Genomic DNA, 57,671 nt, shown 5'->3' with positions numbered 1-57,671 from the left:
AAAGTACACTGCTCTTACAAGTCATGTGTCAGATGGCAAAAGTAGAAAAGGCACTTTATGTCACTGGTGAAGAGTCGTTGCAGCAAGTTGCAATGCGCGCAAAGCGTCTGAACCTACCTGATGACAAGTTAATGATGCTTGCTGAAACCAATGTCGAGACCATTTGTGATTTGGCGCTTACCCAAAAGCCTAAGATTATGGTTATTGACTCCATTCAGGTTATGCATGTCTCTGACGTACAGTCGGCACCTGGCAGTGTTTCTCAAGTGAGAGAGAGTGCTGCGTATTTGACGCGTTTTGCAAAGCAAAATCACATTGCCATGTTTATTGTGGGTCATGTCACAAAAGATGGCAATCTCGCGGGCCCTAAAGTGCTTGAGCACTGTATTGATAGTTCAATGATGCTAGAGGGAGAAAGTGACGGGCGTTATCGCACATTGCGCAGTCACAAAAACCGTTTTGGCGCAGTAAATGAGTTGGGCGTTTTTGCGATGACTGAGAAAGGATTAAAGGAAGTGAGCAATCCTTCGGCTATTTTTCTCAGTCGCGGTGAGAATGAAACGCCAGGGTCAAGTGTGATGGTTATCTGGGAGGGGACGCGACCGCTACTTGTTGAAATTCAAGCGCTGGTTGATTATTCCCAAATGTCGAATCCTAGACGAATTGCAGTGGGGCTAGATCAAAATCGTTTATCGATGCTTTTGGCAGTCTTGCATCGTCATGGCAATGTGCAAATGAACGACCAAGATGTATTTGTGAATGTAGTAGGGGGCGTAAGAGTTTCCGAGACAAGTGCAGACTTAGCGTTGTTGCTAGCCATGATTTCAAGTTTTCGAAATCGCGCGTTGCCCCGTGATTTGATTGTATTTGGAGAGGTTGGTTTGGCAGGTGAAATACGGCCTGTACCAAATGGAACCGAGCGTATAATTGAAGCTGCTAAACACGGTTTTAAGCGAGCAATCGTACCCAAAGCCAATGCGCCAAAACAGCCTATCAATGGAATGAAAATTGTACCTGTTTCGCGTCTATCAGAAGCACTTGACGCTCTCGAGTAGAGCGTTAACTTGTAACACTATGATGTGGTTTATCGAGGTGTTTGGTAAACCGCATTAACCAGTGCATTTAAGTCTTTTTCCTCAATATCCATATCTGCGCTATTTAGTGCTATTAATCTGCGAAGCGCACTTACACTGTCTACGTCCATTCGTTCAACCTTGCAACCCAGTGAAACCATATCTTTGCGGCTATCTGAATGTCGATAGAGCTGGGAGATATACAAGGTAATAAGTGGGCTGTCATCGTTAGCTTGAAACTTCGCAATGTAAGGTTCATGACTGTCAAAAGGCAGATGAGCAAGCGCTGATTCCATAGCTTGAAGCTTTATTCCTTGTAGTGATACGTCACTGACCATTACCTCTATATCGGTATTACTATGAGACAGTATCCCATTTACGTCTAATGATACTCGCTGAAACTGGCGCTTATCTGTCATGCCACACTACCTTCTGCCTTTTCTTATGCTCAGTATTGGACAATTCAGGGCGCATGGCAATAAAAAAGCCCTCGATAATGAGGGCTTTTGGCAACACATGTGGACAGCGTTCAACTATCGCGTTATTTGGCCATTCGCTTATATTTAAGACGATGTGGCTCAACTACATCTTGTCCAAACTCTTGCTTCAACCAACTCTCATAATCTGAGTAGTTGCCTTCAAAGAAATTAATATTACCTTCGTCACGGTAATCCATAATGTGTGTTGCCACACGGTCAAGGAACCAGCGGTCGTGCGAGATAACCATTGCGCAGCCTGGGAATTCCAATAGTGCATTTTCAAGTGCTCGTAGTGTTTCAACGTCCAAGTCGTTAGTTGGCTCATCCAGAAGCAATACGTTGCCGCCCGCTTTCAATAGCTTGGCAAGGTGTACACGGTTTCGCTCACCACCGGATAGGTCTTTAATGAACTTCTGTTGGTCAGTACCTTTAAAGTTAAAACGGCTACAATATGCACGGCTGTTTATTTCAAAGTTGCCGATTCGGATAATGTCTTGGTCGTCAGAAATCTCTTTCCAAACGGTGTTGTTTTCGTTCATGTGGTCGCGGAACTGTTCTACCGCAGCAATGTGCACCGTTTCACCTAAATCGATGTTACCCGAGTCTGGTTGCTCAGCACCGGTTAGCATTCTAAACAGTGTTGACTTACCTGCGCCGTTAGGACCGACAATACCGACAATCGCACCTTTAGGTACTTTGAATGAAAGGTCGTCAATAAGCACGCGATCGCCATAAGACTTCTTAAGGTTAGTGACTTCGATAACTTTGTCACCTAGGCGCTCGCCTGGTGGAATGAAAAGCTCATTTGTTTCATTGCGCTTTTGATAATCGCTAGTCGATAGCTCTTCAAAGCGCGCCATACGGGCTTTGCTTTTTGCATGACGGCCTTTCGGGTTTGAACGTACCCATTCAAGCTCTTGTTTCATGCTCTTCATGCGGGCTGTTTCAGCACGCTCTTCCTGTTGCAAGCGGTTTTCTTTTTGTTCTAGCCATGATGAATAATTGCCTTCCCATGGAATACCTTCACCACGGTCAAGTTCTAATATCCAGCCAGCAACGTTATCTAGGAAGTATCTATCGTGAGTAATCGCGACTACGGTACCCTCGTAGTCGTGTAGGAAACGTTCTAACCATGCCACTGATTCTGCATCTAAGTGGTTAGTGGGTTCGTCTAGCAGCAGCATTTCAGGCTTTTCAAGTAATAGTCTACACAGCGCAACACGACGGCGTTCACCCCCTGATAACTTGCTTACATCAGCATCCCAAGGCGGTAGGCGAAGTGCATCTGCTGCACGCTCTAATGCGTTGTCTAGGTTGTGACCATCTTTCGACTGGATAATTGCTTCTAGCTCGCCTTGCTCTTTTGCCAGCGCGTCAAAATCGGCATCTGGGTCAGCATATGCAGCATACACTTCGTCAAGACGAGTCAGCGCATGTTTAACATCAGCAACGGCTTCTTCAATGTTGCCTCGAACGTCTTTAGATTCGTCTAATTGGGGTTCTTGGGGTAGATAACCCACTTTAAGACCTGGTTGAGGACGGGCTTCGCCTTCGATGTCTGTGTCAATACCCGCCATTATGCGCAGTAGTGTCGACTTACCAGCACCGTTCAAACCAAGCACACCAATTTTTGCGCCGGGGAAAAAACTAAGAGAGATATTTTTTAAAATGTGTCTATTCGGTGGAACAATTTTGCCCACGCGATGCATACTGTATACGTATTGAGCCATGCTCGATCCTCGCTAGAAAGCGGTAAAACAAAAGAATTAGTCAAATTTGATAACACCCTTTACAAAACGACTTGATTAGAGCGTATACAAACTGAAATAGATGGTGTCGTATTCTACTCGTAACAGGATAGATTGTGCCAGAGGCTATCGTCATTTACTCCTATTCTTGCTGTAATTTTGAGCACTTACCGAGAAATGTGCGATTAAAATATCAAAGCGTGTGGCGATTTAATGTAAACTTAGTCAACAATAAAGTTGGTGCATGTTTGCCACTATTGCATTGTAAGGCAATAGGATATGCGCCATATAGTCATTAAACATCCGAACAGGTACATCGCATGACTGCTATGAATAAACGCACATTTAGTTTGGAAGAACTCGCTAATCACGTTGGCGGTGCAGTTCAGGGAGAGGGCAGTGTTGTCATCTCTGCGGTTGGCACCCTTGCTGGGTCTGCTGAACATCAGATTTCTTTTCTTACTAACCCTAAATATAAGCCGCAATTAAAAGATACAAAAGCAGGGGCTGTTATTCTTCATGAAAGTTTAAAAGATGATAGTCCGGTACCAGCGTTAGTTGTTGCTAATCCTCACGCGGCTTTTGCTCGCATAGCTCAGCTTTTTGATACCACACCTGTTGTAGCAAACGGAATTTCAGAATCAGCAGTCATTGCGCCGTCAGCGCGTATAGGTAGTGATGTGTCACTGGGACACAATGTGATCATTGAAGATAATGTTGTACTGGGTGATCGCGTAACCATTGGTGCCAACTCGGTTATTCGCAAAGGCACGCACATCGGGGAAGCGTCAGTTATTCATCCAAATGTGACTATTTATCACGATGTGGTGATAGGCAAGCGGGTTACTGTCCATAGCCAAACGGTGATTGGCGCCGCTGGTTTTGGTTACGCAAATGATAAAGGAGTGTGGCTACCTATTCCTCAAACAGGGTCAGTCCGCATTGGTGATGACAGCCAAATTGGTGCAAGTAGCAGTATTGATAGAGGTGCTATGGAAGACACAATTCTTGGCACCAATGTCATAATCGATAATCAAGTCCAGATTGGTCACAATTGCATAATAGGGGATCACTCTTGCATATGCGGTGCTACTGGAATTGCAGGTAGTTGCCATATTGGTAAACACGTCATCATTGGCGGTGGTGTGGGTATTAATGGACACATTAGTATTTGTGACAACGTACAGGTCACTGGCTATACCATGATTGTTCAAGATATCACTGAGCCGGGTGTTTATTCTTCAGGACAACCTGCGCAAACTAATCGTGAATGGCGAAAAAATACAGTTCGCCTGCAGAAAATTGGAAGCCTTTTTGACCGCGTTAAAATGCTCGAAAAACAGCGCTAATTGAATATCGGCGTAGGTATATCGTTAAACCTACGCCATTTGTATTAATTTCGTAATAAAGCGGTATACACGAGGCTGAAAATGACTAGAATATGGCCTCAAATTGAGCTATCGGCGCAGATACTAACCTGCATAGGCTATTGGCAATACCGCAGTCACTTATGCAGATTGGTATTATTTTACGCCACATTAAAACCGCAGTTAAGGAGCCCCCATGTTTTCTCGCGAAATGAACATAGCTGACTTTGACCCAGAATTAGCCGATGCAATGGCAAAAGAGGTTGAGCGTCAAGAACATCATATTGAGCTAATTGCCTCTGAAAACTACTGTAGCCCACGCGTGATGGAAGCGCAGGGTTCACAACTTACTAATAAGTATGCAGAAGGTTACCCGGGCAAGCGCTACTACGGTGGTTGTGAGCACGTTGACGTTGTTGAGCAGTTAGCAATCGATCGTGCGAAAGAACTTTTCGGTGCGGAATACGCAAATGTACAGCCACACGCAGGTTCTCAAGCTAACTCTGCGGTATTTATGGCATTGCTAGATGCTGGCGATACTGTATTAGGTATGAGCTTATCTGAAGGTGGCCACCTTACTCACGGCTCTCACGTAAACTTCTCTGGTAAAACCTACAATGCGGTTCAGTACGGTCTAAACAAAGAAACGGGTGAAATTGACTACGCTCAAGTAGAAGCGCTTGCGAAAGAGCACAAACCGAAAATGATTATTGGTGGTTTCTCTGCGTATTCTGGCGTTGTAGATTGGGCTAAGTTCCGTGAAATTGCTGACAGCGTTGGCGCGTTTCTATTAGTTGACATGGCCCACGTTGCTGGACTAGTTGCAGCTGGTGTTTACCCTAACCCGCTTCCTCACGCGCATGTAGTGACAACGACGACTCATAAAACCCTTGCAGGCCCTCGCAGTGGTTTGATCCTTTCTGCTTGTGGTGATGAGACTATCTACAAAAAGCTAAATAGCTCGGTATTTCCAGGCAACCAAGGCGGTCCACTTTGCCACGTTATTGCGGCTAAAGCGGTGGCGTTCAAAGAAGCACTTCAGCCAGAGTTCAAAGCGTATCAGCAGCAGGTTGTTGCAAATGCGAAAGCCATGGTTGCAGTAATGATTGAGCGTGGTTACAAGATTGTTTCTGGTGGTACTGATAACCACTTGTTCCTTCTCGACCTCATTGACAAAGACATCACAGGTAAAGATGCTGATGCAGCATTAGGTGCAGCGAACATCACGGTTAATAAAAACTCGGTGCCAAATGATCCGCGTTCACCGTTTGTAACCAGTGGTCTGCGTATCGGTAGTCCAGCAATTACTCGTCGTGGCTTTAAAGAAGAAGAAGCAAAGCAAGTTGCAAGCTGGATCTGTGACATCCTTGACAACATGGGCGATGAGTCTGTTATCAAGCGTGTGCAAGGCGAAGTTGTAGCGCTTTGCGCGCAATTCCCTGTTTACAAGTAAATAGGTTTGTCTTTTATTGCGTACTTTGGTAGTAATGCAGAGATAACTCTGATGAGAACCTAAGTACGCAATTGTTAAGGATATTTTATGTTTTGCCCTTTCTGCTCCGCGCAAGAAACCAAAGTGATTGATTCTCGCCTTGTAGCGGAAGGGCATCAAGTGCGCAGACGTCGCGAATGCATCGTTTGCCATGAACGCTTTACCACATTTGAAAGCGCAGAATTGGTTATGCCTCGCGTAATCAAGCGCGATGGCTCTAGAGAGCCGTTTAATGAAGATAAATTGCGTGCTGGGCTACAACGTGCGCTAGAAAAACGTCCCGTCAGTACCGAAAAAGTAGAGCAATGTATTTTATCGCTTAAGTCTGAGCTTCGCGCGACAGGTGAGCGAGAAGTAGAAAGTGAGCTGCTGGGTAACTTAATAATGAAAGCCCTTAAAGAGCTAGATAAAGTTGCTTATGTACGCTTTGCATCGGTCTACCGCTCCTTCGAAGATATTAGAGAGTTTGGAGAAGAAATAGCACGATTGGGCGACTGAGGCGAAACCCGCTTATCACAGGATAAATTGTGGACCACGCTATTATAAATAGAGACTATCATTGGATGGCAAAAGCTATCCAACTTGCCAAAAAAGGCCTTTACACCACGTCACCTAACCCTCGCGTTGGTTGTGTTATTGTCGATGAAAGTAATCAATTGATTGGCGAAGGCTTCCATATTCAAGCCGGTACTCCTCATGCGGAAGTTCACGCATTAAGAGAAGCCGCGCTTTCAAGAAAGCAGGGCGCGAAAGGGGCTACGGCTTATGTCACGTTAGAGCCTTGCAGCCATTTTGGTAGAACACCGCCTTGTGCTGAAGCGCTAGTGAAAGCGCAGGTTGCACGCGTAGTAATAGCGATGACTGACCCCAATCCTAATGTAAGTGGAAATGGTATTCGCATTCTACAAGATGCTGGTATTGAAGTGGTTAGCGATGTAATGGCTGCTGAAGCTGCAGCGCTGAACCCTGGCTTTATCAAACGTATGTTGACGGGTATACCCTTTGTTCGAGTAAAACTCGGCATTAGCTTGGATGGTAAAATAGCGCTGAGCAATGGCGTTAGCCAATGGATCACAGGGGCTGAGGCAAGACGCGATGTGCAACATTATCGCGCAAAAAGCTGCGCGGTACTGACAGGCTCTGGTACCGTCAAAGCCGACGATCCAAGTCTATTGGTAAGAGTAAATGAAGCGGGCTTTACAGATTACCCTTTAGAGGAAGTGAGGCAACCTACCCGAGTAGTCGTGGATAGCAAGAACGCGCTAGGTCAAGACTACCAGCTGATGAAAGATGGTCACACCACACTTATTGCTACCACACAGGCCCAGCCAGATACCGCCAGTGAACACTTTATTTGCGTAGATGAGCAAGAGGGAAAAGTTGATCTTAGTGCGCTTTTGCAAGCGCTTGGTGACAAGCAATACAATGAAGTATGGGTTGAAGCCGGGCCCGGACTTGCTGGAGCATTACTTAGTAAAGGCTTAGTTGATGAACTTATTTGTTATCAAGCGCCTAAATTATTAGGCGATAAAGGCATCAGTATGGTGAATTTGCCCGATTTTACATCGCTTGATCAATCTATTTCACTGACGCTCATTGAAAATCGGCAGGTGGGCAACGATATTAAGCTTATCTTCCGTCCAGATGTTAGCAACACAACACGCTAACTTCGCTTAAGAGGAAATCTATGTTTACCGGAATTATTCAGGCGCTAGGCACTATCCAGAAGTTGGATAACCGCGGAAATGACATCCGCCTTACTGTATCGTCACCTACCTTAGACATGTCTGATGTGGCGCTTGGAGACAGCATTGCCACTAACGGTGTGTGTCTAACTGTTACAGATATGGGCAAAGACTTCTACTGTGCAGACGTTTCAGCAGAAACCATCAAATTGACGGGGTTTGCGCATTATTCATCGGGTTCTACTGTTAATTTGGAAAAGGCAATGCGTCCAACTGACAGATTTGGTGGACATATTGTTTCTGGTCACGTCGATGGTGTTGGTACAGTAACTCAAATCATTAAACACGCCGACTACATAGAATTTTGGGTGAAAGCACCCGAAGATCTTGCCAAGTATATTGCGCACAAGGGCAGTATAACCGTTGATGGGATTAGCCTTACGGTTAATGAAGTTAATGGCGCTGAATTTATGTTGTGGATCATTCCACATACATTAAAAGAAACGATTATGGGCACGTATAAAGTCGGTACAGCAGTTAACCTTGAAGTAGATGTTATCGCACGATACTTAGAGCGGTTAATGCTAGGTGACAAAGCGGCTGAACCGAAAAGCAAAGGCATTGATATGGCATTTTTAGCCGAGAACGGATTTTTAAAAAGATAACCCTACAAGAAGCACAAATTATGGCATTTAACACTACACAAGAAATTATCGAAGACATTCGTCAGGGCAAGATGGTTATTCTGATGGATGATGAAGATCGCGAAAATGAAGGCGATCTGATTATGGCGGCTGAGCATGTCACCCCTGAAGCCATAAACTTCATGGTTACCCATGCACGCGGCCTAGTGTGTTTGCCAATGACGCAAGAACGCTGCCGAACACTGAATTTACCGCTAATGGTAGATAAAAACGAAGCGCAGTTTTCTACTAATTTCACGGTTTCGATTGAAGCTGCTACGGGGGTAACGACTGGTATTTCTGCGGCAGATCGCGCTACGACAATACTTGCAGCGGTTGCTAAAGACGCTAAAGCTACTGACATTGTTCAGCCTGGGCATATCTTCCCACTTATTGCCAAAGATGGTGGTGTGTTAAATCGCGCTGGCCACACTGAAGCTGGGGTTGATTTACCGCGATTGGCAGGGCTTGAGCCTGCAGGCGTGATTGTAGAAATTCTTAATGAAGATGGCACCATGGCGCGCCGCCCTGAGCTGGAGAAGTTCGCCGAAAAGCACAATCTTAAAATTGGTACTATTGCCGATCTTATCGAATATAGAAACTTAAACGAAACCACTATCGAGAAAGTGGCACAATGTAATATGCCAACCGAATATGGCGACTTTGAACTTCACACATTTAAAGACAGTATTGATAACCAACTGCATTTTGCATTGAAAAAAGGTGACATCAAAGAAGATGAGCCAACGTTAGTACGTGTTCACCTTCACAATACCTTTAGTGATCTTCTCGGCTCGACCCGCGGTATTCATCGCTCGATGACGCTTGCTGATGGCATGCGCAAAATATCAGAAGAAGGCGGTGTGTTGGTACTGTTAGGTAAGGAAGAACATATTGAACATCAAGTACGTCGCTTTGCAGCTGAAGATAGAGGTGAGCGTCCTACTGGTGCAGACTGGCAAGGCTCATCACGCACTATCGGCGTTGGTAGCCAAATTCTAGCATCGATGGGCGTGCACAAAATGCGCTTGTTGAGCAAACCCATTAAATATCACGCCTTGTCAGGTTATGGCCTTGAAGTCGTGGAGTACGTTCACGACTAGTACCGCAGATCGCACTATTTAAGAGCGTGGAGGGGGCATGTCCATCGCAAACACGCAATGAATACATCCATGTACGCTCCGCCACCGCATCCATGCGGTGGAGGGTTTGCGATGGACATGCCCCCTCCACACCAAAGTGCGCGCAGCTAGTACTTGATGAATAGTTAAAGTTAAATAAACAATCGATTTAGTTTGGGCGTAGTTGTGGTATACTTCGCGCCGTTTTTTCTCGAGGAATGAAACCATGCAGGTAATTGAAGGTAATATCAGAGCAACCGGTAAGAAGTTTGCTATCGTAGTATCACGCTTTAATAGCTTTGTTGTAGAAAGCTTACTAGAAGGTGCATTAGACACGCTAGAGCGTCACGGTGAAGTAAGTGATGATGATATCACGCTAGTACGTGTACCTGGTGCTTACGAGTTACCTGTAGTGGCTAAGAAGCTCGCCGAGAAAAAGTCATTTGATGCCATCATCGCGCTAGGTGCAGTTATTCGAGGCGGCACGCCGCATTTCGATTTTGTTGCTGGCGAATGTAATAAAGGTCTTGCGCAAGTATCACTAGAGTACGGTGTGCCAGTATCATTTGGCGTGATTACAACAGATTCAATTGAACAAGCAATCGAACGTTCAGGGACCAAAGCGGGTAACAAAGGTGCAGAAGCTGCACTAGGCGCGCTTGAAATGGTTAACGTAATCGATGCTGTTGAAAAGCTTTAAGGTAAACATTAAGTGAAAGTTTCAGCTCGTCGTAAAGCCCGTGAATTAGCCCTACAAGGCGTCTATTCATGGCAAATGAGTCACAACGATATCCAGCAAGTTGAACTGGCATTAGCAACCAGTAATGACATGCAAAAGGTGGATATGGCGTATTTTCAAGCTTTGTTGCGTGGTGTAGCACACAATGCAAGCAATCTTGATGCGACAATCAAGCCTTACTTAGGCCGTTTGCCTGAAGAACTGGACGCTATTGAAAAAGCCATTCTTCGCATTGCGACACTAGAGCTGACAGAGCGCATCGATGTGCCTTATCGCGTAATTATTAATGAAGCGATTGAACTTGCTAAGGCTTTTGGTGCCGAAGAAAGTCATAAGTTCATTAATGGCGCATTGGATAAAGCTGTGCGCACATTGCGCAAAGATGAGCGCGACTAACCTTACCGTGGCGGCAAGGATTGCCGCTAAATGGGTTTAAAAATTATCGTGAAAGAATTCGATCTTATCGGCCGCTATTTCTCAAACAGTGGCCACAAACGCAAAGATGTTGTTATTGGTATTGGTGATGATTGTGCTGTAACAACGGTTCCAGAAAATCAACAACTCGCTGTTACCACAGATACACTGGTAGCTGGCGTACACTTCTTAAAAGATGCACCTGCCAAATCGGTAGCTTACAAAACGGTTGCCGTAAACTTAAGTGATTTGGCTGCCATGGGCGCCGAGCCAGCTTGGATTAGTTTGTCGTTGTCTTTGCCTGAAGTGAATGAGCCTTGGCTTGACGACTTTGTCAGTGGGTTACATGAGCTTACTCAATACTACTCAGTTCAGTTAATTGGTGGTGACACCGTTAAAGGGCCTATGGCAATGACCATTACTGCCCAAGGCTTCATCCCACCTGGCTCTGAGTTAACGCGAAGTGGTGCTAAGCCTGGTGATTGGGTTTATGTAACGGGAACTTTGGGTGATGCAGGTGCAGGTCTGGATATTCTGCAGAACAATATTGAAGTGGCAGGTGAAGCGAAAGACGTGTTAATAAATCGTCATTACTTTCCCACACCACGTGTGGCTGTAGGTACAGCTATACGCCGTATTGCAACATCGTGCATTGATGTCTCAGATGGGCTGATCTCTGATTTAGGCCATATTCTTAATGCGTCAAATTGCGGTGCAAATGTGCATGTCGACAGGTTACCGTTATCCAGAGCACTTACTAGTGCAGTTTCACCAGAGCAAGCCATTGAGTACGCATTATCGGCTGGCGATGACTATGAGCTCATTTTTACTGTTGGTGAAGAGCAGCGTGGCAGTCTTGAAACATCTTTGGCGAGTACCAATGTAAAGGCTACTTGTATTGGACAGTTAACGGGGCAGTCTGGTTCGCTTAGTTTGCTTAAAGACAACGTAAAATATACGCCTACCAATCCTTCAGGTTACGAGCACAGCTTTTAGGCTGCACAATGTAAACTTTAAGTACTACGCTAAATAAGAGAAACCACTATGCAAGCAGAGTATCGCGCCAGAGTCAGTATGAAGAATCCGGTACATTTTCTGGCTCTTGGCTTTGGTAGTGGTCTAGTGCCTTTTATGCCAGGTACGTTTGGCTCATTAGCAGCAATCCCTTTGCTTGTTTTATGTGCCAATGTATCGATTATTTCGTTCGTCGCGCTCACACTTATATTTTCTATTGTTGGTATATATCTTTGCGGCAAAACTGCAGATGATATGCAAGTGCACGATCATGGTTCTATCGTGTGGGATGAAATAGCGGGCATGTTTGTGACATTTCTGCTTGTCCCAATCTCGCTGTCTACTTTAGTGATTGGATTCGTCTTATTTCGTTTGTTTGATATTTTAAAGCCTTGGCCAATAGGTATCATTGATAAACGCTTACACGGCGGTACAGGTATCATGTTAGACGATTTAATTGCTGGTGCTATGGCTTGCGGATGTTTACATCTATTAATGTGGTTTTGGCCTGCGTCACTGCAGTTTATATAAGCGTGTAACCCCACACTTACCTAATATAAAAAAGCCCGCGTTTGCGGGCTTTTTGTATATGCTTGAATAGGAACTTAGTGAACTCGCTTTATTTCGTGAGTTCCTGTATTGCGCTAACGATACCCTTGGTATCCAAACCATGCACGTTATACATTTCTTGCTGCGTACCTTGCAAAATAAAGCTATCAGGCAGCCCTAACATCTTCACTGGCTTCAATACGCCGTTTTGTTGCAAATGTTCCAGTACTGCGCTGCCCGCTCCACCCATGATGCAGCCGTCTTCTAGCGTTATGAGTGCATCGTGTTCACTGGCCGCATTCATTACAGCTTCGCCGTCTAACGGCTTCACAAAGCGCATATCAATAACCGTGGCATTGCATTCTTCAGCCGCTTCTATTGCATAAGGTAATAAACAACCAAAATTTAAAATAGCGACGCGCTTGCCATCATCCACACTTGATGAACGTATCAGACGAGATTTACCAATCTCAAGCGCTGTCATTTCCTCATCTGGTGTAATGCCCATACCAGCGCCACGCGGATAACGCACCGCTGCTGGTTTTTGAAGCTTGTGGCCTGTATAGAGCATTTGTCTGCATTCATTTTCGTCCGCAGGGGCCATAACCACCATGTTAGGGATACAGCGTAAAAAGGCGATATCAAATGCGCCCTGGTGGGTTGGGCCATCAGCGCCAACAATGCCCGCTCTATCAATCGCGAATAACACAGGTAAATCTTGAATGGCGACATCATGAATTAGCTGATCATAAGCGCGTTGTAAAAATGAAGAGTAAATTGCTACAACCGCGTTCATGCCATCTTTTGCTAATCCTGCACCGAACGTGACGGCGTGCTGCTCTGCGATGGCAACATCAAAGTATTGGTCTGGGAATCGCTGCGAGAACTCAACCATTCCTGAGCCTTCGCGCATCGCGGGGGTAACAGCCATCAACTTAGGATCTTGGGCTGCCATATCACATAACCACTTACCAAAAATAGCCGAATAGGTAGGGGCTGAAGGTTTTGATTTAGGAAGCGCATTATCAGCAGGGTTGAATTTAGGCACAGCATGAAACTTGATAGGATCCTGTTCGGCTACGGCATAGCCTTTTCCTTTTTTAGTTACTACATGCAGCAACTGAGGGCCTTCAAATTTACGCATATTGCGCAAGGTATCGACAACAGCGTTAACATCATGGCCGTCAATTGGGCCGATATAGTTAAAACCTAATTCTTCAAAAATGGTACCAGGTACTACCATGCCTTTTAAGTGCTCTTCAGCACGGCTGGCGAACTCTTTAATAGGCGGCACATTACTTAGCAGCCTTTTGCCACCATCACGAATAGAGTTAAAGAAATTACCGGTGAGTAATCTAGCCAAATGACTATTTAATGCACCTACATTCTCAGAAATCGACATTTCGTTGTCATTAAGCACCACAACCATATCTTTTTTGATATCGCCAGCGTGGTTCAGCGCTTCAAATGCCATACCTGCTGTCATAGCGCCATCGCCAATAACGGCAACTACTTTGCGGTCTTTGCCTTCTTTTTCCGCGGCAACCGCCATTCCCAGGGCTGCACTAATTGAGGTAGACGAATGACCCACTGCAAAGGTGTCATAATCGCTCTCTGGAGGCCATGGAAAGGGATGCAGTCCATCTTTTTGACGGATTGTGCTCATGCGCTCTGCACGACCGGTGAGAATTTTGTGTGGGTAGGCCTGGTGCCCAACATCCCACAATAATCGGTCGAATGGCGTGTTATACACGTAGTGCAGCGCCACCGTTAATTCGACTGTACCTAAGCCTGAGGCAAAATGGCCACTTGTTTGGCTTACGCAATTAAGTAAATATTCACGCAACTCATCAGCTAACTCGCGCAGCTTGTCTTGAGGCAGCTGTCTCAGCTTTTCTGGTGTTTGCGCAAGCGCAAGCGTTGGGTAATGTTGGAGATCTAAACTCATGTACTTATTATCTTTTTCAACATGGCGCGTGGCTAGTGGTCGCGTTTTACCAAAAGCTCGCTAAACGCAATTAAACTGTCTGTATTGTAGGGTAAACGCGACAAGGCTTGAAGTGCATTATTATGAAGAACTTCTAACTCTTGCTTGGCGCCATCTAGGCCCAACTTGGCGGGAAACGTGTTCTTGCCAAGTGCCTGATCTGAGCCTGCAGGTTTTCCTAACTGCTCACTACTGCCTTCAACGTCAAGAATATCGTCTTGAACTTGAAATGCCAGACCTATATCAGCCGCGTATGCCATTAAATCGGCCTGAGCTTGCACAGTAAGGTCTTCGCTCACTGTAGCTATCATTTCTATACACGCTTTCAACAGCGCACCTGTTTTTAATTTATGCAGCTGTTTTAATTCTTCGAGTGAAATGGTTTTGCCCGTACTTGCCAGGTCTATCGCCTGGCCACCACACATGCCCAAATAGCCAGCACTTTTTGCAAGAATAGAAAGCAAGTTACTGCGCTTAGTTTGTGCATAATTGCTAAGTGGCGCATCTGCTAGCACACTAAAAGCAAGTGACTGGAGCGCATCACCAGCAAGAATTGCCGTGGCTTCGTCAAAGGCAATATGACAGGTAGGCATGCCGCGGCGCAGGTCATCGTCGTCCATGGCTGGCAGATCATCGTGCACTAAGGAATACGCATGAATACACTCGATGGCCATACTAATCGCCATTTGGTCTTTCTTTGGCACGTCTAGCGTGTTGCCCACTACCTGAACAAGAAGCGGACGCATGCGCTTACCGCCGGCGAGCAACGCGTGACGCATTGCGTCTTTTAGTCGCGGAGCGTAATCGGGTAACTCGTCAATTAGTGTAAGAAGAGATGCATCAGTCTGTTGTTTCACTTGCTGATGCAAAGCAGAAAAATTCATAGATTACCTGTTAGTTAAAAATGAACGATTTAAGGTTGTTCACTTTCAGGAAGCGTTTTTAACGTGTCGTTACCTTGCTCGCTAAGCAGTATCTTTACTTTTTGCTCAGCATTTTCAAGCGACTTTTGGCCTTGGCGAGATAATGCGATTCCGCGTTCGAACTTTTCCAATGCTACATTGAGTGGCAAGTCACCGTTTTCCATATCGTTCACGATGGCTTCTAATTCCGCAAGGGTTTCTTCAAAAGAAGTTGCGTCTTTTTCAGTCGTCATAAAATTCACTCAATTTTGTGGCCAAATTACATGTACGCGCACATTAACTGAGGGGTGCACATGGGTCAAATGGTTTGTCCGTATATTGCCTATAACGATGCAAAAATCGAACAATCGGTAAACTCAGTGGGCTGTGAAAGGTAAAAGGGCGTACCAAATTAAATGTGCTATAGTCCTCAAAATAGGTGGTAATGCGAAACATTGTTTAACGCAATCAGCGTTGCATTCCTTTTGCAAATTGCTACCACACTGAAATAAATGTGATATTTTTCAATAATGTCGTTTTAGTATTTTAATACTTTGCCGATAGAATACATGTACATCAATAGCACTGTCTGCACATAAATGAGGAAGAGTGAGTGGATTTAGCAACCGTCATAGGTATGTTGGGCGCCATCGGTTTCATAGTAATGGCTATGATATTAGGCGGCAGCATGAGCATGTTCATAGACGTGCAATCTATACTTATCGTTTTCGGTGGAACCTTATTCGTAGTCTTATCTCAGTTTACCCTTGGCCAATTCTTTGGCGCAGGTAAGGTGGCGGGTAAGGCCTTTATGTTCAAAATTGAGTCGCCAGAAGAGCTTATCGAAAAAATCGTAGAAATGGCAGATGCGGCGCGTAAAGGTGGGTTTCTAGCACTCGAAGAAGCTGAGATATCGAATGAATTTATGCAAAAAGGCGTAGACATGCTAGTTGACGGACACGATATTGAAGTGGTTCGTGCAACCTTATCCAAAGACATCGCAATGACAAGCGAACGGCATGACTTCGGCGCATCTATCTTCAAAGGTATGGGAGACGTAGCGCCAGCAATGGGGATGATAGGTACCCTAATTGGTCTTGTGGCCATGCTGTCTAACATGGATGACCCCAAGGCTATCGGCCCTGCAATGGCGGTAGCACTTTTGACTACGCTATATGGTGCCTTCTTTGCCAACGTAGTGTGTTTACCTATTGCATTTAAACTTGCTGTACGCGCAGGTGAGGAAAAGCTCAATCAGAGTCTCGTATTAGACGGTATTGTCGGTATTGCTGATGGTCAAAATCCACGTGTAATTGAAGGTGTTTTGAAGAACTATCTTGCAGCTAGCAAACGCGGTGCTGCCGAGGAAGAATAATGGCCGAAGAAGAATGCCCAAAATGCCCCCCCGAGGGGCTGCCCGCTTGGATGGGAACATTTGCAGACCTTATGTCTCTGCTGATGTGCTTCTTCGTGTTACTTCTGTCATTCTCCGAAATGGATGTCCTCAAGTTTAAGCAAATTGCGGGCTCAATGAAGTTCGCCTTTGGTGTGCAAAATAAAATTGAGGTTAAAGACATTCCGAAAGGAACAAGTGTTATCGCCATGGAGTTTAGACCGGGTAAACCTGACCCAACGCCAATTGAATCTATTCAGCAGCAGACCATTGAAATGACACAGCAGATGTTAGAGTTTCAAGCAGGCGATGAAGACTCGGCAGGTGGTCGTCAGAAGCAACGCGGTGAACAACGTGGCGGTCAATCTCAGCAAACTGCCAATGAGTCAGCATCGTCGGCAGAACAAAGCTCTGAACAAACACAAACTGCAGAATTGATGAAGAAAATTGCACAGCAGCTTCAAAAGCAGATTTTGGATGGCTCTATAGAAATGGAGTCGTTGGGACAGCAGATCACCATACGTATTCAGGAAAATGGTTCCTTCTCAGCAGGCTCTGCATTCTTACAGCCACAATTCCAACCTGTTTTAAGAAAGATTGGTGTACTGTTGGCCGATGTACCCGGCGAAATAGAAATTTCCGGACATAGCGATGGGCAGCATATTGCCAATGAGCTTTATCGTTCAAATTGGGACTTGTCAGCACAGCGTGCTGTTGCGGTTGCTGAGGCTATGCGCACTGCGCCTGGTTTTGATGAGAGTCGAATGTCTGTAGTGGGCAAAGCCGATACTGCTCCCGTTGTTGAAAATGCAACTACAGCTCAAGATAGGGCCAAAAATAGGCGGGTAGAAATCAATATCAATCAAGGCAAGCCCATGCTCTCAAAGCCCATCTCAGTCGTAGATGAATAAGCAGTAGTAATTCATTGAGCACAATCAAAAACGGCGCATTTTCAGCGCCGTTTTTTGTGTAGAATATAGATTGTTACTAGCGAGCGAGCGTTGCTCTAAACTGTGGTTTTGACACCACAAGTTGTACAGTACTTATCGTGCGCTCAAGGAACCCACCTTCGCAATATTTCAAGTAGTAAGTCCACATACGCATAAAGCGCTCGTCATAACCGTCTTTTAGCAGTTCGTCTTTAGCTGATATAAACGCTTCATACCAATGATTCAATGTCATTGCGTAATCAATACCAATATCATGTAAATCTCTTATCATCATATCGGTATGCTTTTTCAAATGGGCATTTAATTGATATTGCGATGGTAAAAAGCCGCCTGGAAAAATGTACTTTTGAATAAAATCCACGCTGTTTGAGTAGCTATCATAACGTCTATCATCAATGGTAATAGACTGTAGTAGCATCAGGCCATTATCTTTTAAAAGCGATGAGCATTTTTCGAAAAAGTTACCTAAGAACTGTTTGCCTACCGCTTCAATCATTTCAATAGAGACAAGCTTGTCGTATTTGCCTTCTAATAATCGGTAGTCTTTTTTCAGCAAGGTAACGCGGTCTGATAGGCCTTCACGGGCGATCCATTCTTGTGCCCACGCATGTTGTTCTTCTGAAATAGTGGTTGTGGTTACTTTGCAGCCATAGTGTTTAGCTGCATAGACGGCAAGACCGCCCCAGCCCGTACCAATCTCAATTAGGTGGTCGCTCTCTTTAAGCTGCAATTTGTCACAAATGGTTTTCAGCTTATAATTTTGTGCCGCATTGAGTGACGTATTCGCGTCGGGGTAAATGGCCGACGAATACATCATGGTGTCGTCCAAAAAACGCGTATACAATTTGTTGCCAAGGTCGTAATGCGCTTCGATGTTCTTTTTAGCTTGGTCGCGGGTATTGCGTCGAGCGAAATGCTGTAGTTTATTTATTGGCATAGAAAGCCATTTAAATTTACTTTCCCACTTATCTAATGTGGGCAGGTTTCGAGCGAAAATACGCACAACCGAGGTAACATCGTTACTATCCCAAAGGTCGTCCATGAACGCTTCGCCTGCACCAACACTACCACCAAGTAGCAAGCGCCGATACGCGCTCATATCTTTAATATTCACTGTGGCGCGCAATTCATCATTGTCGTCGCCAAATCGTGCGATCTCATCACCGCATTCTTGAATAATAAGACAACCAAAAGGCAGTTGCTTAAGGCATTGAAGAAATAGATTTCGGCACACTTTATCAGCAAGTGATACCTCTGAAGTTGTGAGTAGTACGGATTCACCAAAAGACATTATTATTGTTCCTGACTCTTTTCTGGGTGTGAATACAAGGGCGTTCTTTTTAAAAATAATTTAAGCGCTTGCCAGTATATTCCCGCCATCGTTTTAATGGTCATACTTGGAATACGTTTCATCGCATTAGAAAGATTCGCTTCATCAAGCTTAAATTTCTGTAAGTTTATACCTGCACTGAATTCTTTATCGTCACGTACGCAGTCCATCGCTAAAGAAAGTGTATGGCTAGGTTGGGAAATTCGCCAGTGATAGGTCATATCCATCGGATTAAAAGGAGAGACATGAAAAGCTTTTTCGGTGTGCGCTTGTGTCTTCAAATCTACGAGATAGTGATGGCGCTCATTCCAAGGTGTGTTACTGACTTCGGCAAGAAGATGCGTGAATGTGCCTTGGTCATCGCGAAGATAATAGAAATTGACCGGGCTGAAATACAAACCCCACATGCGAATTTGTCCTAGCATGAACACATCGCCTTCTAGCGCAACATTATTATTAAGAGACTGCATTTTTTGCAGTACGGCTTGAGCAAGGGGCACATCTTTATCTCCTAGGTAATCTGAACGCTTAAAACGCGCTCGCGCTCTCTTGGAGGTAGAAAAATGTGAGAGGGTACTGTCCAATGTTTCAAGCTCATTGCCGCTAAGTTTTAACCAAAATAGATAAATGTCGTAGTCGAATTTATGCTGTGTAGGTTTAAACCGTTGATGGAAAACCGTTCCTCGATATATAGCGCTCTCTATCACAGTGTTTCACCAAAGCGTTCACACACATCTAGTGCGCTTCTAACACCATCTTCATGGAATCCGTTGTACCAATAAGCGCCGCAAAAATGAAGGTTATCAACGCCGCAAATCTTTCCTCTTTGTTTCTGCGCCTCGACCATTTCGCTACTGTACTGAGGGTGCGCATAGTCATATTGGCCTAATATCGTATCGTTATCGATGCTTGATGTGTTGTTGAGTGTCACGCAGTAAGTCGAAGGCACAGAGAGACGTTGTAAAATGTTCATATTATAGGTCACTGAAGCTGGACGCATTTCTTCGCTACTGTCTTCCTTTAAACGATAATTCCAGCTGGCCCAAGCAAGCTTTCGTTTAGGAAGTTGGTGAGTGTCTTTATGCATCACTACATCGTTATTCGCGTATGGAATATTGCCCAATACCTGTTTATGCCAATCACTTGGTTCAGCAATCATGTGCAATGCTTGGTCGCTATGACAAGCAAAGATTATATCGTCGAACAACGCGCTGTTGTTTTGTGCATCAACCACTCGCCACTTGCCTTCGTGTTTTGACACTGATACCACGGCCGTTGATAGCTTAATTTTATCTTTAAAAGCGGCGACAAGGGGGGGAATATATTCACTTGAACCGCCTTTTATTGTGTACCACTGAGGGCGATCTGTGATGTTTAATAGCCCGTGATTATTGAAAAACTGCAGGAAGAAGGTCAGAGGGAAACGTCGAGTTTGCTCTAAACTGCTCGACCATATTGCCGCACACATTGGTAGAATATAGTACCGTGCGAAATCATCACTCAGTTGAAGCTCTTCGATAATATCCTGAAGTGTTAATAAAGACGTATCTCGCTTATCAGCAACCATTTGCTTACACGCTTTATTGAACTTTAATATGTCACGCACAATTCGCCAAAAACGAGGGCGCAATATATTGCGCCGTTGTGCAAACAAACTGTTTATATTGTTGCCGTTGTACTCAATGTTAGCTTTTTCGCTAGTGACGGAGAAGCTCATTTCAGTAGGTTGGTACTCTACACCTAATGACGTTATAAGCTTGATAAAATTGGGGTAAGTCCAATCATTAAAAACGATGAAGCCTGTGTCGATGTTGTGAACCTCGCCATCGTCTGTGATTTGTTTAGTGGCAGTGTGCCCACCAATGTAATTATTCGCTTCATAAACAGTTATGTTATTCTGTTTGTTTAGTAAGTGGGCGCAGGTTAAGCCCGAAATGCCAGTACCAATAATGGCTATTTCTTTAGTCATCAGTAATTCTCTTATTATTTTTCTCTCATTGCCAAAGACAATCGTTTTTGAATTGGCGTTGGTAATATGTGCATAAATCGTAAAATGAGCCCAAACAAGCGAGGAAAAAAAACCGTTTGCTTGTTACTTTCGATACCTTTAAGCATCGCTTTAGCTGCTTCGCTGGCGGTTATCTTCATTGGCATTTCAAAATCGTTTTTGTCAGTCAACGGCGTTTCAACAAATCCAGGGGATACAGCTTGAACGTCAATACCCTTGTCGTGTAAATCAACTTCAAGCGACTTCGTAAAATAATGTAGAGCGGCTTTACTTGCGCCGTATGCTTGAGAGCGGGTAAAGGGAAGCAGTCGCGCCATGCTGTCTACGATAACTACTTTGTTGCCTTTTTTAAGAATAGGCAAAATGGCATCGACGCAGTGAACAACACCAAAGAAGTTTGGTTCAAATACACGCCTAAACATGTCAGGCTCAAAGTCCTCAACATCGACGTATTCGCATGTGCCTGCGTTTAATATGGCGACGTCAAATGTCTGAGTACGAAGTGCTTCACGTGTTGCTTCTAGTGATGTGACATCGAATTGGCAGGCTTGAATGTTTGTATGTTCACTTAATCTGTCCAATACGTTCTTATTGCGTCCGCAAGCAATTACGTTGTAGCCACTATCCGCTGCGTGTTCTGCCAACGCTTTGCCGATGCCTGATGTTGCGCCTGTAATAAGGAGTGTCTTCACGATGCAAGTCTGCCTTTTATTTTTTTGATAACAAAACCTAATACAGGTACGTGCTCATACACCATTTCGCCCACATCGTAGTAATCTTTGTGGTAAACAATAATGTCATCTTTAATGCCGAGTTGCGTAGTGCCATCAAGAGTGATTATTTTTTTACCTTTTGTAAGCGTAAGTGTCATTGTCCAATTAGCAATATGGGTTACCGAGGAGTCGTTGACTGCGCACTCTAAAATATGGGCGATGTCGAATTTGCAGCTCTCTGCTTGGGTAAGTAAATTGGCAAAGTACTGCTTAACTTCTGTCAGACCCTGATGTGTTGTTATGGGGTCGATGAAAAGAATGTTATCTGAATAGATAGACGCCAAATCATCGGGAGAAATTTGACAAATATCTGTGTAAATTTTACAAAAACGACTGATGACATCCATCCAGCTTTCCCTCTAAACGAGCGGTTACATTAAAAAATTAACCAAAAGTCTAACCTGCAATTAAAACCTAAGTATTTGCAATTTTTAGGTTGGTGTTTTTTTGTGCGCAGTGCAAGTCTTTGATTTAGTTATTTCATTTTTTTATTCTTTGTTCACAATACAGTGTCTAGTTGCTAAGAGATCACGTTTTAAAGCGAAAGTGTGAAAATTTTTCACATTCGATCCAATTCGTACCCACTTGCGTAGGTAATTTCGTGTTTTCGGAAGTGTAATTTATGAGTGAAGATCGATTTCCATTATTTCCATTGTCTGCGCATCTCTTACCTGAGGGACGTATGGCGCTGCGTATTTTCGAGCCGCGATACTTGAGGATGGTCAAAGAGGCATGCGCTGAAAACAAAGGCTTTGTAATGTGTATGCTCAATGCCAGCGGCGATAAAGACCTCAATGAACATATTCATAAAATAGGAACAATGGCACACGTTGTTGACTTCGATATGTTGGATGATGGGTTGCTTGGCATAAAGGTTGCTGGTTCTAGGTTAGTCGAGGTGTCGGATATTCAAACCGAAAAAGATGGTTTGCGCACAGGTACATGCAAGCCAATGTCGCAGTGGGACTGTACATTAGCACCTCAACAGTTAGCGCCTATGGACGAGCGGCTTAAAGAGATTTTTAGCGATTACGAAGAACTTGCATCTTTATACGATGCCCCAAAATTTGATTGCCCTAACTGGGTTCTCAACAGGTGGTTGGAACTACTACCTGTTGATGGAGCGCAGAAGCAGTATTTTTTGGCGCAGAAAGAATGTACAGGGCTTTTACATTACCTGTCTGCACTCATTGCGTAACGTTGAGTGTAAATATTACAGGTAATGTACATTACAAAAACGTAATTCAAATAGTGCAATCACTTTATGCCAATTCGCCGTAGAATATCAGAACCAAAACGGAAAGGCGGACGAATCATATGTTAGTTGGAATTCCATTGGAACAAAGCAATAGCACAATCAAACCAAAAGAGTGTGCTACCGAAATGTCTGATTACCTTGTAGCGGTTGCGAACGAGAGATGTAAGCGTTCATTTGCAAGAGTGTTTAATTACTTTGCACCTCGTTTACGTTCATACGCATTAAAGCAGATGGGTAATGAAGCTTTGGCGATGGAGTTGGTTCAAGATACTATGTCGAACGTGTGGCAAAAGGCGCACTTATTCAACGCAGAGAAGGGCTCACCTTCTACGTGGATTTTCACCATTGCGCGCAACATTCGATTCGACATGCTCAGAAAGCTGCAAAACAGAAAAGAGGATGTGTGCTCTGATGATTTATGGCCTGTGCTGTGTGAGCAGACTGCCGACGTAAATGAAGCGCCACTTGACGAGCAGGTTACATTAGAGCAAATTGGTCACTTATTCGAATCACTGCCTGTTAAACAAAAAGCGGTGGTTGAAGCGATTTATATCGATGGGAAGTCACAGCAAGAGGTGGCAGACGAATTATCGATACCCCTAGGTACGGTGAAATCAAGAACTCGTCTAGCGCTTCAGCGTTTAAAGGTAATGCTACACGACAATGATTAAGTTTCACCCAACACCTCGACAACTTAGCGAATTTGTTGAAGGCGGTCTATCTCCAGCGATATCTCTGATGGTCGCAGCCCACTGTGATATGTGCAGTAGGTGTAGATCTCAAGTCGAGTTGGAAACAGAGGCACTAGCCGCACAGTTGATGTCAGATGTAGATGCATTCGGTGATGCTGGTGCTGCTTTTGGTGACATGTTGTCATCCATTACTTCTGAGCCTGACGACGCTCAAACCAGCCAAGATGATGTACTCTATGATGGCGACTTTGACGACACAGATGTTATCGTCAGCACCCGTCCTTATCGAGAGAGCATCCCCGCTCAAGTTAAAACTCAAAATACATCACAGATGAGCACTATTGAGCTTGATGGTCGCACGTTTAAACTTCCGCGTACGTTGCAACGCTATGTGACAAAAACGGGAAATTGGTCAAGCCTAGTCGGCAAATTGTGGCAGGCCCCGGTTGATTTAGGTAATCAGGGCGTTGCAAACTTTATATTCATGGGGCAGGGGGGAAGTGTTCCTGAGCACACCCATAGAGGTACAGAGTACACGCTCGTCATTGACGGTGAATTCAGTGATGGACTTAACTCTTATGACACAGGGGATTTTATCTATATGGACGGTGATAAAACCCACACACCAAGGGCTGACGCAAAAGAAGGGTGTTTAGTGTTCAGCATTGTAGACCAACCACTTCATTTTACATCGGGTTTAGCGCGCTTGTTGAATCCGTTTAGCCACCTCTTTTTTAGATAGCCTCGGCAAACAAAAAACGCACTATTAAGTGCGTTTTTTGTTTTCTAAAATTCAGTTATTGCTAACTGATAAAGTCACTTTCTGGATAATTAAGCTTTAGTGTCTTCATTGCGTTATCACGCAATTCCGTTAGCCCTAGCTGCTCGTAGCTTGAAACCATTATTTCAAGAGCTTGTTGAACTTGCGTTGTATTCGGGAAGTGCTCAATTACATAGCGCCCACGATTTGCAGCTGCTACGTAAGCTTCTCTTCGCATATAAAAACGCGCAATGGCAATCTCATAGCGTGCTAAGCGGTCTTTGATGTATACCATACGCTGTTTTGCATCCGCAGCGTATTTACTATCAGGATATTGCTGAATAAGACGTCGAAAATCTTCGAATGCTTGACGAGATTTGGAGGGGTCTCTATCTGTACGATCGATATTCATCAATTCCTGAAATAAATTGCTATCAGACTCCATATTAGTCAAGCCACGCATGTAATAAGCGTAATCAACGTCTGAATGATTTGGGTTTAAACGAATAAAGCGGTCGATAGTTGCTAACGTCTCATCAATCTTACCTGATTTGTAATAGCTATAAATCAGATCAAGTTGAACTTGGTGAGATAAAGGACCGAAAGGATAGCGTGAGTCTAATGCGCTCAATGTTTGTGCAGCCGCGCTGAAGTTGCCGACTTCCATACTTTGCTTCGCACTGTCGTAAAGTTGCTGCGCACCCATGTTAGCTAAAACGGCTTTCTCTTCATTATCTGAAGAACTGCATCCTGCGACAGATATCACAGCACCTAATAAGACCGGCGCTAGTAAACGAAATGATTTCATAATAATTCTAGTTTCCTGCTAAACAGTTTAAATACTTCGCTGTCTAAGCTCACGTGTTAAACAACAACACTTTAATTGCATTCTAACGTACTAACGGTGAGAAAAACCATACAAAAACGTAAACAACGCAGTGTACAGCGTGAATAGTTGTTATAATACTCTTTTTTAGACGTAATCAATGGTGTTATGACACAGTCGCCCAACACAATACAATTAGAAGCTTCAACGGAAGCTGCGCATTTTGGTTTACGGTTAGATCAGGTTTTAGCTGATTTGTTCCCTGAATATTCACGTTCCAAGTTAAAAACTTGGATCTTAGATGGGAACGTAGCGGTAAACGGAGAAGTTATCACAGTACCTCGCCATAAAATGGAGATGGACGAAGTGATTACCGTCAAGGCCGAAATGGACGTTCAAGTAACGAGCAAAGCACAAGACATTGCCCTCAACATTGTTTATGAAGATGACCACATTTTGGTAATCAATAAACCTGCTGATTTGGTAGTACACCCTGGTGCGGGGAATCCTAGTGGTACAGTACTAAATGCACTGCTTAATCATGTTCCTGATATCGATAAAGTTCCGCGTGCGGGTATCGTTCATCGTCTCGATAAAGACACTACCGGATTGATGGTTGTGGCAAAGACAATACCTGCGCAAACCCATCTTGTTGATCAACTTCAACGTCGTGAGATGAGCCGTGAGTACGAAGCAGTTGCATTGGGAACTATGGTTGCAGGTGGAATTGTAGACGCGCCAATTGGTCGACACGCAACCAAACGCACGCATATGGCGGTTCGCGAAATGGGCAAACCAGCCGTAACGCATTACCGCGTGATAGAGAAGTTTCGAGCATACACGCATTTGCGCTTAAAACTTGAAACCGGACGAACGCACCAGATTCGTGTGCACATGGCGCACATCAAACATCCTTTGTTGGGCGATCAAGTATATGGCGGTCGTCCGCGTTTACCTAAAGGTGCATCGGAAGCGTTTATCAGTGCTCTTCGAGGGTTTCAGCGTCAAGCGCTACACGCAGCGCAGTTGTCTCTCTTCCATCCAGAAACAGAAGAGTGGATGACGTGGAAAGCACCGTTGCCACAGGATATGCAAGACTTGTTAAAGGCTGTCAAAAAAGACACCGAAGACAACCCGCAGGATATGCTGTAGTCGTATGTCGGTGACCAAGACGATAAAACCACATTGGCGCTCACCCGACAATATTGTTGCATACACAAGTACGCGACTTGGAGGTGTCAGTCTTGGTGATTATCATGGACTAAACGTAGGAGCGCATGTTGGCGATGACTTATTGCTCGTCAAAAAGAACCGAGCACTTCTGCCACAGCACGAAAAATTAACGTGGTTAGAGCAGGTACACTCTAACCGCGTTGTTGCGTTACCAACTATCGATACAACTGCCGATGCAGCGTACTCACAATCACCCCATTATTATTGTGCGGTAATGACTGCTGATTGCGTTCCTATTTTAATGTGCAATACCAAGGGAACAGAAGTGGCTGCAGTGCATGCTGGCTGGAAAGGACTGGAAAATGGCGTGATTGCAAACGCTGTCTGTCGTTTCGAAAGTGCGCCAAGTGAATTACTCGCATGGATTGGCCCAGCTATTTGCAAACAGTGTTACGAGGTAGATGAACGTGTTGCTGGGGTGTTTTCATCATATCCCGATGCGCTTTCTACAAATGATTCAGTTGATAAATTTCTTTTGGACCTGCCATTTATTGCACAAACTCAACTAAATGCATTAGGCGTAGATAACGTAACTCAAAGTGAACTCTGTACATACTGCCGCAATGATCTTTTTTATTCTTATCGACATGCAACGCACCAAGGTAAACGTGCGACTGGGCGCATTGTGAGTGTAATTGGCATTAAGTAAACGGTACTTCTGTTCTCGCAGCTGATTGGATAAGCCGCGTGACTAAGCCATTTTGTATTATCTGTAGTTTGTTCTAAATCAACTATTTTGATGTTTTTGGCCGCTTTCGGCACCTTTTTAGCCAAGATTGCATTTTCGTACTTGAATCATAAATCACCAGATCCCATAACTACATCATCGAATTAAAAACATTTTATGTTTTCTTTTTAGGTTGAGATTATGAGATTAGACAGATTTACCAGTAAATTTCAGCTCGCTATATCCGATGCTCAATCACTCGCATTGGGTCGAGATCATCAATACATAGAACCTGTACATTTAATGACTGCCATGCTCAATCAGCAAGGCGGCTCAGTACGACCACTGTTAGACCAAGCTAATATCAATGTAAATGCTCTGCGTTCTGCATTAAGTCAAGCTATCGAACGTCTTCCAAGAATCGAGGGTATTGGCGGTGATGTTCAGTTAAGTAAAGACAGCGGTGTGCTACTTAATCTGTGTGACAAAATAGCGCAGCAGCGCAAAGACGAATACATCACGTCAGAGATTTTTGTACTCGCTGCGTTGCAAGACAAAGGGCGATTAGGTGAAATTCTTAAGAGCTTGAATATTAAGCAAGACGCTATTGAAGCGGCCATTGACGATATGCGTGGTGGTCAAAAAGTCACAGATCCAAATGCAGAAGATGTTAGGCAAGCGCTAGAAAAGTATACGACAGACTTAACCGAGCGTGCAGAGCAAGGAAAATTAGACCCTGTCATCGGGCGAGACGACGAAATTCGACGAACCGTGCAGGTGTTGCAGCGCAGAACAAAAAACAATCCTGTGTTAATTGGCGAACCTGGTGTGGGTAAAACCGCAATTGTGGAAGGGCTTGCCCAGCGTATTATTAATGGGGAAGTGCCTGAAGGACTTAAAAATAAGCGCGTGTTGGCGCTTGATATGGGAGCGCTGGTAGCGGGAGCAAAATACCGTGGTGAGTTTGAAGAACGCTTAAAAGCGGTACTTAATGAACTCGCTAAAGAAGAGGGGCGTGTAATCCTCTTTGTCGACGAGCTTCACACCATGGTAGGCGCGGGTAAAGGTGACGGTGCAATGGATGCAGGCAATATGCTCAAGCCTGCTCTAGCTCGAGGTGAGTTACACTGCGTAGGCGCCACAACGCTGGACGAATACCGTCAGTACATTGAAAAAGATGCTGCACTTGAGCGTCGATTCCAAAAGGTTCTAGTGGAAGAGCCAAGTGTTGAAGATACCATTGCTATACTGCGCGGGCTTAAAGAGCGCTACGAACTGCATCATTCTGTAGATATTACTGACCCTGCTATTGTGGCTGCGGCAAGTTTGTCTCACCGTTATATAAGTGATAGGCAATTACCCGATAAAGCTATCGATTTGATTGATGAAGCCGCTTCAAGTATTCGTCTTCAAATTGATTCAAAACCAGAAGATATGGACCGTCTAGAACGGCGTATTATTCAGCTAAAGCTTGAAGAGCAAGCGTTGGCAAAAGAGACGGACGACGCTAGTCACAAGCGCTTAGAAATGATTGAGCTAGAACGTGAACAAGCGGAAAGTAAATATGCAGAACTAGAGAAAGTGTGGCTAGATGAAAAAGACGCCATGCAGGGGACGCAAACAATAAAGGGTGAGCTTGAGCAAGCTAAGCTTGACCTTGAAATTGCACGACGTGCTTCAGATTTAAACCGCATGTCTGAATTGCAATATGGCCGTATTCCTGAGCTAGAGGCTAAACTAGAGCAAGCCGCAGAAAATGAAACTCGTGAAACTAAACTTGTCAAAAACAAAGTAACAGATGCAGAAATTGCTGATGTGTTGTCGCGTTGGACGGGCATTCCTGTAGCAAAAATGCTAGAAGGAGAGCGTGACAAACTACTTCGCATGGAAGAAGTACTCCACAAGCGAGTGGTTGGACAAAGCGAAGCGGTTCAAGCGGTTTCGAATGCCATTAGACGCTCCCGAGCAGGGCTTTCTGATCCAGACCGTCCAATAGGCTCATTTCTATTTTTAGGTCCGACAGGTGTTGGTAAAACTGAGCTTTGTAAGGCTCTGGCCGGCTTTATGTTCGATACCGAAGATGCCATGGTGCGTATTGATATGTCTGAGTTCATGGAGAAGCATTCTGTTGCGCGGCTAGTAGGTGCTCCTCCTGGTTATGTTGGATATGAAGAGGGCGGTTACCTCACAGAAGCAGTACGACGTAAACCGTATTCTGTAATTCTGTTAGACGAGGTTGAAAAAGCACATCCAGACGTATTTAACATATTGCTACAAGTGCTCGACGATGGCCGTTTGACTGATGGTCAGGGGCGCACAGTAGACTTTAAGAATACTGTTGTCATCATGACATCAAACTTGGGCTCAGACATTATTCAAGATAAGCATAATGAAAACCAATATGAAGAGATGAAGGCGGCCGTGATGAACGTGGTAGGTCAGCATTTTAGACCTGAGTTTATTAATCGTGTCGACGACATAGTGGTGTTTCATCCTCTTGGCAAAGAAGAAATCAAGTCGATTGCAAAAATACAGCTTGCGTCACTACGAGCAAGACTGGCTGAGAAAGGTTACAAGCTCAACTTGTCTGCAGCGGCAATGGACAAACTGGCAGAAGCGGGCTTCGACCCTGTATTTGGTGCACGTCCTTTAAAGCGTGCTATTCAAGTACAAGTAGAAAATCCACTTGCACAACAATTGCTGGCAGGTGAATTATTGCCTGAGTCGACCATTCGCATTGATGCTGACGACAGTGGACTTTTTGTTGTGAGTCAGTAATTGATATCACGCATTAGTTGATTAAAAAGGCGCTTCTTATGGAGCGCCTTTCTTTTTTGCAATATAGTGATACGCAGAAATAAACACTTGGTCACACTGGTGGCGCAGCAAAAGTGCTTAAGGAAAACAAATGCGCGAATCTCTTATTATTGAGAAGTTTAAAGCAGTCGTAGGAGAGGGGGCTGTAGCCTATGGTCATCAACAAACCTCACATTATCGAAAAGGATGGCGTTCTGGTGAGGGTGATGCGCTTGCTGTTTTATTTCCTAAAACATTGATTGCATGCTGGCACTTGTTATCAATTTGTGTCGAAGAAAATTGTATCGTAATTATGCAGGCGGCTAAAACTGGGTTAACTGAGGGATCAACGCCTAGTGGGAATGATTATGACCGTCCTGTCGTGATCATAAATACTTTGGCGATGGACGACATTATGCTGCTAAATGGTGGCAAGCAGGTCATCAGCTTTCCTGGCGCGACACTGCACAAACTGGAAAATTTACTCAAACCGCTTAAAAGAGCGCCTCACTCGGTTATTGGTTCATCTTGTCTTGGCGCATCGATAGTAGGTGGTGTTGCAAACAACTCTGGCGGCGCATTGGTTAAGCGGGGTCCTGCTTATACCGAATTAGCATTGTATGCTCAGGTTAACCGAGAAGGTAAGCTTCAGCTGGTCAATCATCTGGGTATAGCGCTCGGGAGCTCACCAGAAGAGATACTGAACAATTTATCTGCTGGCAATTTCAATAAACAGGTCGATTTTAACGAAAAGAAAGCATCCGCAAGTGATTACGAGGATATCGTTAGAAATGTCGATGCAGACACACCCAGTCGGTTCAATGCCGATCCTTCTAGATTGTATGAAGCGAGCGGATGTGCAGGCAAAATTGCAGTATTTGCGGTGGTGCTAGATACCTTCGCAGTCCCTGATGCTGAGCAAACCTTCTACATTGCTACCAATGATGCCGATGTATTAACCCAGATTCGAAGAGATATACTGAAAGGCTTTTCCTCATTACCTGAAGTCGGTGAATATTTGCATCGCGACATGTTCGACATTGCTGATAAATATGGCAAAGACACGTTTTTGAGTATTCATCATCTGGGGACCACCTTTCTACCTAAACTCTTCGCAGTGAAAGGAAGAGTCGATGCCTTTACTAACAAACTGCGCTTTCTACCTTCATTTTTATCTGACCGAATAATGCAGCGGTTAAGCCACTTATTTCCAGATCACATACCGCCTCGCTTGCGACAATTCCGTGACAAATACGAACATCATCTTATTGTAAAGATGAGTGATAAGGGTATAGACGAAGCGAATGTGTACCTCCGTGATTTGTTTGAAAGCAAACCAAATAAAGGCGCATTCATAGCGTGTACCGAAGATGAAGCAAATAGGGCTTTTTTACTGAGATTTGCAGCAGCCGGTGCAGCGGTAAGATACCAAACGCTTAAACAAAAAGACGTAGGGGAAATACTCGCGCTTGATATTGCCCTGCGACGCAATGACATTTATTGGGTGGAAACTTTGCCCGAGCACATATCGCAACATATTGATAAGTCGCTCTACTATGGCCATTTTTTTTGCCACGTTTTCCATCAAGACTATGTGTTGAAAAAAGGAGCGGATGCGAAACAAGTAAAAGCAGACATGTTAGCGTTACTTGATGATAGGGGAGCTAAGTACCCTGCGGAGCACAATGTGGGTCACTTATACAAAGCGGAAGATTCTCTTGTCACTTTTTATCGTACTTTAGACCCCACCAATACCTTCAACCCAGGTATTGGTGGAATGGAAAAGCACGCACGTAACTGTGCGTGTTGCTAACTATGTTGTAAAACATGTTTGTCGTCTTACAAACTCTCTAGTAATGCTTGTGCCTTTGGACGAAGAAAGAAAGGACGCTCTACATTTACTGCGTATTCAAGCTCTTTCTTTGCTTCTTCAATGCGATTTAACTTAGCCAGCGTAAAGCCTAAGTGATAGCGAATGTTAGGATCGTTGGCGTCTCGGGCAAATGCATCACGAAGCATTCTTAAGCTTCCCTCCAAATCACCTTCAAGGGCTTTAATGTAGCCAAAAGTGTCGAGTACCCTCGCTGAATTCGGTTGCAAAGAGTAGGCTTTTTCTGCAAATTTTCTGGCTTCCTGTAATGAAGAGTCAATTGACATGATGGCAAGGCGATTAAACGCTTCAGCAGGGTTTAATAAGTTTGGCTCTTCAACCAACGCTTTGTAAAGCGCAATCGATTCATCAAATTCTCTTATAAAAAACAAATACTGCGCAAGGAGGTTTCTAGCCAATAAGTTGCCTTCATCCTGTTGAGATAGTTCACGCGCTATCTCTAAAAAGACGTCAACGAACTCCTCATTAAGCGCATAATTGTAAATTGCTATAAAGGCCTGAGAGAAGCGAGGGTCTAACTCTAAGGCGTTTCTGTAATAAGTGATGGCGTCCTCTGTGTCACCTTTGTTTGCTTCTAGGCGCCCTTTCAAAAACTGGTAAACTGCATTTTGTTGCTGTGCTGCGGGTATGGACGCAAGCAATGCACCTGCTTTTTCGTTATCTTGAAGGTCTAGTAATAGGCTCACATAGCGAAACGTAACGAAAGTATTTTGCTTAGCAACGGAGTGTGCAGTTTCCATTGCGCTTTTCGCAGCTTCATTCTTACCTAAGGAGCGCATTAAGTCAGAGTAAACAATCAGTTTTTCCGGGGTATCGTCAATAAAGTTTCTAACTATCCCAAGCGTTTTTTCAGCATCTGATGTGCGGTTCGCGTCGATGAGAAGTTGTGCTTTTCGTAATAAATAATCGGCATTATCGAAATCGTCTTTCAACAATAAATCAAGGTGATAAAGTGCGCTTTTTGTATCACCTAGCCTTTGATAGAGGCTGGAAATCCGTTCTCTAGCGCCAATATTGGACGGATTAAGCGTTAAAACATCAAGGTAAATCTGCTTCGCTTTTTCAACATCCCCGCTTCTTGTTAGGTTAAATGCCTTTAAAAGCAGAGTTTCGTTATGCTGCGGTGACAATTGAAGTAACTCTTCAACTAACTCATTTGATTTTACCGTGTTGCCTAACCGGCTTTCGGTTGCCGCTAAATTAAACTTAGCGGGAAATAGCGTTGGATTTTTTTCCAGTGCTTTTTCAATATTAACTTTAGCCTGCGATAGATTTCCTTGTCGTATTAGGATCCCAGCTTTAAGGTTGTACACTTCGGCCTTATCTGGAAACATGCTATTAAGTAGATTGGCCCCCTTGAGCGCATTGTCGAATTGTTCAGCTTGAAGGTTCATTAACGAGTAGGTGAACAAAAAGCCCGCGTTTTCAGTGTAGTTAGCTAAATTCTTTTCCAATATTTCCAGCGCTTGCGCTTGTTTGCCTCGCGCAGCCATTAGTTTTATCTTAAATAATTGAAGCTTCCCTTCCTCTGGAAATAAGGTTTCCAAATCTTCTAGTAATCGCTCTGCTTTAAATGCTTTATTTTGTCTGATGAACAAATCGCCTAGTAGTAATGCAGAGTCTACATCTTCCATAAGTGCAGACTGATGACGTTCAAGCAACAGAAGCGCTTGTTTATCTTGTTGAGTAGCGATATAGACCTGACTTAGCATCAATACAGCTTGTAGGTCCTCAGGTTCCTTCTGCAGATAGGCGTTAAAGTCTTTCGCTGCGGTCTCCATGTTGTTATTAAAGAAATTTGTCAGACCGCTTATATAAAGCAGCATAGGCTGAGAAGTTATTAACTCAGGGTCAAGTTGCGCCATAAAATCGTTTAGCTCTTTGAGCTTAGTGTTATCAATGGCTTGATCGCTATCTCTGCTTTGTAACCAACTGTTTAGCAATATGGCTAACGGGTCGTTCGGTGTATCCTCAATAATTTCATCGACGAAAAGTTTGGCAGTATCATAATCCTTAGCTTCCAGGTAGAGGTCGACAAGGTTTCTAAGCGCTATCGGGTCATCCCTATTAAATGACAATGCTTTTTGAAGGTGTGATGTGGCAGATGCTGTGTCGCCTTGACGGTAAGCTAATTGACCTTTCAGTCGCCAAGTGATCGCATTTTCAGGCTCAATATTGATCGCCTTTGTAATAAGCCCTGCAGCCTTATCGAGATCTTCATTTTGTAGAGCTATAGACGCTAAGCCATTTATTGCGGGTACAAAGTCTGGAGAGGCGGCGATGATGGTATTGTAGTCTCTTAATGCACATGCCTCATCTTCTAACCGAATGCAGGCTGTAGCTCTTATAAGTAGCCACTCTCGCTCTGCTTCACCGGATAGTCTGTCTAGGTTTGAGAATTCTACGATATCTTGATATTTATTAAGAAATAACCAAGTGTTACCTAAAGGCTCAGCAAGCAGGTTAATATCAGCACCCATTTCTAGCGCTTCAACGAATTCCATTTCGGCGGCGGTCAAGTAACCATTAATCAGTAGTATTTCCCCCATAAGCAATTTCGCTGCTAAGTTTTCAGGATCTTTTTGAAGGCTGTTTTTAAGGTGAATGTATGCTTCGTCGTATGCGTTGTTATTAAATGAGGTGAGTGCTTTCTCATAATCTTCCGACGTTGTTGCAAAACTAATCGGGCTTTGCAGCGCTAAAAATGTTGTAGTGAAAATAGAAAATAAAGCGTTTTTCGCAAAGCGTCTTTTTTTGTATGAGATATCCATGATTACCTGAGATTCCACCTGAAAATGGTATTTTTATGTATAAAAAAAGGTGGCTAAAGCCACCTTTTAAAGATACGTGTTTTCTGTTTAATTTTAAACAATTAAACGCGACGCTTGCGACGATAAAGAAGTAAGCCCACTCCAAGGCTCATTAGAGCAAATGCTCCAGGCTCGCTAACATCAACATCAGGAGTTTCGTTGCGTTGAGAAATGCCTAATGAAGCCAGCTTAAAACCAGAGCCTGAAATTGAAGTTTCATCATTATTCGGATCGAAGTATGTATTGTAAGCGCCTACTAGCCAATATTTAGCTTCTTTGAGTGAAGTTGGATATGTTACTTCGTAATTACCAAGATTATGCGGATTAGTGGAAATATTCTTGTGGGTAATTGATGTAATCGCAGAAGACGCTGCAATATCAGTCCACGTAGTTACACTACTAGATGCATTTTTGAAAATATCAATATTATCAAACCCAACAACGGTAAGTTGGTTTTCATTACCAGCACCAGTCAGGTAATTAAATTTGGTGTTTGTAAGTGCTACCGCTTCACTAAATGAAAATAAGACCATGTCAAAATCAAATTTCCAATCGTCTTGGTTATTATCGATTGTATGCCAGTCACTAAGGCCACCCCCATGGTCTTTGTTTGTCATTGCAAGGCCATATGTTTGGCTATAGTCTAGTCCGTTCTGTCTAACAACTCGATCATCATTGTCGTTGTAAGACGCAGCTGTATCCGCCCACGTAGTATATGAAACGTAAATATCTGAACCGTTGATTTTTATCGAGCTCGCAGTAGGTTCAAACCCCTTCGATACATTCTGTGCAATCATGTCGTAAGTGTACTGTTCGAGCATTGAATCATCAGCAAGAGAGGCGTGTGAGGTAACAACAAGTAATGAAGATAAAGATAGTTTTAACAGCTTGTTCATTTAGTAAAACTCTACAACGGAATATTTGAAAGAAGTAATAGTTCTCTGGTTAGCTAAAATCGTGCCAGTTTTTTTGTTGTTGTTATTATTGAGTTTTTGTGTCTTTTTTGAATGGGTGATTAATGAAGAGTAAAAAAAACTGACAGTGTAGAACTGCCAGTTTTAGTCTTTCGTATAATAGTTAAATCAGAGTCTTTTTTCTTCTCCACATAACAATAAGACCTGAGGCGAATAGTAGTCCCAGTGTACCTGGTTCGCTGACTGCTGTGCTATCCGGAGGTGGAGTTTTATCACTAACTGAAAAACCGATGCTAGTTAGCTTAAATGCATCATTGCTTGAATAGCCACCTATATCACCAAACACCTTGTTGTATGCACCAACCAGCCAATACTTGGATGATGTATTAAGCGCGAATTCAGACTTATATTTTAGATGTTCATCGGTAGAGTCGCATTTTTCAACATTATAGGAAGACGTGATCGCAGTGCCTACGATATCGCTCCAAGTACTGCTGCCTGATGTTAGTGAACTTATATTATCAAGAGCCGCTATCGACACCTGCGTGTCATACTGACTATAGGCCCACGAAAAATTAGCGCCTTGTAGAGTTACATCATCGCTAAATGAAAATAATACGAAGTCGAAATCTTGCCAGTTACCGTTGCGAGTATTTACGTTATCAATAGCGTGATCTGGTGAGTTATATGCCGACTCCCAATCTTCGTTGGTTACACCGTAACCATACTTATCGGAAATTTTGTAGGTATCGGCACCCACAACAATATCGTCATTATAGCCGTAGGTATCTGCCCATCCGCTTACTGCTACATTGACGCCACCAATAGCCACATTAGATGAATTAGCAGACGTACTTTCGAAGATGCCATGGTCGACAAGGTTGTAAACATTCTCGCCAAGAGGCGAGTTGCATTCGGCTGTGCTTGTTTGGGTACTGCTGCCGCCGCACTGGCTGTAATTATAGTTGTACCGATATCCCGCTGACGCCGTACTAATAACACCAACGCACGATAACGCTACGCAAAACTTTGTTATGGAACTTAACCGCATTTCAATTAATCCTAAATAAATTGATAAGGGAAAGCTCTCTCATGCGCCTGAGCGCGAGGAACTTCAACATGGAATCGCCATAATAAAATGAAGATGGTTTGTGTACGGTATGTAAACTGATACGCTGTTATTTACTTTGCCTATAGATTGGGTTGTTAGCGTATAAAAGACACATCTATGCGTAACCGACGAGATATGAAATAATTGAATAAGATTAAGTTGAATAATGAGGACGTATGTCTGAACAGAAGAGAAAGGGAATATATCTACTTCCTAACCTATTAACTACAGCGGGGCTATTTTCAGGCTTCTTCGCGGTAGTATCTTCCATGAACGGTCGTTTTGAAGCAGCAGCGGTAGCAATATTTGTCGCGATGATTTTCGATGGACTCGACGGTCGTGTTGCACGCATGACAAACACGCAAAGCGATTTCGGTGCAGAGTATGACTCAATGGCCGACATGGTATCGTTTGGCGTAGCACCTGCATTGGTGGCATATAACTGGGGGCTAACCGAACTTGGTAAACTTGGGTGGTTAGCTGCATTCGTCTATGTTGCTGGCGCTGCATTAAGGCTTGCCCGATTTAACACACAAGTAGGGATTGCTGATAAGCGTTTCTTTCAAGGACTTGCGAGCCCAGCTGCTGCTGCAGTTGTCGCTGGTCTAGTATGGGTTGGTGTTGAGTATGAAGCTGTCGGTACTGATTATGGCTTTGTTGTTGCCGCTGTAACAGGATTAGCGGGTCTTTTGATGGTGAGTAACTTTAAGTACAACTCTTTTAAAGAAGTGAATTGGCACGGTAAGGTTCCATTCGTTGCATTGTTACTAGTACTACTTATATTCGTAGTGGTAGCAACCGAACCTGCCCTTGTGTTATTCCTAGTGTTTGCACTATATGCACTTGCAGGACCTATAAATACATTTCGCACGGTCGATAAGGTGACTCTACACGATGTGGTAGGGGACCATGAAGAAGATGCAGACTTCAAAGCTACTAATGTTGAAGGCTGCGAAAACCAAACAGAAGAGAAGAAATAACGCAAATTCGCCGCGTTATTAATCGAATAGTTTAAAAAGCGACCGAACGGTCGCTTTTTTTATATTTATTTAAAAAAGGGTGTTGACGATAAAGAAAGAATGCGTAAAATTCGCGCCTCCTCAACAGGGAACAGCGAACAGCTACCAACTGATGAGGATGTCAAAAACCTAGTTTAAAAATAAATAAACAAAAGTTGTTGACAAAAAAAAGATGCGCTGTAAGATACGCATCCGCTTCGAAAGAGGCTGCTAGCGGCAAAGAGTAACATCAAGCTGCTAAGCAAGGAAACAAATCAACTGAGAGTAATGTTGGTCCTCCTTGCGCAGAAGTCATCTGCGATGATTCTGCACGACGTTCTTTAAAAATTTAGACAAGACAATCTGTGTGGGCACTCGTTAAGAGTGTCACAACGACGATTCATATTTCGATATATTTAATTGAAGAGTTTGATCATGGCTCAGATTGAACGCTGGCGGCAGGCCTAACACATGCAAGTCGAACGGTAACAGGATGTGCTTGCACATCGCTGACGAGTGGCGGACGGGTGAGTAATGCTTGGGAACTTGCCTTTGCGAGGGGGATAACAGTTGGAAACGACTGCTAATACCGCATAATGTCTTCGGACCAAACGGGGCTTCGGCTCCGGCGCAAAGAGAGGCCCAAGTGAGATTAGCTAGTTGGTGAGGTAAAGGCTCACCAAGGCGACGATCTCTAGCTGTTCTGAGAGGAAGATCAGCCACACTGGGACTGAGACACGGCCCAGACTCCTACGGGAGGCAGCAGTGGGGAATATTGCACAATGGGGGAAACCCTGATGCAGCCATGCCGCGTGTGTGAAGAAGGCCTTCGGGTTGTAAAGCACTTTCAGTTGTGAGGAAAAGTTAGTAGTTAATACCTGCTAGCCGTGACGTTAACAACAGAAGAAGCACCGGCTAACTCCGTGCCAGCAGCCGCGGTAATACGGAGGGTGCGAGCGTTAATCGGAATTACTGGGCGTAAAGCGCACGCAGGCGGTTTGTTAAGCTAGATGTGAAAGCCCCGGGCTCAACCTGGGATGGTCATTTAGAACTGGCAGACTAGAGTCTTGGAGAGGGGAGTGGAATTCCAGGTGTAGCGGTGAAATGCGTAGATATCTGGAGGAACATCAGTGGCGAAGGCGACTCCCTGGCCAAAGACTGACGCTCATGTGCGAAAGTGTGGGTAGCGAACAGGATTAGATACCCTGGTAGTCCACACCGTAAACGCTGTCTACTAGCTGTGTGTGATTTTAAATCGTGCGTAGCGAAGCTAACGCGCTAAGTAGACCGCCTGGGGAGTACGGCCGCAAGGTTAAAACTCAAATGAATTGACGGGGGCCCGCACAAGCGGTGGAGCATGTGGTTTAATTCGATGCAACGCGAAGAACCTTACCTACACTTGACATGCAGAGAACTTTCTAGAGATAGATTGGTGCCTTCGGGAACTCTGACACAGGTGCTGCATGGCTGTCGTCAGCTCGTGTCGTGAGATGTTGGGTTAAGTCCCGCAACGAGCGCAACCCTTGTCCTTAGTTGCCAGCATTAAGTTGGGCACTCTAAGGAGACTGCCGGTGACAAACCGGAGGAAGGTGGGGACGACGTCAAGTCATCATGGCCCTTACGTGTAGGGCTACACACGTGCTACAATGGCATTTACAGAGGGAAGCGAGACAGTGATGTGGAGCGGACCCCTTAAAGAATGTCGTAGTCCGGATTGGAGTCTGCAACTCGACTCCATGAAGTCGGAATCGCTAGTAATCGCAGGTCAGAATACTGCGGTGAATACGTTCCCGGGCCTTGTACACACCGCCCGTCACACCATGGGAGTGGGATGCAAAAGAAGTAGTTAGTCTAACCTTCGGGAGGACGATTACCACTTTGTGTTTCATGACTGGGGTGAAGTCGTAACAAGGTAACCCTAGGGGAACCTGGGGTTGGATCACCTCCTTACCATTACGTCGATAGACGCCTTGATGCAGTGCCTACACAGATAGTCTTGTTTAAAATGAAGAACGACACAAGTTTATGGGGCTATAGCTCAGCTGGGAGAGCGCCTGATTTGCATTCAGGAGGTCAGCAGTTCGATCCTGCTTAGCTCCACCATCTACTTGAAAATCTGAGCTTGAAAGCTTCAGGTTGTAGACTGAAGGCTTGTAGCTCAGCTGGTTAGAGCGCACCCCTGATAAGGGTGAGGTCGGCAGTTCAAGTCTGCCCAAGCCTACCATTTTCTCCTTATACGGCGTTATCGAATCGCTCACGTGCTACTAGCACGCTAAGCAATCCGATGCCTTGTCTAAGAAGAAAATAGATGGCAGAAAATGTGTCAAAACGGAATTTAAATCCTAATGAATATTTACTGTTTCAGTAAGCATTGATTAGGGTTTTTTACTCTAAAGTGAAATGATTCGTCATTTTGCGAATGTTCTTTAACAATTTGGAAAGCTGATATTAATAGTAATCAATCAAAATTGAGTAACTGAGAAATCGAAAGATGACTTTTTACTCTACTTGACTGAATTGCTTGTTATCAATCGATGATTTGATAGCAAGGCAATTCTTCCGATTAGCTTGTCATTCATGCGACATAACTCAGGCAGAAGTCAAAAGGCTGTTTGGGGTTGTATGGTTAAGTGACGAAGCGTATACGGTGGATGCCTTGGCAGTTAGAGGCGATGAAGGACGTGTAAGTCTGCGAAAAGCTGTGGTGAGCCGACAAAATGCATTTGAGCCACAGATGTCCGAATGGGGAAACCCACCTATTTATAGGTATCGTTACATGAATACATAGTGTAACGAGGCGAACGAGGGGAACTGAAACATCTAAGTACCCTTAGGAAAAGAAATCAACCGAGATTCCCCTAGTAGCGGCGAGCGAACGGGGAGCAGCCCTTAAGCTGTTTAGAATTTAGTGGAATCCTTTGGGAAGAGGAGCGATACAGGGTGATAGCCCCGTACACGACGGATTCTTTACAGTGAAATCGAGTAGGTCGGGACACGTGTTATCTTGACTGAATATGGGGGGACCATCCTCCAAGGCTAAATACTCCTAACTGACCGATAGTGAACCAGTACCGTGAGGGAAAGGCGAAAAGAACCCCTGTGAGGGGAGTGAAATAGAACCTGAAACCGTATACGTACAAGCAGTGGGAGCCCTTCGGGGTGACTGCGTACCTTTTGTATAATGGGTCAGCGACTTATATTTAGTAGCAAGGTTAAGTGAATAACGGAGCCGTAGCGAAAGCGAGTGTTAACTGCGCGTTTAGTTGCTAGGTATAGACCCGAAACCCGGTGATCTAGCCATGGGCAGGTTGAAGGTTGAGTAACATCAACTGGAGGACCGAACCCACTAACGTTGAAAAGTTAGGGGATGACCTGTGGCTGGGGGTGAAAGGCCAATCAAACCGGGAGATAGCTGGTTCTCCCCGAAATCTATTTAGGTAGAGCCTCGGACGAATTCCATTGGGGGTAGAGCACTGTTAAGGCTAGGGGGTCATCCCGACTTACCAACCCTTTGCAAACTCCGAATACCAATGAGAACTATCCGGGAGACACACGGCGGGTGCTAACGTCCGTCGTGGAGAGGGAAACAACCCAGACCGCCAGCTAAGGTCCCAAAATATTGCTAAGTGGGAAACGATGTGGGAAGGCATAGACAGCTAGGAGGTTGGCTTAGAAGCAGCCACCCTTTAAAGAAAGCGTAATAGCTCACTAGTCGAGTCGGCCTGCGCGGAAGATGTAACGGGGCTAAGCAATATACCGAAGCTGCGGCAGCATGTTTACATGCTGGGTAGGGGAGCGTTGTGTAAGTGGATGAAGGTGAGTTGTAAAGCTTGCTGGACATATCACAAGTGCGAATGCTGACATGAGTAACGATAATGGGAGTGAAAAACTCCCACGCCGGAAGACCAAGGTTTCCTGTCCCATGCTAATCAGGGCAGGGTAAGTCGGCCCCTAAGGCGAGGCAGAAATGCGTAGTCGATGGGAAACGGGTTAATATTCCCGTACTTATATAATCAGTGATGGAGGGACGGAGAAGGCTAGGCAAGCTTGGCGTTGGTTGTCCAAGTGAAAGCGAGTAGGCCGAGAACTTAGGTAAATCCGGGTTCTTAAAGCTGAGACGCGAGACGAGCTACTACGGTAGTGAAGTTGTTGATGCCCTGCTTCCAGGAAAAGCTTCTAAACTTATGATTATGTGAACCGTACCCCAAACCGACACAGGTGGTCAGGTAGAGAATACTAAGGCGCTTGAGAGAACTCGGGTGAAGGAACTCGGCAAAATTGTACCGTAACTTCGGGAGAAGGTACGCCCCTGTTTGTGAACGCCTTGCGCGGTAAGCAGATGGGGGCCGCAGTGACCAGGTGGCTGGGACTGTTTATTAAAAACACAGCACTCTGCAAACTCGTAAGAGGACGTATAGGGTGTGACACCTGCCCGGTGCCGGAAGGTTAATTGATGGGGTTAGCGTATGCGAAGCTCTTGATCGAAGCCCCGGTAAACGGCGGCCGTAACTATAACGGTCCTAAGGTAGCGAAATTCCTTGTCGGGTAAGTTCCGACCTGCACGAATGGTGTAACCATGGCCACGCTGTCTCCACCCGAGACTCAGTGAAATTGAAATCGCAGTGAAGATGCTGTGTACCCGCACCTAGACGGAAAGACCCCGTGAACCTTTACTACAGCTTGGCACTGAACATTGAACCTACATGTGTAGGATAGGTGGGAGGCTTTGAAGCACAGTCGCTAGATTGTGTGGAGCCGTCCTTGAAATACCACCCTTGTATGTTTGATGTTCTAACATTGGCCCCTTATCGGGGTTGTGGACAGTGTCTGGTGGGTAGTTTGACTGGGGCGGTCTCCTCCCAAATAGTAACGGAGGAGCACGAAGGTTAGCTAATCACGGTCGGACATCGTGAGGTTAGTGCAATGGCATAAGCTAGCTTAACTGCGAGACAGACACGTCGAGCAGGTACGAAAGTAGGTCATAGTGATCCGGTGGTTCTGTATGGAAGGGCCATCGCTCAACGGATAAAAGGTACTCCGGGGATAACAGGCTGATACCGCCCAAGAGTTCATATCGACGGCGGTGTTTGGCACCTCGATGTCGGCTCATCACATCCTGGGGCTGAAGTCGGTCCCAAGGGTATGGCTGTTCGCCATTTAAAGTGGTACGCGAGCTGGGTTTAGAACGTCGTGAGACAGTTCGGTCCCTATCTGGTGTGGGCGTTGGATGATTGATGGGAGCTGCTCCTAGTACGAGAGGACCGGAGTGGACGAACCGCTGGTGTTCGGGTTGTCATGCCAATGGCATTGCCCGGTAGCTATGTTCGGAACGGATAACCGCTGAAAGCATCTAAGCGGGAAGCCGGCCCAAAGATGAGTCATCCCTGAACTTTAAGTTCTGGAAGGGTTGTTATAGACGATGACGTTGATAGGCAGGGTGTGGAAGCGTTGTAAGGCGTTAAGCTAACCTGTACTAATTGCCCGAGAGGCTTAACCATACAACGCCCAAGAAGCTTTAGGCTTTTGAGTGTTGTAGACAAGCTAAGCTCTGAAAAATGAGCAGAAAGTAGAGTGAAAAGTAGTTACTCACTGATTGAATTGATATCCAGTTTTCTAGATTGTTACCAGTTTTTCCTGGCAGCCATAGCGATACGGTACCACCTGACTCCATTCCGAACTCAGAAGTGAAACGTATTAGCGCCGATGGTAGTGTGGGGCTTCCCCATGTGAGAGTAGGACACTGCCAGGTCCCAATTCCGAAAAGCCCTTGTCTAACGACAAGGGCTTTTTTTGTATCTGTTTTAAAAGTATCTTAACTTCATACCAAATTAATTTACTGTTACTTTTTTGTATTGACGCTCAGTTGAAATAAATACGTAAAGTTATTAATACCTACTTATAAGCGTTAGTTACTTGCTCATCTATCTTTTATTCGCTAGCTTTTATATAAAGGGAGCAACGATAATAAATGCTTCAATTTTGAGACAGTGCCTTTCAATGTATTTAAATTGTAGTATGACTGTTGTCTTGTTGCTTCTCGCAAGTTTTGTAGAAGCGCAAGAGACAAGCATACCGTTAGAAAATAATAATACCATCGTACTAGGGGTTGTTGAGTTCCCTCCGTTGGTTATTAAAGATCCCGTAGGTTTTGGTTGCCATGGTGAAGCCGTAACGATTTCTAGAACAATACTCGAGTTAGTTGGGTATAAAGTAGAAGTCGAATGTCCGCCTCCCGCTCGTCTTTTTGAGCGAATTCGAAAGGGTAAAGTAGACATAACAGTCAATGTAAAAGGCACAAAAGCATTAGACAATAATGTGACATTTGTTGAAAAGCCGTTTAGTTACTTATCGCTAGTGTTAATGACAAATACAGGCGCGGGCGGTGATAAGACTGTTGCTGCAATAAGAGGTTATGACTATGTCGGCTTGAGACAGGAACTTGTAGATAGCAACTATACGTTTTTTGATATGCCAAACAGCACTGATGCCATTCAACTATTCCAGTTTGGTCGCACTACCCATCTGTTGACTTATGAAGCACCTTATCTTTATCACATTGAACGTGTGCCAGATAATATAAGTGATTTAGCAGTATCAATGCGTCGAGATATTCCCACTTTCTTTGCTATTTCTAATAAGAGCAAAAGAAAAACTGAATTGCTGGAAAAGCTGACACGGCTGTTTAAACTTTCAGAAAGTGGAACAGTGATAGAGCAAATGCAAACTATGAATGAGTAGGTAAACCGCTACTTTAAGTAGTTTAAGCCAGGCGACAAAATGAAACATAATTAGCATTATGTCGCTTAAAAATTCAATTAAATTCAGTGTGATAGTGGTAGCTTGAAAAAAAGTTAATAAATTATGAAATTTCGTCGCGTGTGGGAAGGTCTTCTTAAATACACGTGCTTACCGTACGTCAAACATGACTAAAATTATTGAGGGTAGATCAATGAAACAAATTAAAAAATCTTCTGTAGCTACAGCACTTGGTGCAGTTGTAATTGGCTCTTTGGCGTCTACGGTTGCTGTTGCTGAAGTGAATCCATTTGGAATGCAGTCACTAGAATCAGGCTACAGCCAATTCGCGGCGGAAGGCAAATGTGGTGAAGGCAAGTGTGGCGGCGATAAGTCTGCGAAAGAAGGTAAATGTGGCGAAGGCAAATGCGGCGGCGACAAGAAAGCTCACGAAGGTAAGTGTGGTGAAGGCAAATGCGGCGGCGACAAAAAAGCAAAAGAAGGTAAGTGCGGCGAAGGTAAATGTGGCGGCGACAAGAAAGCCAAAGAAGGCAAATGTGGCGAAGGTAAGTGCGGCGGCGACAAGAAAGCTAAAGAAGGTAAGTGTGGCGAAGGTAAGTGCGGCGGCGACAAAAAAGCTAAAGAAGGTAAATGTGGCGAAGGTAAGTGCGGAAGCATGTAACCAAGGGCTCATTTAGCGAGATAATGTCAATTACAGAAGTGTGATTCAAACTATTATCTTGTAAATGCTTTGCTAAAATGGCCGTCATTCGATGGCCATTTTTGTTTTGAATGGTAATGAAGTAGTGGGGAAATTATGAATGCTATCAAAGGTGCTGGTTTAGGCTTTAGACGAGAAATGCTAGACGAGCTTTTACCGTCTTTGCCAAACGAAGTCGATTTTTGGGAGGTTGCCCCTGAAAATTGGATACCTTTGGGGGGCCGTTATCAACAACAGTTTGAACAAGCCTCAAAACAAGCCCCTTTCACTACACATGGTTTATCGCTTTCTATCGGAAGTAGCGACAAATTAGACGTTGAATTTGTCAAAAGCGTAAAACGCTTCTTAGATACTCACAATATCGACTTGTACAGTGAGCATTTAAGCTATTGCTCTGGCAATGGTCATATGTATGACCTTATGCCAATCCCGTTTACTGAGGAAGCCGTGCATCATGTGGTCTCTCGAATAAAGCAAGTTCAAGATATTATTGAGCGCCCGCTGGTGCTAGAAAACGTGTCGTATTACATGGCACCAGGTCAACAACTGACAGAGCTGGAGTTCACCAATGCGGTGATAAAAGAGTCTGGCTGTCTAATGCTACTTGATGTAAACAACGTTTACGTAAATAGCATCAACCACAAGTACGATGCTCATCGCTTTATCGAAGGGCTTCCTACTAACAAAATAGTGTATGGTCACATCGCAGGGCACTACGACGAAGCCGAAGACCTAAAAGTCGACACACACGGCGCAGACGTTATTGAGCCCGTGTGGAAGTTGCTTGAGCACGCCTATGCAACACACGGTGTTTTTCCTACATTACTTGAGCGTGATTTCAATATTCCATCTATCGACGTACTCTTGTCTGAGGTGCGTCGTATTAAGCAAATTCAAGAGCAGTTTGATAATGTTGATGTCACTGCGCTAAACGGGAGCGTGGCGTGAATAAATCGTTCCAATCTGTACAGTCAGAATTTGTAAATGCAATTAAAGACCCCTCATCCTATCAGCGGCGCAGTGATGAAGAGTCGCGAAGAATGGAAATTTATCAGTCGCTATTTTTCAACAACATCGACAACTTTGTGAGCACTGCCTTTCCCGTACTTAAATCCATAGTTATTAAGCTTTATGGAGAAAAAGGGTGGGAGTCATTGGTGAGACAGTTCTTTATAGAACACGAGTGTCGTTCACCTTATTTTGCTGAAATTAGTAAAGAGTTTGTTGAGTATTTATCTTGCTCGCCTGAACTGGCGATAGCGTTGCCGATATTCAGTGCTGAGCTGGCGCACTATGAATGGCTAGAATTAGATGTCAGCATTCGTTCGAATGATGATACGGCCAATTTTTATGAAGAGGGTCAGAATGTAGGTAAGCTAAAAGTGTCGCCCTATGCCTCATTAGCAGGCTATTCCTATGCAGTTCATTTGATTGGCGATGACTATATGCCTGAAGATACCGCGCCAGAGCAGCAGTTTTATGTTGTTTATCGCGATGCTCAGTGCGATGTCCAATTTGCCAACATTAACCCGGTTACTGCAATACTGCTTAATACACTGGAACAACAAGAAAGTGGTGCGACGTTTGATGAGCTCAGTGAGTTATTACAAGACCAGCTTCCTCAAATACCAAAGGATGCTTTGGTGTCTGGAATGCATCACACCATATCCGAAATGCTGCAAAAAGGCATCATAATGCCTGCCACTGTCGATTAACTATACGCCATTTATTCGCGTTATATTAAACTTTAGCCATGATCTGTATCGAAAGTGAGCGATCAACCACATTAGCGCTGTCAATCGCGCTTGCTTTCGATTAACATTTAGCACCATTTTTTTGTTCATAAAATTGTTTAGGTAGTGCAAATGGCTGACAATTCAGATTTCAAAGAAGTCTATAATAAGTGGTACTTTCTAGCATCGCTCGTAACTCTAATCGCGTTTCCGTTGATGCATATCATCGCCGGCTGGTTTACCTTCTGGTTATAACGCAGACATTCAAGGCAATATTGTGACTGCAGAATATATTAAATCAGTAGTAAAAACCGTACCTGACTATCCAAAGCCGGGTATTTTATTTAGAGATGTAACCAGCGTTTTGGAAGATCACAAAGCGTTCAGTAGCTGTATCTCATTGCTTGTTGAAAAGTATCAAGGCATGGGCTTCACTAAAATTGCGGGCACAGAAGCGCGTGGTTTTCTTTTCGGTGCGCCGTTGGCTATCGAAATGGGCATTGGCTTCGTTCCTGTAAGAAAGCCGAACAAGCTTCCACGTGAAGTGGTTAGTGAAAGCTATGAGCTTGAGTATGGCACCGATACATTGGAAATTCACAAAGACGCTATTGTACCGGGCGATAAAGTACTTCTTATCGATGACTTGCTAGCAACTGGCGGCACTATAGCGGCCTCTGCAAAGCTTATCCGCTCTCTTGGTGGTGAAGTGAATCACGCAGGCTTTGTCATTAACCTTCCGGATTTGGGCGGGTGTGAGAAACTTTCTGCGCTAGACATCGAAAGTTATTCAATTTGCGAGTTTGAAGGCGAATAAACGCCTCAGATACTGCTCATAAAACACATAAGGCCAAAAACGTAATAATGAGTTATCAGGTATTAGCAAGGAAGTGGCGCCCAGGAAAGTTCAGCGAACTTGTAGGGCAAGAGCATGTAGTGTCAGCCATTTCGAATGCTTTAGATAACGATCGCTTGCATCACGCTTACCTATTTACAGGTACTCGCGGTGTAGGGAAAACCACTATTGCGCGTATCTTTTCAAAGAGCCTTAATTGTGAAGAAGGTCAAGGTGCAAACCCTTGTGGTCAATGTAATACCTGTAAAGAGATAGAGCAGGGCAATTATGTTGATTTGCTCGAGATTGACGCAGCATCAAGAACGAAGGTAGAAGATACACGAGAGCTTCTTGATAATGTGCAATACAAGCCCACACGGGGCAGATACAAAGTGTACCTCATCGATGAGGTGCACATGTTATCAAAGCACAGTTTCAATGCGTTGTTAAAAACGCTTGAGGAGCCACCACCGCACGTCAAATTTTTGCTGGCGACTACCGATCCGCAAAAGTTACCGATAACGATTTTATCGCGCTGCTTACAGTTTAATCTGAAAGCGATGTCGCGTGAGCAGATCGTAGGGCAGTTGTCTCATATCCTTGAACACGAACAGCTTCCGTTTGAACCTCAAGCACTTGCTTTGTTGGCACGAGCTGCACAAGGCAGTATGCGCGATGCATTAAGTTTGACAGACCAAGCTATTGCCCAAGGTGGTAATCAAGTCGTCGCATCAATTGTGACAGACATGCTTGGCCTGATGGATAAAAACCAGCTGTTAAAAGTCATTCATGCCGTGGTGAGCAAAAGCCCGGCAGACGTGCTGCAACTGGTCAACGACATTGCTGAGCAAGCGCCTGATTATGACAATGTACATGGTGAGCTTGCGAGTCTTTTGCATCAAATTGCCCTTACACAGTGGGTTCCAGAAGCGTGCAAACTAGAGACGACGTCTGCAAAAGCGATTTATCAACTCGCTAAAACAATACCAGCAGAGCAGGTTCAACTGCTCTATCAAATTGCACTACAAGGCAGAAAAGACTTGCCGTTTGCTGCAGACGGTAAAAGTGCTTTTGAAATGACGTTAATGCGTATGATGACGTTTGCGCCATCTGAACCACTCGCTGACACGGCTTCGGATATAGTGTCTGGAAACAGCAACGTTACATTGCCGATTAGTGGCAATGCCAATGCGAATCAGAGTAGTTCAACGATATCGCCGCCAGACCCAAGTGGTGGCCCGGGAAACGTCAGTAAGCAGGAGGATACGCATGCTAGCGAAACTTCTGCAACTTCAATAAAGACGCAAGACGTTATTGACGACAGCCATGTTGTTTCTGATGAGACAGAAACCCCGGTAAATCCCCAGCCAGATGAAGAGTCTGAGAATGACGCATTAGAGACACCGTTGCCACAAGCCATGGTTTCTGAACAGGCCACATCAAACCAAGTATTGTCAGAACACGCTGAGCATGACCAAGTTTTGGCCGAACAATCTACATCTGATAATACTACTTCAGGTACGTTTGTCTCAGATGTCGTTTTTGATGGACCACCTTTAGATGCATACATGGATGATATGCCAGCGTCGTCAGATGATGACGCTGATTATGGCATCGACAATATCGATTTACCTGTCCATTCTGAAGCGAAAGTACCTGAAGAACACAATTCATCAGCTAGCACAAATGCGCTTTCGGCAGAAGAACAATTGACTTCAACGGCTGACATGCTGGCGCTTCGTCAAAAGCTTAAACAGCGCAAGGCAGAAGACTCAGAAAGCAAAGCAACTGACGGTGGGGCTAACTCGGGGCTGGCAAGCGCAGACGAGATTCAGGCTCGATTTGTAAAAACTGCGACACCTTCTTCACTAGATAATGAACTCAGCGAGTCCAACGAGGTTAGCGAACCCAGCGCTGATGAGGTTGCCGAGACCAGCGTTGCTGGTGATTCGACAGCACAGGATGCTGTGCAGGTTACTAACGATGCAACTACAACTGCCGATACTGTAGTGAAAAATGCTTTCCCTAGTGCGGAACAACAAAACGCTGAGCAGCATGAAGTTAGCAATGAAACGTCAAACGACGATTTTTCATTTGACGAGTTCGACTCTGACGCGCCTTACGCGAATGAGCCCAGTGCTTCAGCGCCTTTTGAAAATGAAGCCCATGCACCGCCCTTTGAAGATGAATCGATTGAAGTAATCGAGCCACCCAAATTACAAAGGGGCGATACCGCTTCTGCTGTTGATCATGACTTGCCTCCTTGGGAAAGCCAACACAGCTCGGCAGGACATTCAGATTCTAGCAATGAGCTCCCTCCTCATTGGGAAAATGATCTACCCGTCGAAAGTACTACGCCTCAAGTGTATGACAATACTATGCAAGGCCATGGAGAGGAACAAACAGAATCATCTGATGCTGACTTTGCTCGCGATGCATTTGATTTTGATACACCACTTGCCACAACGTATAACGGGAGTCTTAAAGCCTACCTCAATGATGGGAACAAGCTTACTCACGCCAGTCAAATTGATAGCTGGAGCCAGTTGGTAGAGCAAATGCCTGTTGCTGGTTTACTTAAGCAGCTAGTATTGCATGCGTCTTTTACTAGAAATGGGAACACGGTATCCCTTGAAATTGATCATAGTCAGTCGCATCTATTAAACGACAGTACAAAACAACAGCTAATAGATGCAATGCATCATGGGTTGGGTGAAAATGTAAATGTGGATATCACGTTGGGCGAACCATCGACGACACCATTTGCATTACAACAGGAAATACATGCCATGCGTCATGCGCATGCGTATACGGTAGTAAATACCGACGATACAATTCAAGCACTGCTATCGACCTTCGATGCCTCAGTATTAACCGACACGGTTAAAGCAAGATAGTAGATTTATTAACACCAAAACGAAGCGAGATAAGAATATGTTTAAAGGTGGAATGGGCAATATAATGAAGCAGGCGCAGCAAATGCAAGAGCGCATGCAAAAAGTACAAGACGACCTAGCAAAACTAGAAGTAACTGGTGAAGCAGGCGCAGGTATGGTTAAAGTTACCATGACGTGTAACCACAATGTGCGTCGCGTAGATATTGATGAGTCGTTGATGGATGACGATAAAGAAATGGTTGAAGACTTAGTTGCTGCGGCATTTAACGATGCGGTACGTCGAGTACAAGAAACCAGTAAGGAAAAAATGGGTGACGTAACTGGCGGAATGCCACTACCTCCTGGTTTCAAAATGCCGTTTTAAAAAGAATTCTGCAATGTTGCCTTTTTTCACTACAAAGGGCGACGATGTACAAGACACTTTTTATCTAAAAAGACGCTGGCTATTACCAGCGTTTTTTTGTTTCTTAATGTCCAATTTCTCGTTTCACTCTCAGTTCTAGTTTGTTGAGGAATTCGAAAACTTGGTAACTGGCCTCTTCCATTTCACTTAGGTACGTAATCAGTTCACTACCGTTATCTGCCTCGTGAGCTTCTATAGCAGCGAGACCTGATTGGTGAACATGGGCATGTGGCGTTCAAGATCTTTAAATTCAGGGTAATGGGCGTATTGTGCTTGTCCGTCGCCTTGGTAATACCACTTGCCTATAAAAAAAGCCCAGACTGGCTGAGCTTTAGTTAGTTGCGAGTAGATTGGTTAAGCAGTAGCTTTGCGTTGTCTTCTTAGCGCGATACCTGCCACACCAAGTAGCGCTAATGCTAATGAACTCGTTGCAGAGACTGTATTTGCTACAGTACTTGTATAAGCGATGCTACCGCTAGTAAAAGCATGCGGATCAGAGCAACAGTTCACGCCAGAGCTTAAATTAAATGTGATGCTAATCAGGCCATCAGCGATGATGCTTGCCCACGTCGCTTGAGATATTGTTGCTTGGCCTGTCATAAATACCATGTTGCTATGACTACCAACGTAGTCATCTGATGCAAAGTTAAAGAGATCATTGCCAACATTATTGTCAAAGATGGTACCTAGTGAAAAACCATCGATAGAAATAGTTACAGACTCTGAAGCGTCGTTGTTGTCGAAGTCGCCAGCAATCATAAGAGTGAAAATAGCATCGGAAAATGTAGTAGAAGGGGCTATCAAGTTGCTATATGTTATACTCCCTCCATCGACACTAGTGCTCATTGAAGACAACGTAATTAAGCCAGCGTTGGCACTACCTGAAATCAACAACATTAAACCAACAATTAATTTTTTCATGAGTTTATCCTAACTGCTAAAAAGATGTGTAACATGCCTTTAGCTATAATAGTGCCACTTTGTAAGGTATTGTTTTTACGTTGATAATTTTGATAGATTAAAGGTGGTGTAAAATTTACAGACACACTCTATTGAGAACGTTTGAAATGAGTTATAACTTTAAACTCAGATTTCTAATATTGTCTTTATTTTGGTCCAGAACGAAATTTAACCCGTTAAAGAATGGTCTTTAATTTTTGTAGTCTATCGAGAGCTGTGCTAAGTGCGTTGGGGCACACAGTAAGGCAGTTCACTTTTTATTCTTATTTTCCGTTTTAGAGGTTTTCGTAGTGCTAAGGAAAGGCTTAGTTATCTCTACCGTTTTTTTGCTGCCTATAGCGGCAGCAGCGTTCTTTTTAAGTGTTCATGAGTTATTTAGCATGAAGACTGTTAATGTCGACCCAAAGTTAAAAGAAATATCGGGTATCGAATTTGATAAATATAAGCGTCTTTGGGCTATCAATGACAGTGGTGATGGTCCGAAGCTGTATATGCTAAATAAAGATGGCACTATTGCTCGAGAAGTAACGGTAACCAACGCCAAAAATGTCGACTGGGAAGATATGACCCAAAATCGCTTTGGGCACTTTTTCTTAGGAGATTTTGGTAATAACGACAATGACCGTCGTTGGTTGACCATATATAAAATTGAAAACCCAATAGATATTAAAACCGATACCACTGAAGCAGAGATTATCAAATTTACCTATCCGCAAATGGCAAAGGGGAAGGTAAAACCCGAAGACAAAAATTACGACTTAGAGGCTTTTGTTGAATATAAGCGTAACTTGTACTTGTTCACTAAAAATCGCACAAAGCCATTCGATGGCATTACTAAGCTTTATAAGGTCGGCGACCATGCTGCAAATTTTGATGCACAGCTCATCGGTGAGTTTAAAACGTGTACAACACTAGAGAAATTGTGTTGGATCACGTCTGCTGCCATTAGTCCAGACAGAACGAAATTGGTACTTCTCGATTCTACCAGTCTTTGGCTGTTCGAGAATTTCGTAGGTGACAACTTTTTCAGTGGGGATGTGTCGCGTATTGACTTAGGTGTTGTTACTCAAAAGGAAGCGGTAACGTTTTATGATGACAATACTCTTATATTTACTGACGAAGAGTACAAAGGCTTATTCGGTGGAAATATATATGAAGTTAAACTCGACCAGGTAAAGCGTATCGTGATTAAATATCGCGAAGATTCAGATCAAAATAAACAAATAAAGCAGTAAATTTTTATGAAGTTTAGTCCATTACTTTCAGAGCTTATTCAAGCATTGACCTGTTTACCTGGTGTGGGGAACAAAAGTGCTCAGCGTATGGCGTTTCATTTGTTGGAGCGAAACCGCACTGGCGCAATAGACTTGAGTAATGTTCTGCATAACGCGATGGAACATATTCATCACTGCAAACGCTGTAGAACCTTTACCGAGGATGAACTTTGCGATATCTGCCGACATCCAGAACGAGAGGCTAGCGGGTTACTTTGCATTGTTGAAAGCCCGCAAGATGTTTTAGCTATTGAGCAAACCCTGAGCTACAAAGGTCAGTATTTCGTGTTGATGGGGCATTTGTCGCCAATTGATGGCGTAGGGCCAAATGAAATTGGTCTTGATGAGTTTGAATCTCGACTTCAAGCTGGTGGCATCAATGAAGTTATATTGGCGACCAACCCTACTGTTGAAGGTGAGGCTACGGCACACTATATTGCTCAGCTATGTGCCTCTCACAATGTAGAGGCTTCTCGCATTGCTCATGGCGTACCTGTGGGCGGAGAGCTCGAATATATCGACGGTAATACGTTAACTCATGCTTTTTCAGGCAGACGAAAGCTTTAACATTCTATTCAAACAGCGGTTTATTTGTCTGTAAGCCGCCGTGCACCAAAAATTTTCACCGCTAATTAATAAATTTTTGTGCTAAACGTTGAAAAATGCATCCAACGTCCTCACCTCGCTAACAGTAGCGAAATCCATTCAATGAGGAGATATTGGATTATGGCTGAAGCAGCCCACAAAGAAACCCATGGTTTTCAAACAGAAGTAAAACAGCTTCTTCATCTAATGATTCACTCTTTGTATTCAAACAAAGAGATTTTCCTACGTGAGTTAGTGTCAAATGCCGCCGATGCTGCAGACAAGCTCCGTTTTCGAGCGTTGGAAAATGACAGCCTTTATGAAAACGACGGCGATTTAAACGTTAAACTAAGCGTAGATAAAGAAGCAAATACTGTCACCATTACCGATAATGGTATTGGTATGACCCGTGACGAAGTTATCGCTAACCTAGGTACAATTGCAAAGTCAGGTACTAAAGACTTTTTTAGTAAATTGTCTGGCGATAGCGCCAAGGATTCACAGCTAATTGGCCAGTTTGGTGTTGGCTTCTACTCAGCATTTATTGTTGCCGATAAAGTAACGGTTCGCACACGCGCAGCAGGCGCTGACGCCTCTGCGGGCGTTGAGTGGATTTCAGACGGTGAAGGCGAATTCACTATCGCTGAAATCAACAAGCCGACTCGAGGTACAGAGATTACCCTTCACCTTCGTGAAGATGAAAAAGAGTATGCTGACGCGTGGCGTCTTCGCTCTATCGTGAGCAAATATTCTGACCACATCAGCATTCCTGTTCAAATGTGGAAAGAAGAAGTACCTGAAAGTGAAGGTCCTGATGGTGAAAAAATTGCAGCGCAGCCTGGTGAGTGGGAAGTTGTAAACAAAGCTACTGCGCTGTGGACTCGCGAAAAGTCTGATATTTCAGATGAAGAATATAACGAGTTCTATAAGCATATTTCTCACGACTTTGCCGATCCACTCGCATGGGCGCATAACAAAGTTGAAGGGAAAACAGAGTATACCAGTCTTCTGTATATCCCCTCAAAAGCACCGTTTGATATGTGGAACCGCGATCAAAGCCATGGGTTAAAACTTTACGTACAGCGCGTATTCATTATGGATGACGCTGAGCAGTTCATGCCAACGTACCTTCGCTTTGTAAAAGGCTTGCTTGATAGCAACGATTTACCGCTTAACGTATCTCGCGAAATTCTACAAGATAACAAGATTACACAAGCACTGCGTCAAGGCTGTACCAAGCGCGTATTGCAAATGCTTGAGAAAATGGCGAAAAACGACGCTGAGAAATATCAGTCTTTCTGGAACGAGTTTGGTAATGTGCTAAAAGAAGGTCCTGCGGAAGACTTTAGCAATCGTGAAAAGATTGCTGGTCTACTGCGCTTTGCTTCAACGCACGGTGACTCAGATGCGCAAACGGTATCACTAGCTGACTACATCGAGCGCATGAAAGAAGGCCAAGACAAGATTTACTATGTAACGGCAGATAGCTTGCAAGCTGCTAAATCAAGTCCGCACCTTGAGATTTTCCGTAAGAAAGGCATTGAAGTACTTCTTATGGGCGAGCGCATTGACGAGTGGTTAATGTCTCATTTGACTGAGTTCAACGAAAAGCAGTTCGTTTCTATTGCGAAAGCAAACTTAGATCTAGGTGATTTAGAAGACGAAGAGACCAAAAAAGCACAAGAAGAAGCCGAGAAAGAGGTTGAAGGCGTTCTAGAGCGTGCTAAAGCAGCGTTAGGTGATAAAGTTATTGATGTGAAATTTACTCACCGTCTTACTGATTCACCTGCGGTTATCGTGGCTGACGATAACGGCATGACAACGCAAATGATGAAGTTGATGCAAGCAGCCGGACAAACTGTACCGGATGTGAAATATCACTTCGAGCTAAACCCGGAGCACAGCTTAGTTAAACTGCTAGCAGATACGCAGGATGAAGAACTGTTTAATCAGTGGGTTGGTGTATTGTTCGATCAAGCAGCGTTGTCTGAACAAGGTAGCTTGAAAGATCCATCAACCTTTGTTCAAAACCTGAACACACTGCTGATGAAGTTAGCAAAGTAAAGCGCTAACAATATTAAATAGGTAAAAACGGGCTTAACGCCCGTTTTTTTATACGTGTTGTCAACAAATGTAAGTTTGTGATCTTAATTGTGCTATATTCGAAGCGTTTATAAGGCTCTTAAGATAAAAATCTCACTATTATTGGCCTGCAGAATAAAATATTGGTAGACGTAAATAATCAATTACGCCTATAAGCTGAATATATATTCGCCATTAGTCTTAAGATTCACCTAACGGTGCTGCTTACACTTGTCACTCAACTGTTGAATGTGTAAAGTGCCGGAAGTAAAAAAGTTCAAAAATCATAAGCGGAGAACGCACTCATGCGAATCATTCTTCTCGGCGCTCCTGGCGCGGGTAAGGGCACACAAGCTCAGTTTCTAATGGGCAAATATGGTATTCCTCAAATTTCAACTGGTGACATGCTTCGTGCGGCTATCAAAGCTGGCACAGAGTTAGGCTTACAAGCCAAGCGCGTCATGGACGAAGGGAAATTAGTATCTGACGAAATCATTATTGGTTTGGTTAAAGAGCGCATCGCACAAGACGATTGCAAAGATGGTTTCCTATTAGACGGTTTTCCTCGCACAATTCCTCAGGCTGATGCCATGAAAGAGGCAGGTGTTTCGGTTGATCATTGTATTGAATTTGATGTGCCGGACGACGTGATTGTTGAGCGCATGGGCGGCCGTCGTGTTCATCCTGCATCAGGTCGTGTATATCACGTTGTTTACAATCCACCTAAAGTGGAAGGTAAAGACAACGAAACAGGCGAAGACCTAATTGTTCGCGATGACGACAAAGAAGAGACTGTTCGTAAACGCCTAGCAATCTACCACGAGCAAACAAAGCCACTTGTAGATTATTACAGTGCAGAAGCCGCGGCAGGTAACTGTGCTTACCACAAACTAGACGGTACACGTCCGGTTGAAGAAGTCAGTAACGAACTGGCTGAGCGCTTGGGTTAAATACCCGCGTTTTAAGTTGTAGAAAAGGGCCGCGTAAAGCGGCCTTTTTTGTGGCTTGTAACTTATCAACTGATGACGTTTAATAACGTTTTAAGAAGTGGGTTTAGACAAGACCGTATAAAGGTTTTGATAGTCTCGATTTGCACATAACAATAACATGTGGAGCACACCATGGTTTTGCCAATTACGGCGTTTTACGCAAGCTTGTTAGGTATTTGCTACCTTTATTTATCAATAATTGTGATTGGCGCACGGCGTCGGCATAAAGTTGGCATCGGTGATGGTGGACATGAGGATTTGAGCCGTTTAGCGCGAGCACATGGTAACTTCAGCGAATATGTTCCTATTACTCTAATCATGATTGCATGCTTTGAGGCAAATACAGGCCAAATGTGGGCAGTACATGCGCTAGGGAGCGCGTTATTGTTTGGTCGCGTGTTGCACGCATATGGTCTTGGTAAACACGCTGGAGTGAGCTGGCAGCGCTTTGCTGGAATGATCCTTACCTTTATTGCAATGCTATGTGCTGCGATAGGGAATTTGATACTTATTCACTTTGGGCTTTAGCCGACGTTGTGAAATATGAAAACGCCCACGGAAGTGGGCGTTTTATTTTAAATGATGTACTTTACATTAAAAGCGGTAGGTCACTTTTGAGTATACGAAACGCCCTCTAGGATTGTGTACGCCACCTACATAGCCATACAAGTCACTATCGCCATTACCAATAGCAAATGGTGGCTCTTCATCAAGTAGGTTGTTAGAACCCAGTACAAGACGAAGATTGTCGCTGTAGTTATAGCCTACTTGCAGGTCGACCAACATCTGTGAGTCTA

49 protein-coding genes, 2 tRNA genes and 3 rRNA genes (2 of these 54 only partly in view) are annotated in these 57,671 nt (G+C 44.2%); 38 read left to right on the top strand and 16 right to left on the bottom strand.

The annotated features are described in order from the left end of the window. Nucleotides 1-1,055, top strand: partial view of a DNA repair protein RadA gene (gene radA / locus JN178_RS13345; RefSeq protein WP_202261979.1) — the 3' portion only. The gene continues 313 nt to the left of window position 1, outside the view; 1,055 of the gene's 1,368 nt are visible here — the last part of the coding sequence; the start codon falls outside the window, past its left edge; its stop codon occupies nt 1,053-1,055. A 29-nt stretch (nt 1,056-1,084) separates the two neighbouring features. Here the strand turns inward: radA and JN178_RS13340 are convergent, their stop codons facing one another. Both JN178_RS13340 and ettA read right to left on the bottom strand, forming a co-directional pair. Then, nucleotides 1,085-1,492, bottom strand: a complete 408-nt coding sequence (locus JN178_RS13340; protein ID WP_202261978.1) for a PilZ domain-containing protein — start codon at nt 1,490-1,492, stop codon at nt 1,085-1,087. Between the two features lie 122 nt (nt 1,493-1,614). Next, entirely contained in the window at nt 1,615-3,282 is a 1,668-nt protein-coding gene (gene ettA / locus JN178_RS13335; RefSeq protein ID WP_202261977.1) for an energy-dependent translational throttle protein EttA, read from the bottom strand. Between the two features lie 338 nt (nt 3,283-3,620). On the opposite strand from ettA, the gene lpxD reads away from it, so the two are divergent. The 10 genes from lpxD to JN178_RS13285 all read left to right on the top strand — a co-directional run bounded on the left by lpxD (nt 3,621) and on the right by JN178_RS13285 (nt 12,346). Next, nucleotides 3,621-4,649, top strand: coding sequence for a UDP-3-O-(3-hydroxymyristoyl)glucosamine N-acyltransferase (lpxD, locus tag JN178_RS13330; RefSeq protein ID WP_202261976.1), 1,029 nt, complete (start codon nt 3,621-3,623; stop codon nt 4,647-4,649). A 214-nt stretch (nt 4,650-4,863) separates the two neighbouring features. Then, nucleotides 4,864-6,120: a serine hydroxymethyltransferase gene (gene glyA, locus JN178_RS13325; RefSeq protein WP_159626968.1), complete on the top strand. Its 1,257-nt coding sequence runs from the start codon at nt 4,864-4,866 to the stop codon at nt 6,118-6,120. An 87-nt stretch (nt 6,121-6,207) separates the two neighbouring features. Continuing rightward, nucleotides 6,208-6,657 (top strand): transcriptional regulator NrdR, encoded by a 450-nt coding sequence (gene nrdR, locus JN178_RS13320; RefSeq protein ID WP_159626967.1) that lies wholly within the window; start codon nt 6,208-6,210, stop codon nt 6,655-6,657. 65 nt (nt 6,658-6,722) lie between these two features. Further along, the gene (gene ribD / locus JN178_RS13315) at nt 6,723-7,826 is read left to right on the top strand and encodes a bifunctional diaminohydroxyphosphoribosylaminopyrimidine deaminase/5-amino-6-(5-phosphoribosylamino)uracil reductase RibD (protein WP_442859708.1); all 1,104 of its coding nucleotides are present in this window, start codon (nt 6,723-6,725) and stop codon (nt 7,824-7,826) included. Nucleotides 7,827-7,846: 20 nt separating this feature from the next. Beyond that, the gene (locus JN178_RS13310) at nt 7,847-8,509 is read left to right on the top strand and encodes a riboflavin synthase (RefSeq protein ID WP_159626965.1); all 663 of its coding nucleotides are present in this window, start codon (nt 7,847-7,849) and stop codon (nt 8,507-8,509) included. Between the two features lie 20 nt (nt 8,510-8,529). Then, entirely contained in the window at nt 8,530-9,630 is a 1,101-nt protein-coding gene (gene ribBA, locus JN178_RS13305) for a bifunctional 3,4-dihydroxy-2-butanone-4-phosphate synthase/GTP cyclohydrolase II (protein ID WP_159626964.1), read from the top strand. A 244-nt stretch (nt 9,631-9,874) separates the two neighbouring features. Beyond that, a complete protein-coding gene (gene ribH / locus JN178_RS13300) occupies nt 9,875-10,348 on the top strand; it encodes a 6,7-dimethyl-8-ribityllumazine synthase (RefSeq protein WP_014950088.1) in 474 nt (157 codons plus the stop codon). Nucleotides 10,349-10,360: 12 nt separating this feature from the next. Beyond that, a complete protein-coding gene (gene nusB / locus JN178_RS13295; protein WP_014979773.1) occupies nt 10,361-10,783 on the top strand; it encodes a transcription antitermination factor NusB in 423 nt (140 codons plus the stop codon). Nucleotides 10,784-10,831: 48 nt separating this feature from the next. Further along, the gene (thiL, locus tag JN178_RS13290; RefSeq protein WP_159626963.1) at nt 10,832-11,797 is read left to right on the top strand and encodes a thiamine-phosphate kinase; all 966 of its coding nucleotides are present in this window, start codon (nt 10,832-10,834) and stop codon (nt 11,795-11,797) included. A gap of 48 nt (nt 11,798-11,845) precedes the next feature. Then, complete coding sequence (locus JN178_RS13285; RefSeq protein ID WP_159626962.1) at nt 11,846-12,346, top strand: phosphatidylglycerophosphatase A family protein; 501 nt, start codon at nt 11,846-11,848, stop codon at nt 12,344-12,346. An 88-nt stretch (nt 12,347-12,434) separates the two neighbouring features. Here JN178_RS13285 and dxs read toward each other — a convergent pair whose 3' ends face one another. From dxs to JN178_RS13270, 3 genes are read right to left on the bottom strand one after another with little or no spacing between them, the layout of a single operon-like run. Then, complete coding sequence (dxs, locus tag JN178_RS13280; protein ID WP_202261974.1) at nt 12,435-14,312, bottom strand: 1-deoxy-D-xylulose-5-phosphate synthase; 1,878 nt, start codon at nt 14,310-14,312, stop codon at nt 12,435-12,437. A 32-nt stretch (nt 14,313-14,344) separates the two neighbouring features. Continuing rightward, nucleotides 14,345-15,235 carry a farnesyl diphosphate synthase gene (locus JN178_RS13275; protein WP_202261973.1) on the bottom strand — a complete coding sequence of 297 codons (891 nt, stop codon included), beginning with the start codon at nt 15,233-15,235 and terminating at the stop codon, nt 14,345-14,347. A 29-nt stretch (nt 15,236-15,264) separates the two neighbouring features. Then, nucleotides 15,265-15,507, bottom strand: a complete 243-nt coding sequence (locus JN178_RS13270; protein WP_202261972.1) for an exodeoxyribonuclease VII small subunit — start codon at nt 15,505-15,507, stop codon at nt 15,265-15,267. A 359-nt stretch (nt 15,508-15,866) separates the two neighbouring features. Between JN178_RS13270 and pomA the strand changes: the two genes are divergently transcribed. Further along, complete coding sequence (pomA, locus tag JN178_RS13265; RefSeq protein WP_159626958.1) at nt 15,867-16,628, top strand: flagellar motor protein PomA; 762 nt, start codon at nt 15,867-15,869, stop codon at nt 16,626-16,628. Next, nucleotides 16,628-17,557, top strand: coding sequence for a flagellar motor protein MotB (locus JN178_RS13260; RefSeq protein WP_159626957.1), 930 nt, complete (start codon nt 16,628-16,630; stop codon nt 17,555-17,557). Before pomA ends, JN178_RS13260 begins: the two co-directional genes overlap by 1 nt. A gap of 76 nt (nt 17,558-17,633) precedes the next feature. Here JN178_RS13260 and JN178_RS13255 read toward each other — a convergent pair whose 3' ends face one another. Genes JN178_RS13255 through JN178_RS13235 form a run of 5 tightly spaced genes read right to left on the bottom strand, consistent with a single transcriptional unit; the run spans nt 17,634 to nt 22,054 of the window. After that, nucleotides 17,634-18,887: an SAM-dependent methyltransferase gene (locus JN178_RS13255; RefSeq protein ID WP_202261971.1), complete on the bottom strand. Its 1,254-nt coding sequence runs from the start codon at nt 18,885-18,887 to the stop codon at nt 17,634-17,636. 2 nt (nt 18,888-18,889) lie between these two features. Then, nucleotides 18,890-19,633: a DUF1365 domain-containing protein gene (locus JN178_RS13250; RefSeq protein ID WP_159626955.1), complete on the bottom strand. Its 744-nt coding sequence runs from the start codon at nt 19,631-19,633 to the stop codon at nt 18,890-18,892. Next, nucleotides 19,630-20,895: an NAD(P)/FAD-dependent oxidoreductase gene (locus JN178_RS13245; protein WP_202261970.1), complete on the bottom strand. Its 1,266-nt coding sequence runs from the start codon at nt 20,893-20,895 to the stop codon at nt 19,630-19,632. The genes JN178_RS13250 and JN178_RS13245 overlap by 4 nt, the downstream gene beginning before the upstream one ends. 14 nt (nt 20,896-20,909) lie before the next feature. Further along, nucleotides 20,910-21,626 carry an SDR family NAD(P)-dependent oxidoreductase gene (locus JN178_RS13240; RefSeq protein WP_202261969.1) on the bottom strand — a complete coding sequence of 239 codons (717 nt, stop codon included), beginning with the start codon at nt 21,624-21,626 and terminating at the stop codon, nt 20,910-20,912. Next, nucleotides 21,623-22,054 (bottom strand): nuclear transport factor 2 family protein, encoded by a 432-nt coding sequence (locus tag JN178_RS13235; protein WP_202261968.1) that lies wholly within the window; start codon nt 22,052-22,054, stop codon nt 21,623-21,625. The genes JN178_RS13240 and JN178_RS13235 overlap by 4 nt, the downstream gene beginning before the upstream one ends. Before the next feature lie 275 nt (nt 22,055-22,329). On the opposite strand from JN178_RS13235, the gene JN178_RS13230 reads away from it, so the two are divergent. The 3 genes from JN178_RS13230 (at nt 22,330) to JN178_RS13220 (ending at nt 24,399) form a co-directional block, all read left to right on the top strand. Continuing rightward, nucleotides 22,330-22,905: an LON peptidase substrate-binding domain-containing protein gene (locus JN178_RS13230; RefSeq protein WP_202261967.1), complete on the top strand. Its 576-nt coding sequence runs from the start codon at nt 22,330-22,332 to the stop codon at nt 22,903-22,905. A gap of 119 nt (nt 22,906-23,024) precedes the next feature. Then, complete coding sequence (locus tag JN178_RS13225) at nt 23,025-23,636, top strand: sigma-70 family RNA polymerase sigma factor (RefSeq protein WP_202261966.1); 612 nt, start codon at nt 23,025-23,027, stop codon at nt 23,634-23,636. Next, entirely contained in the window at nt 23,629-24,399 is a 771-nt protein-coding gene (locus JN178_RS13220) for a cupin domain-containing protein (protein WP_202261965.1), read from the top strand. Before JN178_RS13225 ends, JN178_RS13220 begins: the two co-directional genes overlap by 8 nt. Before the next feature lie 61 nt (nt 24,400-24,460). Here JN178_RS13220 and JN178_RS13215 read toward each other — a convergent pair whose 3' ends face one another. Further along, a complete protein-coding gene (locus JN178_RS13215; RefSeq protein WP_159626948.1) occupies nt 24,461-25,225 on the bottom strand; it encodes an outer membrane protein assembly factor BamD in 765 nt (254 codons plus the stop codon). Nucleotides 25,226-25,411: 186 nt separating this feature from the next. On the opposite strand from JN178_RS13215, the gene rluD reads away from it, so the two are divergent. The 4 genes from rluD (at nt 25,412) to dld (ending at nt 31,752) form a co-directional block, all read left to right on the top strand. After that, on the top strand, nt 25,412-26,395 hold the full coding sequence (gene rluD / locus JN178_RS13210; protein ID WP_159626947.1) for a 23S rRNA pseudouridine(1911/1915/1917) synthase RluD: 984 nt from the start codon (nt 25,412-25,414) through the stop codon (nt 26,393-26,395). A 4-nt stretch (nt 26,396-26,399) separates the two neighbouring features. Next, nucleotides 26,400-27,125 carry a peptidoglycan editing factor PgeF gene (pgeF, locus tag JN178_RS13205; RefSeq protein WP_202261964.1) on the top strand — a complete coding sequence of 242 codons (726 nt, stop codon included), beginning with the start codon at nt 26,400-26,402 and terminating at the stop codon, nt 27,123-27,125. Between the two features lie 219 nt (nt 27,126-27,344). Further along, nucleotides 27,345-29,921 (top strand): ATP-dependent chaperone ClpB, encoded by a 2,577-nt coding sequence (clpB, locus tag JN178_RS13200; RefSeq protein ID WP_202261963.1) that lies wholly within the window; start codon nt 27,345-27,347, stop codon nt 29,919-29,921. 130 nt (nt 29,922-30,051) lie between these two features. Further along, nucleotides 30,052-31,752: a D-lactate dehydrogenase gene (gene dld, locus JN178_RS13195; protein ID WP_202261962.1), complete on the top strand. Its 1,701-nt coding sequence runs from the start codon at nt 30,052-30,054 to the stop codon at nt 31,750-31,752. 26 nt (nt 31,753-31,778) lie between these two features. On the opposite strand, the gene prsT is transcribed toward dld, so the two are convergent. The 3 genes from prsT to xdp1 (JN178_RS13180) all read right to left on the bottom strand — a co-directional run bounded on the left by prsT (nt 31,779) and on the right by xdp1 (JN178_RS13180) (nt 36,605). Continuing rightward, the gene (prsT, locus tag JN178_RS13190) at nt 31,779-34,601 is read right to left on the bottom strand and encodes an XrtA/PEP-CTERM system TPR-repeat protein PrsT (protein ID WP_202261961.1); all 2,823 of its coding nucleotides are present in this window, start codon (nt 34,599-34,601) and stop codon (nt 31,779-31,781) included. 101 nt (nt 34,602-34,702) lie between these two features. Continuing rightward, nucleotides 34,703-35,536 (bottom strand): exosortase-dependent surface protein XDP1, encoded by an 834-nt coding sequence (gene xdp1, locus JN178_RS13185; RefSeq protein ID WP_202261960.1) that lies wholly within the window; start codon nt 35,534-35,536, stop codon nt 34,703-34,705. Between the two features lie 181 nt (nt 35,537-35,717). Beyond that, on the bottom strand, nt 35,718-36,605 hold the full coding sequence (gene xdp1 / locus JN178_RS13180; protein ID WP_202261959.1) for an exosortase-dependent surface protein XDP1: 888 nt from the start codon (nt 36,603-36,605) through the stop codon (nt 35,718-35,720). A gap of 236 nt (nt 36,606-36,841) precedes the next feature. Here xdp1 (JN178_RS13180) and pssA point away from each other — a divergent pair, with 236 nt between their 5' ends. The 13 genes from pssA (at nt 36,842) to JN178_RS13115 (ending at nt 50,945) form a co-directional block, all read left to right on the top strand. Then, nucleotides 36,842-37,645, top strand: a complete 804-nt coding sequence (gene pssA / locus JN178_RS13175) for a CDP-diacylglycerol--serine O-phosphatidyltransferase (RefSeq protein ID WP_202261958.1) — start codon at nt 36,842-36,844, stop codon at nt 37,643-37,645. 435 nt (nt 37,646-38,080) lie between these two features. Beyond that, nucleotides 38,081-39,613: ribosomal RNA gene (locus JN178_RS13170) — 16S ribosomal RNA — on the top strand. Nucleotides 39,614-39,690: 77 nt separating this feature from the next. Further along, nucleotides 39,691-39,766, top strand: a tRNA-Ala gene (locus JN178_RS13165). Nucleotides 39,767-39,810: 44 nt separating this feature from the next. Then, a tRNA-Ile gene (locus JN178_RS13160) sits at nt 39,811-39,887 on the top strand. Nucleotides 39,888-40,287: 400 nt separating this feature from the next. Beyond that, nucleotides 40,288-43,161 (top strand): 23S ribosomal RNA (locus JN178_RS13155). 135 nt (nt 43,162-43,296) lie between these two features. Next, nucleotides 43,297-43,412, top strand: a 5S ribosomal RNA gene (gene rrf, locus JN178_RS13150). The 16S, 23S and 5S rRNA genes sit together here with 2 tRNA genes alongside, the layout of an rRNA operon. A 266-nt stretch (nt 43,413-43,678) precedes the next feature. Continuing rightward, nucleotides 43,679-44,401, top strand: a complete 723-nt coding sequence (locus JN178_RS13145; RefSeq protein ID WP_202261957.1) for a substrate-binding periplasmic protein — start codon at nt 43,679-43,681, stop codon at nt 44,399-44,401. Between the two features lie 211 nt (nt 44,402-44,612). Continuing rightward, nucleotides 44,613-45,080, top strand: coding sequence for an HvfA family oxazolone/thioamide-modified RiPP metallophore (locus tag JN178_RS13140; RefSeq protein WP_202261956.1), 468 nt, complete (start codon nt 44,613-44,615; stop codon nt 45,078-45,080). Between the two features lie 135 nt (nt 45,081-45,215). Then, nucleotides 45,216-46,067: an HvfB family MNIO-type RiPP peptide maturase gene (locus JN178_RS13135; protein ID WP_202261955.1), complete on the top strand. Its 852-nt coding sequence runs from the start codon at nt 45,216-45,218 to the stop codon at nt 46,065-46,067. Then, nucleotides 46,064-46,834, top strand: coding sequence for an HvfC family RiPP maturation protein (locus JN178_RS13130; RefSeq protein WP_202261954.1), 771 nt, complete (start codon nt 46,064-46,066; stop codon nt 46,832-46,834). Before JN178_RS13135 ends, JN178_RS13130 begins: the two co-directional genes overlap by 4 nt. A gap of 295 nt (nt 46,835-47,129) precedes the next feature. After that, nucleotides 47,130-47,666: an adenine phosphoribosyltransferase gene (gene apt, locus JN178_RS13125; protein ID WP_159626351.1), complete on the top strand. Its 537-nt coding sequence runs from the start codon at nt 47,130-47,132 to the stop codon at nt 47,664-47,666. Nucleotides 47,667-47,713: 47 nt separating this feature from the next. Beyond that, a complete protein-coding gene (gene dnaX, locus JN178_RS13120; protein ID WP_202261953.1) occupies nt 47,714-50,581 on the top strand; it encodes a DNA polymerase III subunit gamma/tau in 2,868 nt (955 codons plus the stop codon). Between the two features lie 37 nt (nt 50,582-50,618). Beyond that, on the top strand, nt 50,619-50,945 hold the full coding sequence (locus JN178_RS13115; RefSeq protein ID WP_159626347.1) for a YbaB/EbfC family nucleoid-associated protein: 327 nt from the start codon (nt 50,619-50,621) through the stop codon (nt 50,943-50,945). 393 nt (nt 50,946-51,338) lie between these two features. On the opposite strand, the gene JN178_RS13110 is transcribed toward JN178_RS13115, so the two are convergent. Further along, nucleotides 51,339-51,905 carry a hypothetical protein gene (locus JN178_RS13110; RefSeq protein ID WP_202261952.1) on the bottom strand — a complete coding sequence of 189 codons (567 nt, stop codon included), beginning with the start codon at nt 51,903-51,905 and terminating at the stop codon, nt 51,339-51,341. Nucleotides 51,906-52,234: 329 nt separating this feature from the next. Between JN178_RS13110 and JN178_RS13105 the strand changes: the two genes are divergently transcribed. The 5 genes from JN178_RS13105 (at nt 52,235) to JN178_RS13085 (ending at nt 57,402) form a co-directional block, all read left to right on the top strand. After that, nucleotides 52,235-53,179, top strand: coding sequence for a hypothetical protein (locus JN178_RS13105; protein ID WP_202261951.1), 945 nt, complete (start codon nt 52,235-52,237; stop codon nt 53,177-53,179). Between the two features lie 6 nt (nt 53,180-53,185). Beyond that, nucleotides 53,186-53,785 (top strand): recombination mediator RecR, encoded by a 600-nt coding sequence (recR, locus tag JN178_RS13100; RefSeq protein WP_202261950.1) that lies wholly within the window; start codon nt 53,186-53,188, stop codon nt 53,783-53,785. Nucleotides 53,786-53,944: 159 nt separating this feature from the next. Further along, entirely contained in the window at nt 53,945-55,867 is a 1,923-nt protein-coding gene (gene htpG, locus JN178_RS13095) for a molecular chaperone HtpG (protein ID WP_202261949.1), read from the top strand. Nucleotides 55,868-56,190: 323 nt separating this feature from the next. Further along, the gene (gene adk / locus JN178_RS13090; RefSeq protein WP_202261948.1) at nt 56,191-56,835 is read left to right on the top strand and encodes an adenylate kinase; all 645 of its coding nucleotides are present in this window, start codon (nt 56,191-56,193) and stop codon (nt 56,833-56,835) included. A gap of 171 nt (nt 56,836-57,006) precedes the next feature. After that, nucleotides 57,007-57,402 (top strand): MAPEG family protein, encoded by a 396-nt coding sequence (locus JN178_RS13085; protein ID WP_159626337.1) that lies wholly within the window; start codon nt 57,007-57,009, stop codon nt 57,400-57,402. Nucleotides 57,403-57,468: 66 nt separating this feature from the next. Here the strand turns inward: JN178_RS13085 and JN178_RS13080 are convergent, their stop codons facing one another. Beyond that, nucleotides 57,469-57,671, bottom strand: partial view of a TonB-dependent receptor gene (locus tag JN178_RS13080; protein ID WP_202261947.1) — the 3' end only. 2,392 nt of this gene lie beyond the right edge of the window; the window shows 203 of its 2,595 coding nt (coding positions 2,393-2,595); its start codon lies beyond the right edge, outside the window; its stop codon occupies nt 57,469-57,471.

Source organism: Alteromonas sp. KC3, assembly GCF_016756315.1.
Lineage (GTDB): Bacteria > Pseudomonadota > Gammaproteobacteria > Enterobacterales > Alteromonadaceae > Alteromonas.
This window is presented reverse-complemented; position numbering and strand designations above follow the sequence as displayed.

Bases quoted from the DNA above. Each gene is read 5' to 3' on its own strand.
- JN178_RS13115 (WP_159626347.1), top strand. From the start codon at position 50,619: ATGTTTAAAGGTGGAATGGGCAATATAATGAAGCAGGCGCAGCAAATG.
- JN178_RS13245 (WP_202261970.1), bottom strand. From the start codon at position 20,895: ATGACTAAAGAAATAGCCATTATTGGTACTGGCATTTCGGGCTTAACC.
- JN178_RS13285 (WP_159626962.1), top strand. From the start codon at position 11,846: ATGCAAGCAGAGTATCGCGCCAGAGTCAGTATGAAGAATCCGGTACAT.
- ribD (WP_442859708.1), top strand. From the start codon at position 6,723: ATGGCAAAAGCTATCCAACTTGCCAAAAAAGGCCTTTACACCACGTCA.
- dnaX (WP_202261953.1), top strand. From the start codon at position 47,714: ATGAGTTATCAGGTATTAGCAAGGAAGTGGCGCCCAGGAAAGTTCAGC.
- pssA (WP_202261958.1), top strand. From the start codon at position 36,842: ATGTCTGAACAGAAGAGAAAGGGAATATATCTACTTCCTAACCTATTA.
- xdp1 (WP_202261960.1), bottom strand. From the start codon at position 35,536: ATGAACAAGCTGTTAAAACTATCTTTATCTTCATTACTTGTTGTTACC.
- JN178_RS13135 (WP_202261955.1), top strand. From the start codon at position 45,216: ATGAATGCTATCAAAGGTGCTGGTTTAGGCTTTAGACGAGAAATGCTA.
- htpG (WP_202261949.1), top strand. From the start codon at position 53,945: ATGGCTGAAGCAGCCCACAAAGAAACCCATGGTTTTCAAACAGAAGTA.
- nrdR (WP_159626967.1), top strand. From the start codon at position 6,208: ATGTTTTGCCCTTTCTGCTCCGCGCAAGAAACCAAAGTGATTGATTCT.
- prsT (WP_202261961.1), bottom strand. From the start codon at position 34,601: ATGGATATCTCATACAAAAAAAGACGCTTTGCGAAAAACGCTTTATTT.
- JN178_RS13225 (WP_202261966.1), top strand. From the start codon at position 23,025: ATGTTAGTTGGAATTCCATTGGAACAAAGCAATAGCACAATCAAACCA.
- JN178_RS13270 (WP_202261972.1), bottom strand. From the start codon at position 15,507: ATGACGACTGAAAAAGACGCAACTTCTTTTGAAGAAACCCTTGCGGAA.
- ribBA (WP_159626964.1), top strand. From the start codon at position 8,530: ATGGCATTTAACACTACACAAGAAATTATCGAAGACATTCGTCAGGGC.
- ribH (WP_014950088.1), top strand. From the start codon at position 9,875: ATGCAGGTAATTGAAGGTAATATCAGAGCAACCGGTAAGAAGTTTGCT.
- recR (WP_202261950.1), top strand. From the start codon at position 53,186: ATGAAGTTTAGTCCATTACTTTCAGAGCTTATTCAAGCATTGACCTGT.
- JN178_RS13140 (WP_202261956.1), top strand. From the start codon at position 44,613: ATGAAACAAATTAAAAAATCTTCTGTAGCTACAGCACTTGGTGCAGTT.
- JN178_RS13275 (WP_202261973.1), bottom strand. From the start codon at position 15,235: ATGAATTTTTCTGCTTTGCATCAGCAAGTGAAACAACAGACTGATGCA.
- JN178_RS13260 (WP_159626957.1), top strand. From the start codon at position 16,628: ATGGCCGAAGAAGAATGCCCAAAATGCCCCCCCGAGGGGCTGCCCGCT.
- JN178_RS13220 (WP_202261965.1), top strand. From the start codon at position 23,629: ATGATTAAGTTTCACCCAACACCTCGACAACTTAGCGAATTTGTTGAA.
- JN178_RS13230 (WP_202261967.1), top strand. From the start codon at position 22,330: ATGAGTGAAGATCGATTTCCATTATTTCCATTGTCTGCGCATCTCTTA.
- clpB (WP_202261963.1), top strand. From the start codon at position 27,345: ATGAGATTAGACAGATTTACCAGTAAATTTCAGCTCGCTATATCCGAT.
- JN178_RS13255 (WP_202261971.1), bottom strand. From the start codon at position 18,887: ATGTCTTTTGGTGAATCCGTACTACTCACAACTTCAGAGGTATCACTT.
- JN178_RS13145 (WP_202261957.1), top strand. From the start codon at position 43,679: ATGACTGTTGTCTTGTTGCTTCTCGCAAGTTTTGTAGAAGCGCAAGAG.
- pgeF (WP_202261964.1), top strand. From the start codon at position 26,400: ATGTCGGTGACCAAGACGATAAAACCACATTGGCGCTCACCCGACAAT.
- dxs (WP_202261974.1), bottom strand. From the start codon at position 14,312: ATGAGTTTAGATCTCCAACATTACCCAACGCTTGCGCTTGCGCAAACA.
- dld (WP_202261962.1), top strand. From the start codon at position 30,052: ATGCGCGAATCTCTTATTATTGAGAAGTTTAAAGCAGTCGTAGGAGAG.
- lpxD (WP_202261976.1), top strand. From the start codon at position 3,621: ATGACTGCTATGAATAAACGCACATTTAGTTTGGAAGAACTCGCTAAT.
- xdp1 (WP_202261959.1), bottom strand. From the start codon at position 36,605: ATGCGGTTAAGTTCCATAACAAAGTTTTGCGTAGCGTTATCGTGCGTT.
- JN178_RS13235 (WP_202261968.1), bottom strand. From the start codon at position 22,054: ATGGATGTCATCAGTCGTTTTTGTAAAATTTACACAGATATTTGTCAA.
- glyA (WP_159626968.1), top strand. From the start codon at position 4,864: ATGTTTTCTCGCGAAATGAACATAGCTGACTTTGACCCAGAATTAGCC.
- adk (WP_202261948.1), top strand. From the start codon at position 56,191: ATGCGAATCATTCTTCTCGGCGCTCCTGGCGCGGGTAAGGGCACACAA.
- JN178_RS13310 (WP_159626965.1), top strand. From the start codon at position 7,847: ATGTTTACCGGAATTATTCAGGCGCTAGGCACTATCCAGAAGTTGGAT.
- rluD (WP_159626947.1), top strand. From the start codon at position 25,412: ATGACACAGTCGCCCAACACAATACAATTAGAAGCTTCAACGGAAGCT.
- JN178_RS13340 (WP_202261978.1), bottom strand. From the start codon at position 1,492: ATGACAGATAAGCGCCAGTTTCAGCGAGTATCATTAGACGTAAATGGG.
- JN178_RS13215 (WP_159626948.1), bottom strand. From the start codon at position 25,225: ATGAAATCATTTCGTTTACTAGCGCCGGTCTTATTAGGTGCTGTGATA.
- JN178_RS13085 (WP_159626337.1), top strand. From the start codon at position 57,007: ATGGTTTTGCCAATTACGGCGTTTTACGCAAGCTTGTTAGGTATTTGC.
- ettA (WP_202261977.1), bottom strand. From the start codon at position 3,282: ATGGCTCAATACGTATACAGTATGCATCGCGTGGGCAAAATTGTTCCA.
- JN178_RS13110 (WP_202261952.1), bottom strand. From the start codon at position 51,905: ATGAAAAAATTAATTGTTGGTTTAATGTTGTTGATTTCAGGTAGTGCC.